Source organism: Aeromonas sp. QDB14 (assembly GCF_027707845.1).
GTDB lineage: Bacteria > Pseudomonadota > Gammaproteobacteria > Enterobacterales > Aeromonadaceae > Aeromonas > Aeromonas caviae.
Genome location: NZ_JAPCJD010000013.1, coordinates 1 through 56,074 on the forward strand (window position 1 = coordinate 1; position 56,074 = coordinate 56,074).

Genomic DNA, 56,074 nt, shown 5'->3' on the forward strand with positions numbered 1-56,074 from the left:
GAGCGGAGCAGTGGCTCAACCTACGACCTCGGAAATGTCTCGGATTCAGGCAGCCTGTCAAGGTATTCGAAGAGTACCGTCAGGCGGCATAGGCGAGTGTCGCACTTCGAAGTTGAATTCGCGCTCTTCCATTCTTTTATACCTATATTCTCTCGGTCCCGCCCTTGGTCAGGCTAAGGACCCCACTATCCAGTCAAGTCGTCCAGATATAGGAGCTTGCTATGTTTATTGCAGATAAAACAGCCAAAAAACTATCACATGCGCACTATTTCCTGGGTCAAAAATGCGCATCTGGCCAAGGTATAGAACAAAGCTATCGTCTGGCATATCATCACTACCATAGAGCCGCCGCCGCAGGGCATCTCGGCGCTCAATACGAATTAGGATTGCTATATTTATCTGGCCTAGGTGTCACACAAAACACGGCCAAGGCCGCAACTTGGTACAAAAAATCCGCCATGCAAGGGTATGGCGAAGCACAACTATCCTTAGGTAAACTTTACCTCTCTGGCAGTGGTGTACCTCAGGACGACGAGCTGGCATATTACTGGCTGAGCAAGGCTGCAGCACAAGGAGTAAGGGAAGCATTATTGCAATTATGGAAAATAACCGAGAAGGACATTCACCCTCCAGGATTCGATCTAGATAGTATGATTTCATATTACGAGTTGGATGACCTGGATGATCCCGACGTTCAATTTTGGCTGGGGATTCAAGCATCTTGTTTTATATACAGTCAGAGCACTCTCTTACAGCCAGCAACTTGGTTTAGTAAAGCAGCCAAACAAGGGCACCGATCTGCACAATATCGACTTGCTATTCACTACGCCCTTGGTCTTGGTGTTTCACAAAGCTCTTCTAAGGCTGATTTTTGGTATCATCAAGCTTCAACTCATGACAGTAGCCCGACATGGCAGCAGCTTTAATATATAGGCTCGTTAACAATCAGAACAATAAGCGATATCCAAAAATTTAGCGGCCAATAGCAAAAGAGTACAGCGATTACTCTCAATACGCTCACTCAGCTGCCTTTGTCAAAAGCACTTCCGAGTATAAATTTATTTTTGTGGAGGAAATCACGCTTTTACACTAAAAATAAAACACAAGTAGCCAAGATATGCATTGATGCGGCTTAAGATTATAAATCCCCCCCCCCCAGAAAGAGGACTATTTATGACTAAAGTAATCAGTAATCCGACAGTCATCATTAAACGAGGGACGCTCACTCCTGCTATTGAGATCGATCTCGACAGGATTACAGGACTGTATGCCAATGGGGGGTGGAATCAACTTGTTCAGTCATTCACTGCAAAATGGATAAAGCAACATCGTGTTACTGGTCCTGCTACCATATGGAAATTTGACACCTTTAGTATCTCATTTGGCCACCCGGGATACTCTGTTTTTATCGCGCAGTTTGGTCTTCCTGATTCATATCTTGAGGCATTACTGGATTATCTCACTGAAGAATTTGGGACCAGCGTTCGCTTGTCTGATTTTGTGCAACCCAGTTTACGAGAGGGGTGGGAGCCAAGAATACATATTCAGAACAATGAAGCATGGCAACAGGAAGACGAAATAGAGTGGTCAATGATTAACAGCTAATAAAAATGGATAAAAAATGAATAACATTGCTCTTCTTATCGCTGAAGCACCATGGTTTCCCCCAAAAGAAAATCATTCTCAAGCAAGCTGCACATCATATTTTCATGGTGTAAAAAGTATTGTTAATGGAAGACTAAATGAAGGACAACTAAATATTTATGACTGTTCATTCTATGATGCAAAGTCTCTTGAGTATGCTGTTCAGCATTTAGTAAACACTAGTGAAAATAGACAGATAATGTATTTAGGAGCACATGGCGACGGTAATAGAATAGCAAAAGCCTCTCTAAAAAAAGTAAGTGAAACAATAAAAACAAATGGGAAAAACATTAAGGGGTTGATAATTAGCTCTTGCTGGGCAGCAAAAAGCAACACTCTTGAAGAGTCAATGGGATGGTCTTATAACATTGGCGAGCGAGCAGCTATAAATGAAAATTATGGTCCAAACTGGGTCTTTAGCTACAAAGTTCCCGTCTCTTGGTTTTTCTCTGCGATGATTGAAACATCAATTGTAAAAGTGTTCTCTGAAATATACATACGAAACCCTCAGCAATTAAATTCTAAAGCAGGGATTTTAAGTGCATTCTCCGAAGCACTCGGCATATTTGATCATTCTGCCATGTTAGGTTTTGACGATAACTTTAACTATGTTATTCCATTGAAAGACAGTATTAGAATTTGGGTAAGGGCTCAAGGGGCTCGAAACCCTCAGGATGCAACAATGGAGTTTTTTCGCTAAAATATTATGACGAATGTTAAATATATATTCAAGCTCGCTACTAATAACACTAGCACCATTAAAAATGGCAACCATTGGTTGCCATTTTTTATACACAGATACCCAACCAGCGATTAACCCGCCCGTTTGGCCAGCCAGGCTTCGGCGGCGGTGAGGGCCGATTCGATCTGCTCGCGAGCGACGCCTCCCTTGGCAACCCGCTTGGCCAGAGTCGCTTCCAGCTCCAGGTTCGGGTAAACATCCTCCCCCACCACGGGGCTGAAGCGCTGGAACTCCGCCAGAGACAGCTCCTCCAGGGGCTTCTTCACCCCGATCGCGTAGACCACGGTCTCGCCGACGATGTGGTGCGCCTCGCGGAACGGAATGCCCTTGGCCACCAGATAGTCCGCCAGCTCGGTGGCATTGGCATAGCCGCCCTGGGCCGCCGCCATGGTGCGCTCGCCATTGACCTTCAGATCGATCAGCACCAGGGCCGCCATGTCGAGGCAGTCGTGCCAGGTGTCGAGGGCGTCGAACAGCCCTTCCTTGTCTTCCTGCATGTCCTTGTTGTAGGCCAGGGGCAGCGCCTTGAGGCTCATCAGCATGCCCATCTGGGCGCCGACCACCCGGCCGGTCTTGCCACGAATGAGCTCGAGCGCGTCCGGGTTCTTCTTCTGGGGCATCAGCGACGAGCCGGAGGTGACGGCGTCGGAGAGCTCCACAAAGCCCGCCTCGCCGGTGTTGTAGAAGATGAGGTCCTCGGCAAAGCGCGACAGGTGCGCCATGGACAGCGACGCCACGTGCATCAGCTCCACCACGTGATCCCGGTCTGAGACCGAATCCAGGCTGTTGCGGGTGGCGCCACTGAAGCCCATGTCGAGCGCCAGCGCTTCCCGGTCGATGGCGTAGGCGGTGCCCGCCAGGGCGCCGCAGCCGAGCGGGCTGGTGTCGAGGCGCTTGAGGGCATCCTGCAGCCGGGAGTGATCCCGCTCCAGCATCTCCACATAGGCCAGCGCCCAGTGGGCATAGGTGACCGGCTGGGCACGCTGCAGGTGGGTGTAGCCCGGCAGCACCGCGGCCTGGTTGGCACGGGCGGAGGCGACCAGCCCCTGTTGCAGGGCGGTGATGGAGCCGAGCAGCAGCTCGCCCTGGGCCTTGCACCAGAGTTTGAGGTCGGTGGCGACCTGATCGTTGCGTGAGCGGCCGGTGTGCAGCTTCTTGCCCAGGGTGCCGACGGCGTCGATAAGCTTGCCCTCGACCCAGGAGTGGATGTCTTCGGCATCCGAGCTCAGGATCTGCTCGGGATCCTGCTGCACGGAGGCGAGCAGCACCTCCATCGCCTGCTGCAGTTTTCCTTGCTCATCGGCGGTCAGCACGCCGACCTTGACCAGGGCGCGAGCCCAGGCCATGGAGCCCTGGATATCCTGCTCCGCCAAGCGGTAATCGAACCGCAGGGAATCGTTGAACTGCTTGAACCGGCTATCGGCTCCCTGACTGAAGCGTCCACCCCAAAGTGCCATACTGCTCTCCTTGAATGCGTTGCCGGCGGCGTCTTGCGCCGTCGAGCTTGAAATCTTGCCTGGTTTTCCTGCGAGCCTGTTATCTCACAGAAGCGGCCAGGGCGCAGCCGCTCTTGTCACACCCGATGATGATGGCAAAGGGCCTCTCTGCCTGTAAAAGAGGGGGCCATGCCCCCTCGAATCAACGGGTCACAGCGACGACTCAACCGTGGGTGTGGTCACCACCGATGGCTTGATGTTGCTCCTTCATGGCGCGGATCCGGCTCGCCAGGGTGTAGAGACGGATAAAGCCTTCGGCATGGCTCTGGTCGTACACCTCGTCGGCGCCGAAGGTGGCGAAGTCTTCGGAGTAGAGGCTGTTCGGCGACTTCTTCTGCACCGCGGTGACCTGACCCTTGTACATCTTCAGCACCACTTCACCGTCGAGCTCCTCGGCGATGGCGTTGGCGGAGGCGACAATGGCCTTGCACAGCGGGGTGAACCAGCGACCGTCATACACCAGGTGGGAGAACTCGGCACCCAGCTTTTCCCGCCAGGCGCGGGTCGGTCTGTCCAGTACCAGCTCTTCCACGGCGCGCAGTGCGGCAACCATCACGGTACCACCCGGGGTCTCGTAACAGCCACGGGACTTCATGCCCACCATCCGGTTCTCGGTGATGTCGATCCGGCCCACGCCGTGCTTGCCGGCACGCTCGTTCAGGGTGGTCAGGATCTGGTGCGGGCTGAGCGGCTGATCGTCAACGGCGACCACTTCGCCCTTGGCCACGGTCAGCTTGACGTATTCCGGCTCGTTCGGGGCATCCTCTGCAGAGACGGTCCACTGCCAGACGGCTTCGGACGGCTCGTTCCAGGTGCTCTCCAGCTCGCCACCCTCGGTGGAGATGTGCCAGGCGTTGGCGTCGCGGCTGTAGATCTTCTTCAGGGTCGCCTTGCAGGGGATGTTGCGGGCTTCCAGATAGGCCAGCAGATCTTCCCGGGAGCGCATGTCCCACAACCGCCACGGGGCGATCACTTTCAGCTGGGGCGCCAGAGCAGCTACCGCCCCTTCGAACCGCACCTGGTCGTTGCCCTTGCCGGTGCAACCGTGGGAGATGGCATCAGCCCCTTCTGCCAGGGCAGCCTCGACCATGGCCTTGGCGATCACCGGACGAGCCATGGAGGTACCCAGCAGGTAGGTGCCTTCATAGACTGCACCGGTCTTCAGGGTCGGGTAGACATACTCTTTGACGAACTCTTCCCGCAGATCCTTGACGATGCACTTGACCGCGCCGGAGGCGATGGCCTTCTGCTCGATCCCTTCCAGATCGTCACGCTCCTGGCCCACGTCGGCGACGAAGGCGATGATTTCAGCGTCATAGTGCTCCTTCAGCCAGGGAATGATGGCCGAGGTATCCAGTCCGCCCGAGTAAGCCAGTACGATCTTGTTGATTCCGCTCATTTACTTCTCTCCGTGATGATTCGATAAAAAGGGGTGATTCCGGGTCGGTTGCCGGATTACTTCTGGCCCTGTCCGAACAGGGTCAGCAGCACGGCGTTCTGGATATGCATCCGGTTTTCTGCCTCATCCATGATGAGGGAGGCTGGGCCGTCCATGACCTCCGAGGTGATCTCCAGCTCCCGGTGGGCCGGCTGGCAGTGCAGCACATGCTGGATGCCGGTCCGATCGAGCAGGGCCTGGTTGATCTGATAAGGCATGAAGATATCTTTTACCTGCTCCATTGGTGTGTTGTCACCCATGGAAACCCAGGTATCGGTATAAACCACGTCAAAGCCTTCGATATCCGCGACATCATCGCTGATATGTATGGTCGCGCCAGATTGAGCTGCCAGCGCCTGGGCCTGCAGGAAGATCTGGGTATCCGGGCCATGGCCTTTCGGGCAGACCAGGGTCACGTCGGTGCCGAGGGTCGCCCCCAGCAGCAGCAGGGAGTGGCTCACGTTGTTGCCATCGCCGAGATAGGCCAGCTTCACCTTGGACAGATCGCTGTAGTGCTCGCTGATGGTCATGAAATCCGCCAGCCCCTGGCAGGGGTGGTAGAGGTTGCACAGGCTGTTGACCACAGGCACCGAGCCGAACTCGGCCAGCTCGACCAGGGTCTGGTGATCGAACACCCGAGCGACGATGGCGTCACACCAGCGGGACAGGTTGCTGGCGAAATCCTTCACCGACTCCCGCTTGCCGAGCGCCCCGTTCTGCTGATCCAGATAGACGCTGTGACCACCCAGTTTGGCGATGCCGATGTCGAAGGTGACCCGGGTACGCAGGGAGGGCTTCTCGAACAGGGTGACCACGCTCTTGCCCGCCAGGGCCTGGCTGTATTTCTTCGGATCGGCCTTGACCGCTTTACCAAGCGCCAGCAGCGCCTCGATCTGGGCCTTGCTTAAATCACTGTCTTTCAGAAGATGTTGCATCGGATTGTCCTTTTCCCGGTGGAGATCAGAGGGTGACCTGGGTGCCGACCGCGCCGCCAGCCAGCAGCTTGAGCAGCTGATCCGGGTAGCGCCAGCTGGCGACACAGACCGGCTTGCCCAGGGTTTCGGCGGCGTGCAGGGCGGCTTTCACCTTGACGGCCATGCCGTCCGTGATAACGCCCTTCTCCATCAGGTCCAGCGCGCTCTGCTTGTCCAGTTGCGGCACCAGCTTGCCCTTGCCATCCAGAATGCCGCTCACATCCGACAGCATCACCAGATCGGCGCCCAGCGCTTCGGCGATGGCGGTGGCCGCCTGATCCGCATTGACGTTCATCATCTGTCCGTCGGCGGTGATGCCGATGGAGCTCACCACCGGCAGGAAGCCCTGCCCCAGGATGCCGGCCACCAGCGCCGGGTTGCCCGGTTTGCAGTCACCGACCGCACCGAGATCCGGATCGAGCTGGGTCACCTGGCACAGACCGCCGTCGGCGAGGCACAGACCCACAGCAGGAATGCCGGTGGAGATGGCCTTGGCCATCATCATCTTGTTGGCGGTCCCGGCCAGGGCACCGGCAATCACGGGGATCTGCTCGAACGGGGTCACCCGCAGGCCGTTCTTCTTGGTGGAGGTCATGCCCAGCCCCTTGAGCAGGTCGTCCACCAGGCAGCCACCACCGTGCACCAGCACCAGAGGACGGTGCTGATCATCCAGGAAGGTCTTCAGGGTGGCGAACAGGGCGGTCAGGGCCTCGTCGTTCTCGATCAGGGCACCACCCAACTTGATTACCAGCGTCTGCTTGTCCATCTTCTCGATCCTTTCTTAAAGCGTTAAATCAGGCCGGTGGCCGGTTCAAAACCAAACTTGATATTTATGCACTGCATGGCTTGCGAGGCTGCCCCCTTGAGCAGGTTGTCGATGGCAGAAACCACCACCAGCATGTTGCCCTGCTGCTGCCAGGCGATGTCGCAGTAGGGCGTGCTCGCCACGCCGCGGATGGAGGGCATCTGGCCGGTGAGGCGTACCAGGGGCTTGCCTTCGTAGGCCTTGAGGTAGGCCTGATCCACCTGGGTCGGCGTCACCCCTTCTGCCAGTTGCACATAGATGGTGGCCAGGATGCCCCGCACATAATTGCCGAGGTGGGGCTGGAACAGCACCTCCTTGCCGAGGTGGTGGCTGATCTCCGGCTGGTGCCTGTGATTGAAGGTGCCGTAGGGATTGAGGCTCACTTCGCAGAAACTGGTGTTGATGGCGGCCTTGCGACCGGCCCCGGAGACGCCGGAAACCGCATTGATGATGGGCTGCCACCCCTGGGCAATCAGCCCGGCCTGTTGCAGCGGCTTGAGGGCGCACAGGGAGGCGGTCGGGTAGCATCCCGGCACGGCAATCAGCTGAGCGGCCTTGACGGCATCGGCATTCCACTCGGCCAGACCGTAGGCGGCCTGCTCCAGCCACTGCTCATTTTCGTGGGTGAAGCCGTAGAAGGAGGAGTAGAACTGCTGATCGTTGACCCGGAAGGCACCGGAGAGATCGAACACCGGCAACCCCTTGGCCAGGAACTTGGGCGCGAGTTCCGCACTCACCTCGTGAGCAGTAGCCAGCACCACCAGATCGGCCTGGGTCAGGATCCGGGTCATGCCGTCTTCGTCCAGAGGCAGCAGCGGCTGATCCAGCTTGCCCACCCACTGGGGATGCAGGGAAGAGAAACGTTTGTGGGCGTCCTGGCTGCCGGCGGAAACATAGAGGCCGAACAGCTCGAGTTGTGGATGGTTCTGGACCAGAGCGGCCAGTTCGGCCCCCGCGTAGCCACTGGCACCGACGATAACGGTCTTAAGCATGTTTGAGTATTCCAAGTCTGGGTTCGAAATTCACAGCATGGTGCTGCGGTGCAAGGGGTCGGCTATCGCCCCTTTAATGCAACGAGTGCGGAGGGGCAATTCAGGCGGATATGCGTCGTCGGTTACAGATCAGGTGACAGAACATTAACTTTCCCTTACAACTAGAGGCCTTGTCGATGAGCACTCGAATAGAATATTCATGCATTCACTTTGCATTTGTATTTTCTAACAGAAACACTCCGGGGACGCAAGGAGGAGCTGATGGCCAAACTGGATTTTTTTTCACTTTATAAGAATATTATTGCGATTCCCTCTATCAGCAGCACGGATACTCGCTGGGATCAGAGCAATGAGGCGGTAATCCGGCTGCTGGCCGACTGGTTCGGCCAGCTTGGATTCCAGTGCGAGGTGACGGCCCTGCCGGATCTGCCGGGCAAGTTCAACCTGGTGGCAACCTATGGTCAGGGAGAAGGGGGGCTGCTGCTCGCAGGTCACACGGATACGGTTCCCTTCGATGAAGGAGCCTGGACCAAAGACCCCTTCAAGGTGACCGAAGAGGGCAACCGCCTGTACGGGCTCGGCACCATCGACATGAAGGGCTTCTTCGCCTTTATCGTGGAAGCGCTCAAGGAGGTCGACCTCAAGACCCTGAGCAAACCGCTGCGCATTCTTGCCACCGCCGATGAAGAGACCACCATGGCCGGGGCCCGCGCTATCGCCGCCGCAGCCGAACTCAAACCCGACTACGCGGTGATCGGCGAACCCACCGGGCTGGTGCCCGTGGTGGCCCACAAAGGCCACATGTCGGAAGCCATTCGCATCACAGGCCGAAGCGGCCACAGTTCGGATCCCGCCAACGGCGTCAATGCCATGGAGATCATGCACAAGGCCATGGGTCAGGTGCTCAAGCTGCAGCGGGATCTGAAGGAGAAGTACGCGGATCACCGCTTCGCCGTGCCCCAGCCCACCCTGAACCTCGGCTACATCCAGGGGGGCGACAGCCCAAACCGCATCTGCGGCTGCTGCGAGCTGCACATCGACATGCGCCCCACCCCGCAGGTGGGCCCCGACGAGCTGATGGGCATGTTGAAAGAGGCGCTCTCCCCCATCGAGATCCACCAGCCCGGCTGCCTGCACCTGCAGCACCTGCACGAACCCATTCCGGCCTATGCCTGCCAGGATGACTCCGAGCTGGTGCGGGAGGCGGAAAAGGCGAGCGGCCGGGCCGCCGAGTCCGTGAACTATTGCACCGAAGCCCCCTTTATCCAGCAGCTGGGTTGCGAGACCATAGTGATGGGCCCAGGCCATATCACCCAGGCCCACCAGCCCGATGAATACCTGGATCTGTCGTTCGTCAAACCGACCACGGCGGTGCTGCAGCACCTGCTCCGGCGCTTCTGCGTCTAGCCAAACAGGGATGTAAGTAAGTTACATGACAGGCGCCTTGGGACAGGTGAGGAAAATACATGTTCTGAATCGGCTTGTTATTTGACCTTGCGCAGACAATCTGGGTAGATTGTCCCCCTAAGATGACGGAGCATATGTTGTAATCGCACAACAATAAGTGAGGTCGCCTCCCGCCTGGAAGGTCAGGAGGCACCAACAAAATAAGGATGTGGAATGAACGAAAAGTACGCCGCACTACGGGCCAACGTAGGCATGTTGGGCCAACTGCTGGGTAAATCCATCAAGGATCATCAGGGGCAGGCCTTCCTCGACAAGATTGAGACCATTCGCCAACTGGCCAAGTCTTCCCGCAAGGGGAACGAGGCTGACAGAGAGCGCCTGCTCGACACCCTGCGTACCCTCTCCGATGACGAACTGCTGCCCGTGGCCCGTGCCTTCAGCCAGTTCCTCAACCTGGCGAACGTGGCGGAGCAGTTCCACACCATCTCCCGTCGCTGCGAAGAGCAGGTCTGCACCCCGGACCCGCTGGAGCAGATGTTCGACAAGCTGAAAGCCTCCAACCTGTCCCAGGAGGCCATCATCCAGGCCGTGCGCGAGCTGGACATCGATCTGGTGCTGACCGCTCACCCCACCGAGGTGACCCGTCGTACCCTGATCCACAAGCACGTGCAGCTCAACGACTGCCTCGAGGCCCTGGAACTCTCCGATCTGCTGCCCCGCGAGCGGGACAAGATCCAGAGTCGCATCGAGCAACTGGTCAACCAGGCCTGGCACACCAACGAGATCCGCGAACAGCGCCCGACCCCGGTGGACGAAGCCAAGTGGGGCTTCGCCGTGGTGGAAAACAGCCTGTGGCCGGCCATCCCCGAATTCATGCGCAATCTGGACGAGCGCCTGCAACACCATCTGGGTGTGCGGCTGCCGCTGGACGCCGCGCCGGTCAAGTTCACCTCCTGGATGGGCGGTGACCGCGACGGCAACCCCTTCGTCACCGCCAAGGTGACCGCCGAAGTGCTGGAGCTGGGCCGCTGGATGGCGGTGAGCCTGTTCTACAAGGACATCAAGGAGCTCACCTCCGAGCTCTCCATGGCCGATTGCACTGACGCCGTGCGTGCCCGGGTCGGTGATAACCCGGAACCCTATCGCGCCCTGGTACGCGAGCTGCGCGAGCAACTGCGCGAGACCCAGGAGTACCTGACCGCCAAGGTACAGGGCCAGGCGAGCGAGAGCCGGGATCTGGTCAAGAGCACCGCCCAGCTGCGCGAGCCCCTGGAGCTCTGCTACCACTCCCTGCACGCCTGCGGCATGGGCAACATCGCCGACGGCATGCTGCTGGACGTGCTGCGCAAGCTGGCCTGCTTCGGCATCCACCTGGTCAAGCTGGACATCCGTCAGGATGGCGAGCGTCACGGCCAGGTCTTCTCCGAGCTGACCCGCTACCTGGGTGTGGGCGACTACGCCGAGTGGAGCGAAGAGGACAAGCAGGCCTTCCTGCTGCGCGAGCTGAACTCCCGCCGCCCCCTCATCCCGAGCGACTGGGATCCCAGTGCCGAGACCCGCGAGACCATCGACACCTGTCGCGTCATCGCCCAGCACGACCCCGATGCGTTCGGCATCTACATCATCTCCATGGCCGGTGCCCCGTCCGATGTCTTGGCGGTCCAGCTGTTGCTGAAGGAAGCTGGCTGCAAGTTCCGCATGCCGGTTGCCCCGCTGTTCGAGACCCAGGAAGACCTGATGGCGGGTACCGCCGTGATGGAACGCCTGCTGTCGGTGGACTGGTATCGCGGTTACATCCAGGGCCGTCAGTACGTGATGATCGGCTACTCCGACTCCGCCAAGGATGCGGGCATGATGGCCGCAGGCTGGGCCCAGTACGCCGCCATGGAATCCTTGGTGGCGCTGGCTGAAGCCAACAACATCCGCCTCACCCTGTTCCATGGCCGCGGCGGTACCGTCGGCCGTGGCGGCGCCCCCGCCCATCAGGCGATCCTGTCGCAACCCCCGGGATCCCTGCGCGGCGGCCTGCGGGTAACCGAACAGGGGGAGATGATCCGCTTCAAGTTCGGCTTGCCGAAGGTGGCCATCCAGAGCCTGAACCTCTACACCAGCGCCGTGCTGGAGGGGAACCTGCTGCCGCCGCCCAAGCCGAAAGAGAGCTGGCGCGCCGTGATGGAGCAGCTGGCGTCTGTCTCCTGCGATCACTACCGCAGTATCGTGCGCGGTCACCCGGACTTCGTACCTTACTTCCGTGCTGCCACCCCGGAGATGGAGCTCGGCAAGCTGCCGCTCGGTTCCCGCCCCGCCAAGCGCAAGCCCAACGGCGGTGTCGAGAGCCTGCGCGCCATCCCCTGGATCTTCGCATGGACCCAGAACCGGCTGATGCTGCCGGCCTGGCTCGGCGCCCACAAGGGATTGCAACAGGCCATCGACGACGGCCAGAAGAGCGTGCTGGACGAGATGAGCCGCCAGTGGCCCTTCTTCCGCACCCGTCTCGAGATGCTGGAGATGGTGTTCCTCAAGGCCGACCTCTGGCTGGCGGAATACTATGACACCCGCCTGGTGCCGGAGAACCTGTGGGCACTCGGCAAGCAGCTGCGTCAGGAGCTTGCCGACTCCATCGAAGTGGTGCTGAAACTGCGCCCGCAGGGCGACCTGCTGGACGATCAGCCCTGGATCAAGGAGTCCATCAAGCTGCGCAACCCCTACACAGACCCGCTCAACGTGCTGCAGGCCGAGCTGCTCAATCGCTCCCGCAACCACCCGGAGACCCTGCACCCCGAGCTGGATCAGGCGCTGATGGTCACCATCGCCGGCATCGCCGCCGGCATGCGCAACACCGGTTGATCCCGGACCGTTGCAAACAAGGGCGCCCCGGCGCCCTTTTTCATCTCTGCCGGGCACGGGGATCCCGATATTGCCGCCAGCACAGCCCCCTCTAAGGGAAAAAAACATCCACAACAAACAGGGCGCCATGATGGCGCCCTGTTTTATTTCGCGATATGGCCTCTCATCAGGAGACCTGGTTGCGACCCCGACGTTTTGCCTCGTAAAGTCGCTGGTCCACGCATTGAAGCCAGTCATCCATGCGCCTGTAACTCATCTGATAGGGCGTGATCCCCACGCTGATGGTGACGGTGATCGCCTGGTGCTGGTACAGGAAGGTGTGCTGCTCCACCTGATGCCGGATGCGCTCCATGATGCTGTGTGCCTCCTCAAGGGTCGTGCCCCGCAGCAGCAAGATGAACTCCTCCCCGCCAAAGCGCGCCACCAGATCCTTGCTGCGCACCGCCTGCATCAGGAGCCCCGCCAGCGACGCCAGCACGGCATCTCCGGCAAGGTGTCCATATACATCATTGATTTGCTTGAAGAAGTCGATATCTATCAAGGCCAGGCAGCAGGCCTCCCCTTCGGCGGGATGGTGCTGGACGTGATCCAGCAGCACGTTGGCCTGCTGGAAGAAGCTGCTGCGGTTGGGCAGCTTGGTCAAGAAATCGTGCTCGGCGTTGAAGCGCAGCACCCGCTCCATGCGGCTGCGCTCGTCCTCCAGGTTGCGGGCGTGGATAAGGGTGCCAAGGGCCGTGGTGAGGGGCTCGAGCAGGCTGACATGGGTCTCGTCAAAGCCACCCGGGCGGTTGGCCAGAGCGATCATGCCGATCGCCTCTCCCTTGTGGCGGATGGGAATGCCGAGGAAGCTCTCCAGGTGCGCATGACCACGGGGGGAGACACCGCGACTGGCTGGATGGCTCGGCAGATCGTTGCAGCACACCAGGGTATTGTGGGTCACCACGTGCCCAAACAGGTTGTCGAGCTTGCTGAAGATGAGCCCGCCCCGACTCTGGCGCTGCTGCTCATACCAGGCGTGGGTCGCCTCGTCCCAGGAGACATTGGAGATGGAGGGGACATAGAGACTGGGACGACCATCCTCGTACTGGATGATGCCGATGAAACCATAGGAGCTCTCGCTCACGCTCAGCAGGCGCTCGAAGACGGTATCGCAGGCGGAGCCGAGATTGCGATCGAGCAGAAAACTCTGGTGCGCGGCCACCACGATGTCAAACAGCTGGCTCTGCTGCTCGACCCGCTGCTTGGCCATCACAGCCGAGGTAATGTCGTGCGCCAGCTTGACCACCCCCAGCAGGGTGCCGGCCTCGTCGCTCACGGGCATGTAGGTGGCATGGAGCCAGAGGGGGCTGCCACCTTGCCTGACCCGGCGAAACTCCCCCGACTGGATCTCGCCACCCAATACCCTCTGCCAGAAGAGATCATGCTCGGCCTGCAGATCCGGCGGCAACAGCATGAGATGGGACTGGCCCACCAGCGCTTCGGGGGGATAGCCCAGCATGTCGCAAAACAGGGGGTTGACCGACACCATGCGACCATCGAGATCGAACTCGACCATGCCATAGGCCCGATCAAGGGCGGTCAGCCTGGCAAGGGTCTCATATCGATCCATCGCGTCGATATCGCGAGCGCAAAGTGCTGTGGTATTCATGGCTACGATTCCTTTCGATCGCCGGCGCATTGCATTGGAATGCGGGGACAAGTGCCCAAATCATAGGATCCGGCACCCGGTTACGCTAACACAGGCCCCGATTGGGTGTGAAGACTGGTTCTTGCCACATCCGGCTCCCGGGCGCAGACTGTCTGGCCTTGCCACGGTTCGAGGAGACCCCATGACACCCGCCATCAACTTGCTGAAAAAGCTCAAGATCCCCCACAGGCTCTACCCCTACGAGTGCGAAGCCCACGACGACTTCGGCAAACATGCCGCTACCCAGCTGGGCCTGCCCGAGGCGCAGGTGTTCAAGACCCTGCTCGCGCATCACGACAAGCAGGCGGTGGTGGCCATCGTACCCTCCTCGGGCATGTGCAGCCTCAAGCAGCTCGCCAAGGCCACCGGACTCAAGAAGGTGGAGATGATGAAGCCGGCGGAAGCCGAAAAGCTGACCGGCTACAAGGTGGGCGGCATCAGCCCCCTGGCCCAGAAGAAGCTGCTGCCCACCGTGCTGGACGACTCCGCCATGGCCTTCGACGAGATCCTGGTGAGCGGTGGCAAGCGGGGGCTCTCGGTCGGCGTGGCCCCCGGGGACATGGTCCGGCTGATGAACTGGATTGCGGCCCCCATCGGCGATCACCACGACTGAACAAACAAAAGAGGCGCCATGACTGGCGCCTCTTGCGTCTGGATGTCGGATCTGGCGATTTGTGTGCGAAGCGCCCAAGGAACCCGACCGGAAACCGCCCCGTCCCGGCGGGTGATCTGCCGCCCTCAACACGCCCCAGAGCGGCAGGCGGCGGTCAGTTCGGAGAGTCGGCGACGCTGACGCCCGGCATGGTCGAAGTTGCCGTCCTCCAGCCAGCGCTCGAAGCACCCTTTCAGGGCGGGCCACTCGCTGTCGATGACGGAGAACCAGGCCGTATCCCGGTTGTGTCCCTTGTCCACCCGCGCCTGACGGAAGGTCCCCTCATAGTGAAAGCCGAGGCGCAGGGCCGCCTGGCGCGAAGGCAGGTTCAGGGCATTGCACTTCCACTCGTAGCGCCGGTATCCCAGAGCAAAGGCATTGGCCATCATCAACACCATGGCCGCCGTCGCCAGCCGTGACTGCTGCATGGCGGGGGAGAAGTGCAGCCAGCCCACCTCGATGCTGCCCGCCAGGGGATCGATGCGCAGGTAGCTCGCCAGTCCCAGCGCCCGTCCGCTCCCCTCGTCGATGATGCCGTAGAACTGGGGATCCCGCTTGGTGGCGACCTCCCGCAGCCAGACCCCCATGGCGGCCTCGTCCGCGAAAGGGCCGCTGGTCAGGTAAGTCCACATGGCCCCGCTGTCGGCACTGAATGCCTGCCACAGATCCCCCAGGTGGCGCTCGGGATCAAGGGGCTCGAGACGACAGCCCCAGCCATGCAGTGCACGGTGGGGAGGGAACTCGGCGCCGCGCCATTCTGGCAGCGCACGCCCCAGAGGCTGCCCAAAGTCGTTGAAAAGGGCGGCGCCGGACAGAGAGGCGTCGCCCCCCTCATTGCAACGTTCAACAGGCACAGGCAATTCCCCCTTCTAGCAGCACTCCGGGCTCGCTGCCCGTGGCGACGGCGAAACCGTCCTGACGCCACCAGTGCAGACCCCCTATCAACTCCTTGACCTCAAACCCGAGGGATGCCAGCTTGTAGGCCCCCTGGGTCGAACCGTTGCAGCCGATGCCGTCGCAATAGCAGACATACACCAGGTTCCGGTCCAGTAACGCCGTGGTCGACGCCGTCATGGTCCTGTGGGGGAAGGAGATGGCGCCGGGAATGTGCCCCTCGGCATAGTGTGCGGGGGAGCGGGTATCGATGACCACGATCCCCGCCGCCCCGGCCAGCAGCTCGGCGGCCAGATCCGCCGGATCGGTACGAAACTTCAGCTGGGCCTCGAAAAAGGCGCTGGCTTCGGCGGCCCCTGCCACCCCTGTGCTCAATACATGACTCATCCTGAACGCTCCTGATGACTAGATGACGATCTCTGTGGTGACGACGGTGTTGACCGAGTTGGCGATGAAGCACTCCTCATGAGCCTGGTGGTGCAACTGCTCCAGATCGGCCAGGGCGGGCTCCCGCTCTCCCCCGAAGATCACCCTGGGACGCAGGGTGACCCGGGTCATGGCGAGGCGACCTTGCCCGTTTTTCGCCATGATGCCGACCGCTTCGTCCCGGTAGCTCTCTACCCGATAGCCCGCCTTCGCCGCCAGCCAGAGGAAGGTGAGCATGTGGCAACTGGACAGGGCCGCCACAAACGCCTCTTCCGGGTCCACATGTTCCGCCACCGAGTAGGGCAGCGGCACCACATGGGGAGAGGAGGAGGCCGGCACCCTGACCCCGCCATCAAACGCCCACTCATGGGCCCGGCTGTAACGCTGATCGACGAAGGGCTCGTGCTCCCCCCGCTGCCAACTGATGGTGGCACTGTATTCCGACATGCAGACTCCTTGTGTTGCCAATCCGTGCCGCCTGCTGGCGCCACCCTGTGACCACCAATGTAGCGACAAAATGGCCTTGCCACGCCGACCAATTTTGCCAATATGGGCAGACCAATTTCATCGAGCCGCCACCATGACCACCCACCCCACCCGCTCTGCCCGTCGGTCGCCAGCCCCACTGCCGCGCCATGCCCTGCGGGCAGGCTCCCTGCCTCGAAAGGGGTGCAACCCCCGAGCCAACGGGAGCACACCATGACCGTTCTGCCAACGCTCTTCGCCAGCCAGCAGCAAGGGGATCTGCCCCTGCACGAACAACTGGTGCGTACCCTGCGCGAGGCCATCCTGGCGGGCCACCTGCCCCTGCACAGCCGCCTGCCCGCCAGCCGTCTCCTGGCCCGGGATCTCGGGATCTCCCGCAGCACGGTGGAACTGGCCTATGGCCGGCTTGAGGCGGAGGGGTATCTGGTGCGCAAGGTGGGCGCCGGCAGCTTTGTCGCCCTGGCGGCGGTGCGCCCCGCGCCGCGCCCGCCCCAGTCAGCGGCTGGCCTCTCCCGTCGCGGCCAGGAGATGGCCCTGGGTGGCGCCTGTCACGACGTGCCCGAGGTGGGCACCACCTTTACTTCCAGCCAGCCGGATCCCCGTCTCTTCCCCCAGGCACTCTGGGGTCGGTTGATGCAGCAACAGTGGCGCCAGCGCGCCAGCGACTGGATGAACTACGGGGATCCCCAGGGGCTTGGGGAACTTCGCGCCGCCATCAGCAGCTATCTGGTGCAATCACGCGGCGTGGTGTGCGAGCCGGATCAGATCCTGATCCTCACCAGCTCCCAGCAGGGGATCCTGCTGGCGACCCAGTTGCTCATCGATGCCGGTGACACCGTCTGGGTGGAAGACCCCGGTTATCCCGGGGCTCGCACCGCCATGGAGAGCGCCGGTGCCCGGGTGCATCCGGTGCCGGTGGATGAAGAGGGGCTCAACCCTCATGGGGATCATCCTGCGCCGCGCCTCATCTACTGCACCCCGGCACACCAGTATCCCCTTGGCGTCCCCATGAGCCTGCCCCGCTGCATGGCGCTGCTGGCCGAGGCAGAGCGTCACGGCGCCTGGATCCTGGAGGACGATTACGACGGGGAGTACCAGTATGATCAGCGTCCCCTGCCCGCTCTGCAGGGGCTCGACGGCCAGGGGCGGGTGATCTATGTGGGCACCTTCAGCAAGGTGCTGTTCGGCTCGCTGCGCCTCGCCTACCTGGTGCTGCCCAGGCCGCTGATGGACTCCTTCTGCCGCGCCCGGGCCGCCGTCGACGGCCACAGCAACCAGTTGCAGCAAGCGGTCACGGCAGACTTCATCCGGGGCGGGCACTTCGCCACCCACCTGCGACAGAGCCGCCTCCTCTACCAGAGCAGACGGGATCTGCTGCTGGCGGAACTGGCAGAGCACTGCCCGGGGCTCACTCCCATCCACAGCGGCGCCGGCCTGCAGTGCGCCGTGCTGCTGCCCCCCGGTGGCGAGGCGCGCTGGACCGATGCCGCCAACGCCTGCGGGCTGGGGCTGCGCCATCTGGGCCAGTTCTACCTGGGCCCGCCGACGCTGGAAGGGTGGCTGCTCGGCTTTGGCTGCCTCGACAACCAGACGCTGCGTCAGCTATGCCGTCGCCTGGGTCTCTTGATGAAATCCGCATGACCCCCTTCTCAAGAGGTCAGATCTGCCAGAGCCTGATAGCGCTGTGTCGACGGGAATGGCCCGTCTATACTGGGCACAATCCCGTTGCCGAACCCGGTCAAGATGCATCGAATCCTGCTCCTTTTGCTCGCCCTCTCCCTCCCGTCCCTCACGATGGCGGCCACCCGCTTCACCCTGATCACAGGGGAAACCCAACAGGATGTCCGCATGAATTATTACCGGGCGGCGATGCGGCTGGCGCTGGAGAAAACACGGCCCGATTACGGCGACTATGAACTGCTCGACGCCATCAGGATGAACAAGGCGAGGATGCGGCTCGAAGTGCAAACGCCGGGCAAGAATGCCCTCTTCATCGTCGACAGCTGGCCCCAGGAGATCCCTCAACCCGGCGTCACCCTGGTCCCCTTCCCCATCGATCTGGGTGTGCTCGGCTACCGGGTCTGTTTTGTCGGCAGCGCCCGTGCCCAGGCCCTGGCCGGGGTTCACACCCTGCCCCAGTTGCAGCAGTTCACGCAAGGGGTGGGCACAGGCTGGCGGGATGCCGACATCCTGCGCTACAACGGCTTCAGGGTGCAGGAGGTGGATAACTATGAGTCACTGTTTCGCCTGGTGGCCCGTGGCCGGATCGATCTCTTCTGCCGTGGTGCCAACGAGATATTGAGCGAGTGGAAAAACCACAGACCCGGCCTGCCGGGGCTGACCGTGGATAGCCATGTCGCCCTCTTCTATCCGCTCATCCACTCCCTCTACAGCCACGCCACCTACAGCAAGGAGCGCGAGCGCCTTTTGCGCGGCCTGCAACTGGCCTGGAAAGATGGCTCCCTGCAGCGCCTCTGGCGCCATCATTTCCAGCCTTCCCTGGTCTTTGCCCGGCTCGATTCACGCCAGATCTTCCGGCTGACCAACCCGCAGTTGCCCGACGAGAGCACCGACTACCGCTCCTATCTCTATGACCCGATGAGGGATGACTTTGGCATCGCTCCCTGACTGGCTCGCCGGTTCTCCCCTGTCAGGCAGGCTCCCCTTGCGCACTCTCTGCCTGGCGCTGCTGCTCTGGTTGCTGCCGACCTGCGTCATGGCCGCCCCCGGCAGCATTCGTGCCTGCATGGAGAACAGTGATTCGCCTCCCTGGTTGCTGATGTCCGGCGAGGGGATAGTGCAGTTCCACCTCAAGGAGGTGGCAAACCGGATCGGGCACCCCATCATTCTCACCCCCCTTCCCTGGAAACGCTGCCTCTCCCTCGTCAGCCAGGGCCAGCTCGATGCCGCCGTCAAGCTGAGCTACAGCGAAGAGCGTGCTCGCACCATAGGGGTCTATCCCATGCGACACGGGGCACCTGATCCCGCCAAGCGCCTGCTCACCGAGAGCTACAGCCTCTACCAGCCAAAAGGCGGACAGGTTCGCTGGGATGGCCGGCAGCTCGTCGCCCATGGCGTCATTGCGGCGCAGTCCGGTTTCTCCATCGTCGCCCAGCTGCAGGAGAGCGGTGTCAGGGTGGATGACTCCAGCAGGGAACCACTGATCCTGCTCAAGAAGGTCGCGATGCAGCGCGCCGTTGCCGCCGCCCTGCAAACCGGGGTCGCAGAACGGACCCTGGCCGCCCACCCGCAGTTGCAGGCCACACTCGAGCGGATCACCCCTCCCCTGGTCGAAAAACCCTACTACCTCATCTTCTCCCACCCCTTCCATCAAGCCCACCCCGATCTCAGCCAACAGGTGTGGGACGAGATTGAGGAGGTGCGACACTCCGCAGCCTATGCCCGCTTCGTCACAGGCATGGCGTCACCGGGGACCCCCTAACCCCAGACCCGCTCCTCAGCCCTGCTCGCGGCACAGGGCAAGCCAGGCCTCGGCGGTGCGGGAGAGGTAGCGATCCCCTGGCCAGATCACCCCGAGTCGCCAGCTCAGCGCCGGGGCCAGAGGGCGCAACACCAGCCCATCCGGCGTCAGCCGCCGGCAGATGGGCTCTGGCAGGAAGGCGACCCCCATGCCGCTTCGCACCATGGCGGTGAGAAAGTCCCACTGGCTGCTGCGGGCCGCCACCTGGGGCACGAACCCGGCTTGCTCGCAGGCCTGCTCCAGCCGCTCGCTCAGGGTGAAGGCCTGGGTATAGAGCAGGAAGGGTTCGTCCCGCAGAGCCTCCAGCCGGATCTCGCCCCCCTCGCGCCAGCGGGGCAGGTCCGGCAGCACCACCCGGATGGGGTAACTGTCCAGATCCAGGGCGCAGAGGGCCCCCTCTTCCCTGGTCGGCAGCATGGTGATGGCGAGATCCAGCTCCCCCGCCAGCACCGCCTGCTCGATGCGCCGCCCGCCATATTCGACGATGGAGAGCTCCACACCGGGGTAGCGGCTGCGATAGGTACGAATGAGATCCGCATAGACATGACCCACCATGGGCGGGATGCCAAGGGCAAGACGCCCGGATTGCAGGCTCTGCAGATCCGCCAGCTCCGCCTCCAGCTGCTGCATCTCCGCCAGGATGGTCTGGGCCCGATTGAACAGCACCTGGCCGCTGTCGGTCAGGGTGAAGCGGCGGCCGACCCGGCTCAGCAGGGGCTGGCCCAGCTCCTCTTCCATGTTGCGGATCATTTTGCTGATGGTGGGCTGGGTGACGAACAGCTTCTCGGAGGCGCGGGTGAAGCTCTGCTCCCGCACCAGCTCGACGAAGTAACGCAGGGCTCGAATATCCATGGTGCTCTCTTGACGGGGATGGCTGGCTAAATCATGCCTCTTTGGCATGATTTTGATAATTTAAATTCATTTTTTGCAGGTTTGGTCCCTCTCTATACTGTGAGCAGGTTCACAGAAAGACGCTTGCCATGAAAACCCTCTGCCTTCGCTGGTTGCAAACCCCCTTCCAAATCGCCCTGCTGGCGGCCATCTGGTTGCTGGCCGACATCGCAGTGCGCACCTTGCACCTGCCCCTGCCCGCCAACCTCACCGGCATGTTGCTGCTGCTGGTCTGCATCCTGCTCGGGGTGGTCAAGGCCCAGTGGTTCAGTGCCGGGGCCCGCTGGCTGCTGGCGGAGATGCTGCTCTTCTTCGTCCCCGCCGTGGTGGCCGTGGTCAACTATCAGGAGCTGCTGCTGCAGGAGGGGTGGCGCATCATGGTGGTCCTGATCGTCAGCACCGTGCTGGTGCTCGGCACCACGGCGCTGGTGGTGGACAGGGTCTATCGCCTCGAGCTGAAGCTGGCCCGCCGGAGTCGCCGCCATGTCTGACACCCTGCTCGGCCTGCTCTGCTTCGCCCTGACCCTGCTCTTCTACTACGCCAGCAAGTGGCTCTATGGCAAAAAGCGCATCCTGCCCCTGATGCCGCTGCTGCTGGCCCCCACCCTGCTGGTGGCCGTGGTGATGTTGTTCCACATTCCCTACCGGGACTACATGGCCGAATCCCACTGGCTGCTCTGGCTGCTGGGCCCTGCCACCGTCGCCTTCGCGGTGCCCGTCTACGAGAATCGCCAGCTGATGCGCCGCCACTGGCTTTCCCTCTCGGTCGGGGTCGTGGCGTCCGTGGTGATGGCGGTGGGCAGCACAGTGCTGCTGGCCCGCTGGCTCAACCTCTCCGAGCTGTTGCAGCGCAGCATGGCCATGAGATCCATCACCACCCCCTTCGCGGTGGAGGCGACCCGTTCCGTGGGTGGCAACGCCGATCTCACCGCTCTGTTCGTGGTGCTGACCGGCGTCATCGGCATGGCGGTGGGAGAAAGCGTGCTCACCGTGCTCGCCATCCGCAGCCGCCTAGGCAAAGGCGCGGGCTTTGGTGCCTCGGCCCACGGGGCCGGGACAGCCAGGGCCTATCAGATGGGCAACGAGGAGGGGGTGGTCTCCAGCATGGTGATGATGATCGCCGGCATGGCCACCGTGCTGCTCGCCCCCCTCCTGGGCCGGCTGTTCTGGTAACTCCGCCACCCGATAACAGAAGAGGCGCCCTGGGGCGCCTCTTCTCATTGCATCGTGTCACGCAGCCTCAGAGGCTGGCGCAGATCTGCCAGAGATCGTACTGGATGGCGGCGGCCGTCACTTCCCGGCCCGCTCCCGGCCCCTGGATCACCAGGGGGTTGGTGCGATAGCTGTCGCTCTCGATGGCGAACACGTTGTCGCAGGGCAAGAGGTTGGCAAACGGGTGATGGGGCTCCAGCGCCTCCAGCCCGACGCGGGCCTTGCCGTCGTGCTCGAAGCGGGCGACATAGCGCAGCACCTTGCCGACCCGGCGCGCCCCCTCGAACGCGGTCAGGATGGGATCGTCCAGCTCCTTGAGCCTGTCCATGAACTGATCCGCACTCACCTTGCGCAGGGCCACCGGCACCAGGTTCTCCAGTTCGATGTCGGCGGAGTCGAGTTCGAAGCCCGCCTCCCGCGCCAGGATGAGCAGCTTGCGGCGCACATCCTGACCGGAGAGATCCTCCCGGGGATCCGGCTCGGTCAGGCCGTGTTGCCACGCCTCGTCCACCAGTTCGGAGAAGGGGCGAGTGCCGTCATACTGCTGGAACAGCCAGGAGAGGGTGCCGGAGAAGATGCCGGAGACCCCCTGGATGCGGTCACCGCTCTGACGCAGCATCTGGATGCTGGACTGGATGGGCAGCCCGGCCCCCACGGTGGCGTTGTAGCGCCACTGCACCTGATGGTCGCGGCAGGTCTGCTTGATGCGCTGGTAAAACTCGCTGTCGGCGGCACCGGCAAACTTGTTGGCGGCGATGATGTGGATGCCGAGCTGGGCAAAGTCCGGGTAGTAGCGGCTCACCGTCTCGCTGGCGGTCATGTCGAGCGCGATCAGGGAGTCAAAACTGTGCTGCTCCAGCTGGGAGAGCAGCTCCGGCCAGATGAGTGGCTTGGGATGGAAGTTGTCCTGTACCTTGAGGGGATCCAGCCCCTCTTCGTCCAGCAGCCCGCCCTTGGAGTCGAAGACCCCGTAGAGGGTGAGCGCCAGATTGAGCTCATGCTCGAGGCGCGCCTTCTCGCGGGCATAGAGCCCCAGCCAGTGACCGCCGATATTGCCTTTGCCGAACACCACCAGCCCGACCCGGGTCGGGCGGCTGAACAGGGCACTGTGCAGAGCGATGAGCAGCGGCTCCAGCACGATCTGGCGCAGCACGGCCACCAGGCTCAGGCCGTCTTTGGCCACCTGCACGAACTCCAGAGGCTGATCCGCCAGCAGCTGGTAGAAACGGTGGCACTGCTCGGCATTGTCGGTGACGCCGGCCCCCACCAGGGCGACCAGGCTGAACCCCTCCTTCTGGATGAGACCGGTAAAGTTGCCCTGCAACTGGAAGTCACGGAGCACCTCGAAGGCCCCTTGTGCCACCTCCAGGGTGTAGGCCAGACGCAGGACCCGCCGATCCGGCTGGCGCTGCAGGGTGAGCGGATGGAGGCGATGGCGGGCCAGATGGGCCTCGATGGCCGCCACTGTCTGCTCAAAGTCCGTCTGCGGCAGCACCTTGAGCTCGATGAGGGCTATCTGATCCACCGAGGAGACGATGCGGGCACCGCCGGAGCGGGGCGCACGGCGCAGGATGTGGGTGCAGCCTTCGTCCGGATTGTAGCTGCAGCGCAGGGTGAGGCGCTGACGGCTGTCGGCCACCGGCTGCAGGGTACGCGAATGCAGCACAGAGGAGCCCAGGCGCGCCAGCTCGTTGGCCTCGGCCAGGCTCAGGCGCTCCAGCAGACGCGCCTCTTTCACCCGGCGCGGGTCGGCACTGTAGACCCCGGCCACGTCGCTCCAGATGGTGGTGGACTCGCCGTCCGCCAGCGCCGCCAGGAGGCTGGCACTGTAGTCGGAGCCGTTGCGTCCCAGCAGCAGGGAACGCCCCTCCATGTCGGCGGCAATGAAGCCGGTCACCACGATGCGACCGGCGTGCTCGGCCAGGCGGGCCTTGAGCAGCTCGCTGGAGAGGGCGGTATCCACCTTGATGAGGGCGCCGTCTTCTGCGCGCAGGAAGCTGCGAGCATCGAGCCAGGCGGCCGCCTCACCCCGGCTGGTGAGCAGGGCAGCCAGCAGGCGGGCGGACCACACCTCGCCAAAGGCGAGCAGGCCGTTGCGCTCGAAGCGGTCAAACTGCCCCTCCAGGGTCTTGGCGATCAGCTGCATGTCGTCCGTCAGTTGCTGGCTCAGATCGAGGTGAAGCTCCCCTTCCAGCAGGCCGTCGATCAGGCTCTGCTGATAGGCGTGCAGGGCGGTGATGGCTTCGCCTGCGGCCTCATCCCCCGCTTCCGCCAGCTCCACCAGCTGGATCAGCCGGTTGGTGGTCTTGCCTGCGGCGGAGACCACCACCAGCTCGTTGCCCCCCACCTGTTGCTCGACGATGCTGGCGACCCGGCGATAACAGACCGGATCCGCCAGGCTGCTGCCGCCGAACTTGTGTACATGGCGCCGCTTGAAGACTGCCTCTGTTGCCACCACACACTCTCCTTGTTGTTGTTCCATTACTTCACCTGCTCTGCCTGTTGTGCCAACTGCGCCTGTTCAAACCCCTGGGCCAGATCGGCCACCAGATCCTCACCGTGTTCGATCCCCACCGACAGGCGCAGCAACTGGGCACTGATACCCGCCGCCTGCTGGGCCGCAGGGGTCATGGCCCTGTGGGTCATGCTGGCCGGATGGGCCACCAGACTCTCCACCCCGCCGAGGGACTCCGCCACCGAGAAGAGGCGCAGCCCCGCGAGGAAGGCGCGCAGCCCCGTCTCGTTGCAATCGAGCTCAAAACTTAGCATGGCGCCAAAGCCGGACTGTTGACGGCGCGCAATGTCGTGGCCTGGATGGCTCGGCAGGCTGGGGTGATAGATCCGCTTGACCAGCGGCTGCTGCTGCAAGAAGGCGAGGATGCGATCCGTGTTCTCCTGATGGGTGCGCAGGCGCGGAGCCAGGGTGCGCAGGCCCCGCAGGGTGAGGTAGGAGTCAAAGGCACCGGAAGTGAGCCCCAGGCAGTTGGCCCACCACACCAGGGAGTCGGCAAGAGCCTGATCCTTGGCGATCGCCACACCCCCTACCACGTCGGAGTGGCCGTTGATGTACTTGGTGGTGGAGTGGACCACCACGTCGGCACCAAGGGCCAGGGGCTGTTGCAGCAAGGGGGAGAGGAAGGTGTTGTCCACCACCACCTGGGCCCCCACCTCGTGGGAGGCCTCGGCGATGGCGGCGATGTCCACCACCCGCAGCAGCGGATTGGAGGGGGTCTCCACCCACACCAGTGCGGGTTTCTGGGCCAGCGCGGCGGCCAGCGCCCCCTCGTCTCCCTGATCCACGAACTGCACCTGGTAGTGGCCCTTGGCCGCCAGATACTCGAACAGGCGCCAGGTACCGCCGTAGCAGTCGTGGGGGGCGATCAGCAGATCCCCCGCCTTGAGCAGAGCCGTGGTCACCAGGTGAACGGCCCCCATGCCGGTGCCGGTCACCACGGCGCCGGCCCCCCCTTCCAGGGCCGCCAGGGCATCCGCCAGATTGGTGCGGGTCGGGTTGCCGGAGCGGGCATAGTCGTATTGACGGGGCTCGCCAAAGTCGGCAAAGGTGTAGTTGCTGGAGAGGTAGATGGGGGGCACCACGGCACCGTGCTGCGTATCTGTCTCAATCCCGGTGCGTACCGCCAGGGTGGCCTTGTGGGTCATGTCACTCTCCTTGATGGGTTGCCGGAGCCGGTCCGCCTCGTGGGTCGTCCAGCCCCGCTCTCATTTTCGCTGGCCGGACTGCCGGCCCATGGTGCACCACACTACGCCACCTTAAAAAAGCCGTCAACACTTCTAGACGTCTAAATGGCTTTGCTGTTGGATTGCCATTGAATTCCTTAAGGGTTAAAATCCGCGCTCACGGCCAAACGACTACAGGTGGAACATGGGTACAGAGTGGAACGGCGACTACGTCAGCCCCTATGCAGAGCACGGCAAGAAGAGCGAACAGGTCAAGAAGATAACCGTCTCGATCCCGCTCAAGGTGCTGAAGGTGTTGACCGATGAGCGCACCCGTCGCCAGGTGAACAACCTGCGTCATGCGACCAACAGCGAGCTGCTCTGCGAAGCCTTCCTGCACGCCTTCACCGGCCAGCCGCTGCCCTGTGACGACGACCTGCGCAAGGATCACCCGGACAGCGTCCCCGCCGAGGCCCGCGCCATCATGGAAGCCCTTGGCAAAGAGATCGAAGACTTCGACGCCGAGTAATGCGGCTGCCCATGGCAAACGATGCATCCCTTTCAATGACGCGGCCCGGTGCCGCGTCATGCTTATCTGCCGCCTCCCCCTTCAGCCTGCGTCACTACCAGAGCGACATGCAGAGCCACAGTCATGACCACGCCCAGCTGGTGATCCCCCTCGTCGGCCCCCTCGAGATCGAGGTGCAGGGCCTGGGGCGGCGGCTTGCGCCCGGCTTTGCCTGCATCATCGCCCCTGGCCTTCGCCACGACTACGCCGCCGACCCGGCGCACGTGTTTCTGGTGCAGGAGAGTCACTGGCTGCCGGCCGCCCTGGGGGACCACCCCTTCGTCGAGCTGGATGAGGCCCAGCGCCACTACCTCGCCTTCCTGCACCGCATGGTGGCCGAGGGGCGCCACGTGGCCGGCATGGATCAGGTGTGGCTCGGGCTGCTGACCGAGGGACGCGGCATGGGCCCCGCCGTCGCTCCCCGCATAGCCCCTCGTATCGCCAAGGTGCAGCGTCATATGGAAGCCCACCTCGCAGACCCCCTCACCAACGAGGAACTCGCCGCCATCGCCTGCCTCGGCCTGAGCCAGTTCAAACACGCCTTTCGCCAGCAGGTGGGCACGAGCGTCTCCCACTACCTCAGGATGCGGCGTATGGCGCTGGCCCGCACCCTGCTCGCTCGCACCCGGCTGCCCGTCGGCGAAGTGGCCAGCCGCTGCGGCTATCAGAACCAGGGAGCCTTTGCCGAGCGCTTCCTGGCCGAAACCGGACTGACCCCTTCCCTCTGGCGCCGGCAAAACGGCTGCCTGCCGTAATCGGTCGGCTCTTTGCCGAAGACAATCCCCGGGCATTCGAGGCATGCTGAGGCTCATGCAAGGTATGGGCAACGAGGAGCCAAGATGCAGACCATAAGCTGGCAGGATTTCGAGATGGTGGAGCTCAGGGTGGGCACCCTGGTGCGGGTCGAGCCCTTCCCCGAGGAGCGCCGCCCCGCCTACAAGGTGTGGGCGGATTTCGGCCCCGAGCTCGGGGTGCGCAAGAGCAGCGCCCAGATCACCGACCTCTATCGACCGGAGGATCTGGTGGGCCGCCAGATCGTCGCCGTGGTGAACTTTCCCCCCAAGCAGATAGGCCCCATCCAGTCGGAGTTTCTGCTGACCGGCTTCTATCGCCCGGATGGCGCCGTGGTGATCGTCATCCCCGAGCAGGCGGTGGAGAACGGCGCCAAGCTGGGGTGAGACACGGCAAGGCAACCAGAAAGCAGAAGCAAGAGAGGCGACCCCCGGGGTCGCCTCTCTTGTTTGATGCTGACGGCCTGGCTTATTTCAGCAGGCTGAACAGCAGGGCCGAGACCGCCAGGGCACCGGTCAGCAGGATGAAGCCGTTGACCCAACGGTGACGGAAGCGGGCCAGCGCCTCCACCTTGTAGATGGCCACCACCGGCATGATGAAGAGGATCATGGCGATGACGGGGCCGGAGAGGGTCTCCATCAACCCCAGAATGCCCGGGTTGATGATGGCGGCGCCCCAGATGGCGAAGAACATCAGGGCGATGCCGAGCTTGTCCGCCTTCGCCAGCGGCAGGCCGGTGGGCTTGGCGATCAGGCTTTTCAGGCTCTCGCGGGCACCGAGGAAGTGGCCGAGGAAGGAGGAGCTGATGGCGATGAAGGCGATGAGCGGCCCCAGGGTCACGATCACCGGGTTGTCGGTGATGTTGGCGAGATAGGAGAGCACGGAGACGTTCTGGGCCTTGGCCTCGGCCAACTGAGCCGGGGAGAGACTCAGCACGCAGGAGAAGACGAAGAAGAGCACGAAGCCCACCAGCATGACGGTGGTGTTGCGCAGGATCAGGCCGCTCTTGGTTTCGGCCTGCTCCCCGTACTCCCGGCGCTGCACGTTGGCAAAGCCCGAGATGGCGGCGGCGTGGCTGAAGGCGAACACGGTGACCGGCAGCGCCAGCCAGACGGTGTTGAGGAAGCTCGTGCCTTCAAAGGCGGTCACTTCCGGCCACTGCCACTGGGGAATGAGGTAGCAGGAGAGGGCCAGCAGGATAGCCGCCAGCGGGTAGACCATGACGGCGAAGGCCCGCAGCATCGCCTTCTCGCCGGCCAGCATCACGGCGATCATGGCGAACACCAGCACGCCGGAGAGCATCACCCGATCCGGGGAGGCCAGGCCGAGCTGGTTGACCATGAAGCTCTCCACCGTGTTGGTCAGCCCGACGCCGTAGATGAGCAGGATCGGGAAGATGGAGAGGAAATAGAGCGCCGAGATGAGGCGCCCGGCCATCTTGCCGAAGTGCTCCTCGGCCACCTCGGTGAAGTCGGCCTGGGGGCGCGACGACGAGAGCACGAAACGCGCCAGCCCGCGGTGGGCGAGGAAGGTCATGGGACCGGCCAGCACGGCGACGATGATGAGGGGCCAGATCCCCCCCAGACCCAGGTTGATGGGCAGGAACAGAATGCCGGCGCCGACGGCGGTGCCGAACAGGCTGATGACCCAATGGGTGTCGTGGCGACGCCAGCCGGTGCTGGCCATGGTGGAGGGGGAACCGGACAGCTCCCGTGAGACGTCTGCAGATAAACTCATCGATAAATCACTTTTACGTAGTATTAAAATCTAAAAAGATTGTGCTCCTTTAGCATTTAATTCTCAAAAAGGGAGACTGGCAGATCTCACTGGCAAAGCCCTGTTCCACCAGTGAGATTGGGAGGAAATTTCACCCCGGATTATTCGATTAATCCTGACATTAACCAAAAGTTAGGAATATAAAACCAAAATTAAAACCGACGTCGATTTTTTGTTTCGATGAAATGCATGTTTTCAGAATTAAATGAAATTTATGCCAGTACAGCCAGATTGGATGTGATGATCCACTGCCGTTATCGCCATCACTAGCGAATCTCCCTAAAATCCCCGTAACCAGCCAGTGGATCACACCAATGCAATCAGGCGACCCTGTGGTCGCCTGATTGCATTCCCTGCGAGCTGGTCGACCCGTCAGTGGGCCAGAATGCGACCCCAGGCGAGATCCGGGTCCCCCATCACGATGAAGTCCGGGTTCTCCAGCGACTCGGTCTCGTTGTAGCTCAGCGGTTGCAGCGCCAGGCTGAGGATGCGCCCCCCCGCCGCCTCCACTATGCACTGGGCGGCAGCGGTATCCCACTCCCCGGTGGGGCCCAGGCGCACGTAGCAATCCGCCACGCCTTCCGCCACCAGGCAGGACTTGAGGGAGCTGGAGCCGAGCGGGATCAGCTCGTAGTGGATGGCCGGGTTGAGGCGACGGGTCAGGTTCTCCAGTTTCTGGCGGCGGCTGATGGCCACCACCAGGGAGTCTGGCTGATCGTGTTCATGATGGATGGCGCTGATGGGACGGCTCTCGCCGTTCGCCTCCTTGAAGGCGCCGTGACCACGCACCGCCCAGTAGAGCAGATCGGATTCGGGGGCATAGATGACCCCGAGCACCGGGACATTGTCCCGCACCAGGGCGATCAGGGTAGCGAAGTCGCCGCTGCCTGCGATGAACTCACCAGTGCCGTCCAGCGGGTCCACCAGCCAGTACTGGCGCCAGTTCGCACGCTGGCTGAAGGGGATGTCGGCCGCCTCTTCGGTCAGCACGGGGACATGGGGAGTGAGCGCTGCCAGCGCCTGTTTGAGGTAGGCATCGGCAGCAAGATCGGCACTGGTGACCGGGGTCGCATCCTCCTTCAACTGGCGTTCGAACTGACCGCCGCGATAGATCTCGTGAAGGATCCTGCCCGCCTCACGGGCGATCTCCTTGACCTCGGGTATCCAGGCCAACAACTCCTGCATGGTGCTTACCTCTGCCTCTGATTACCAAACAGACCCTCTGCGGGCTAATTTCCCTGCTCCGCCAGCCATTTGCTGGCCAGCAGCAGGGCACTGATGCTGCGCGACTCGGTGAAGTCCGGTCGTGCCAGCAACTCGTCGATCCGGTTGAGGGGCCAGGGGATCACCTCGAGAGGCTCGGGCTCGTCACCGACCCGCTGCTCGGGGTAGAGATCCCGCGCCAGCAAGATGTCCATCCGGCTGGAGAAATACCCCGGCGCCAGCGACACCTGCTTGAGCAGGGTCAGGCTGCTCGCCCCGAAGCCCGCCTCCTCCATCAGCTCCCGGTTGCCCGCCTCGAAGGCATTTTCACCGGGGTCTATCAATCCCTTGGGGAAACCCAGCTCGTAGGAGTGGGTGCCCGCCGCGTACTCGCGCACCAGCAGCAGGGTGTGGGCATCGAACAGGGGCACCACCATGACGGCACCCCGGTTGCCGCCGCGCATCCGCTCGTAGACCCGCTCCTCGCCGTTGGAGAATTTCAGGTGAAGGGACTCCACCTTGAACAACCGGCTCTCGGCCACGATCTCGGCCTTGAGGATCTCCGGCTTGCTCTTGTCATGGGCCATGGTCTCGACACTGAGGTGGACGGGATTGCGCTTGTGGGGATCGCTCATCGGGGGCTGACTGCTCGTTAAAAAATCGTGTTTCAAGAGTAAACGACTCCCCTGCCGAACACCACGGGGCAAAGAGGGGAAAGATGCCTGAAAAATCCGTTATAATGCGCCCCGTTTTTCCCATCACCACAGACATCGCGAGGCCCCATGTCGACTCCCCTGCCCTGGCACCAGATTGATACCGTGTTGCTCGACATGGATGGCACCCTGATCGATCTCCATTTTGACAGCCACCTGTGGCAAACCCTGGTGCTGGCGCGCTACGCCGAGCGACTCGGCCTGCCGCTGGCCGAGGCGAAGGCGCAGATAGACACCCACTATCATGCGGTCAACGGCACCCTCGACTGGTACTGCGTGGATTACTGGACCCGGACGCTCGGGCTCGACATCCGCGCCCTCAAACAGGAGATCCTGGAGAAGATCCAGTGGCGCCCCAACGTCATTCCCTTCCTGGCCGCACTCAAGGCCGCCGGCAAGCAGGTGGTACTCTTCACCAATGCCCATCCCGCCAGTCTGTCGGTGAAGGATGCACGCCTCGGCCTCGCCCAGCACCTCGATCTGATGGTGAGCACCCATGAGCTCGGGTGGTCGAAGGAGAGCCAGCACTGCTGGCAGGCACTGGCCGAGCGGCTGGCGTTCGACCCGGCCCGCACCCTCTTCGTGGATGACAGCGAGCGGATCCTGGCCGCCTCGGCCGAGTTCGGCATCGCCCACCAGCTCGGCATCCGTCACCCCGACAGCCAGATGCCGCCGCTCACCTTCCAGCACTTCCCGGCGCTCGACGACTACGCCGACCTGCTCCCTCTCGGCGCCTGACACGCACAAGGCCCTCTTCACGAGGGCCTTGTCACATCAGCTCAACAGCCTGCCGAGCGCATACCGTTCATGAAAGCCCTCAGGCCGCATCGCGCGGGGCCAGCACCCCCATGCCAGCCAGGTAGTCGAGGGCGCTTGGGGTGAAGCCAACCTCCGTGAGGTGCGCCGCCGTGAAAGGGGCTGCATGCAGAGGCAGGCCGCGGCTCACCCGTTCCATCCAGTCCGGATTGCCAAGGGCCGCCGTGCCCACCGCCACCAGATCGGCGCCGCCGGCCAGAGCCCGCTCCGCCGAATCTGCGTCGCTAATCTTGCCCGCCACCATGAGCGGCACCCGCCCGGCCAACCCGACCCTTACCGCCTCCAGCAGGGCGCCGCCGTCGGGATCCCCCGCCACCGCCTTGAAGCTGTCCCCCATGGAGAAGTGCAGGTAGTCGATCCCCTCGTTCGCCAGCAGGTGCGCCACCGCCAGCTGATGGGCCAGTTCGATGCCTTGGATATGGGCATAGCTCTCGGGGGAGAGACGCACCCCGACCAGGAAACCCCGGGGTAGACGGGCGCGAATGCCGCGCACTATCTCCACCAGGATCCGCGCCCGGTTCGCGAGGCTGCCACCCCAGCGGTCGGTGCGCCGGTTGTGCAGGGGGTTGAGGAAGTTGCAGAGCAGGAAGTGGTGGGCTGCGTGCAGCTCGACCCCGTGCAGGCCGGCGCCATGGGCCCGCTCCGCAGCGCTCACAAAGGCGTCAATGAGCGTCAGAATCTCCTCCTCGCTCAGCCCCTTGACCCCGAGGGGGTAACGCCCGCCCGGCGCCAGCGCGCACGGGCCGACCGGCGCCCCGTCGTTCAGCTCGGGCAGAGCCCGCATCCCGCCGTGATGCAGTTGCACCACCGCCAGTGCCCCGGCCTGCCGCGCACTGTCGGCCAGGGCCGTGAAGGCCTGCTGCTGGGCGTCCGTCATCAGGGCAGGCTGCCCCGCCCAGCAGCGTCCGCCGGGCCGCACCTGGGTGGCGGCGGCGATGAGCAGGCCGAAGCCGCCACGGGCGCAGCGCGCCAGCCAGTCGAGCTCGGCCTGGCCGGGATCACCGCCTGCGCCGCTCATGTTGTGGGTCAAAGGGGCCAGCACGGCCCGGTTCTTGAGCCGCAATCCGGCTCGCTCGAAGTGGAAGCTGTCGCCCAGTGTCTTGTTCATCGTCCTCTCCCGGGATCGCAATGGTATGGCGGCCACTATAAACCCGGGCTATGAGGATATAATCAGGCACTCAAGCAAAACATTCATTCCCAGCAAGACACAATAGGCCACCCCTCATGAGTCACCACAAGCTCGACACCCTCTACCTGATGCGCCTGCTGGTCGCCATCGTCCGCTGCGGATCCTTCGCGGCGGCGGCGGCCCAGCTCGGTATCACCCCGAGCAAGACGTCAAAAGATCTGCGCCACCTGGAGCAGAGCCTCGGCAGCGTGCTCCTGAGTCGCACCACCCGCCGGGTGCAACTGACCGACGCAGGAGAGCTCGCTTACCGCCAGGCCGACCAGATGATCGCCCTGCACGAGCAGTTGCTGGACGGCCTGCAGCGCCGCCGCTCGGCACTGTGCGGGGAGCTGCGCATCACGGCGCCGGATCTCTGGGGAGAAGTGGTGCTGACTCCGGTGCTGCTGCGCTTTCGCGCCGACCACCCGGAGGTGCGGATCATCGCCGACTTCAGCAATACCCCGGCCGACCTGCTGCGCGACAACCTGCACGTGGCGTTTCGCAGCACTGAGCTCGGCACCCAGCCCTACCTGGCGCGCCCCATCGCGGTGGACGATCTGGTGCTCTGCGCCAGCGCCGACTACCTCGACCGCCACCCGCCCCTCAGCACACCGCAGGATCTGCACCAGCACAGCCTCATCACCCGCAGCCAGGAGTACGGCCGCCACGAGCGCTGGCCCCTGCTTGCCCAGGGGCGCGAGATCCCTCTCGAGGTAGCGGGCGAACTGGCCTTCAGCAGCAAGAAGGCGATTCACCAGGGGATGCGCCAGGGACTGGGGATAGCCCGCCTGCCGCGCTACCTGGTGGCGGCCGAGCTGGCCGAGGGGGTGGTGCGCGAAGTGCTGCCGGACTATCGCCCCAAGGGGGCCCATTTCTACGCCCTCTATACCCAGCGCCGGGCCGAGTCGGCCCTGGTCGGCCACTTCCTCGACTACGTCATCGAGGCGCTCACCCCTTCATGAGCAGATCACCAGGTGGTACTGCTTCTTGCCCCGGCGCAGCAGCAGGTAGCGGCCGAACAGCCGATCGTCGGCGGTGAGCGGCTCATCCCGGCGGATCGCACCGTTGACGCTGACGGCCCCCGCCGCCAGCAGCTCGCGGGCGATCCGCTTCGAGTTGGCCAGGCCGCACTCCACCAGCAGGGTCACCAGATCCGTTTCCCCCTTGATGGGGCTGCTTGGCATGCCATCCTGGGCCAGCTGGGCCAGATCGCTCTCCCCAAGGCGCGCTACCTCGCCACTGAACAACGATTCGCTGATACGTTGCACCGCCGCCAGCGCCCCCTTGCCGTGTACCAGTTCGGTCAGCTCGTCCGCCAGCATCTGCTGGGCCAGCTTGCGCCCCTGCCGCTTCGCATCCTCCGCCTTCAGCGCCTCAATCTCGGCCAGCGGCATAAAGCTGTAGTAGCGCAGAAAGCGGTAGACATCCTCGTCCGCGGTGCCGAGCCAGAACTGGTAGAAGGCGTAAGGGGAGGTGAGCGCCGGGTCGAGCCAGATAGCGCCCCCCTCGGTCTTGCCGAACTTGGTGCCATCGGCCTTGGTGATGAGCGGCAGCGTCATGCCATAGACCTGGGCCTGATGCAGCCGCCGTGTGAGATCCATGCCGCTGGTGATGTTGCCCCACTGGTCGTTGCCGCCGATCTGCAGGGTGCAGCCGAAGCGCTGGTTGAGCACGGCGAAGTCCTGGGATTGCAGCAGGGCGTAGGAGAACTCGGTGAACGAGATCCCCTGATCCGGGCGGGCCAGGCGCTGGCGCACCGATTCGCGGGCCAGCATGGCGTTGACCGAGAAGTGCTTGCCGATGTCCCGCAGAAAATCGAGGGCGGACATCTGCCCCATCCAGTCGGCGTTGTTGACCAGCAGCGGCGCCGCCAGCCCATCGCTCGCCGTCAGCAGGGCGCTTATCTGGGCCGACAGGCTGGCGACCCAGCCTTGCACCGTTTCGGCGCTGTTGAGGGTGCGCTCGCTTGCCTTGAAGCTGGGATCGCCGATAAGGCCGGTGGCCCCGCCCACCAGGGCCACCGGGGTGTGGCCCGCCAGCTGGAAGCGGCGCAGCATCAGCAGTGGCACCAGGTGGCCGATGTGCAGGCTGCCAGCGGTAGGATCGAAGCCGCAATAGACGGTGCGCGGGGTGGCAAGATGGTCGGCCAGCGCCACCGGGTCGGAATTCTGGGCCACCAGGCCGCGCTGGGTCAGCTCATCGAGCAGGTGAGGATTTGTCATGGAGGGCTCCAACAGCAAGAGAAAGAGGGCCATCCTCTCCGTTTGCGGTGCTGGCAGATATGTCCCTCAGGGGACAGTTTTGCCACTCCCGTGCTAGCATCCTGCCATCGTGGGGAAACCATTCCCTGACCCGGAGCCCATCGCCATGCCCCCGTCTCCTGCCACGGATACCCTGAGCCTGACCGCCGCCGTCGATGCCCTGCACGGCAGCGGCTTCCCGGCAGCCCTGGTGCGCCTCATCCAGCAACAGGTGGCGTTCGACTGTGCCCTGCTGCTCGGGGTGGGGCTGCGCCCCGTCTACCTCTACGACAACCTGCATCATCAGCGGGCCCTATTATTCGACCGCTACCTCACACGCCACTTCAGTCAGGATCCCTTCATGCAGGCGCTGGAGCAGGGGCTGGGTGCCGGGGTCTGGACCCTGGCGCAGGTGTCGCGGGGGCGGCTCGACCCCGAGTATCGCCACCACTTCTATCAGGCCACCGGCTGGCAGGAGGAGGTGGGGCTGATCCTGCCGGTGCGCGGCGGCCTCACCCTGATGCTGTTTCTGGGCCGCCTCGACAAGCGCAGCTCCCTCAGCCGTGACGAGCTGACCAGGCTGGAGGCACTGTTCCCGCTGGTCCACTCCCTGTGTCGCCAGCACTGGCGGGAAGAGACACCCCGCCTGGCCCGCAGCCCGGCCAGGTCAGATGGCACTGACCTCAAGGGAGCCGTGGAGCAGGCTATCGCCAGTGTGGGGGGAGATCAGCTAACCCGGCGGGAGCGCCAGGTGGCGGGTTTGCTGTTGCAGGGGCTGGATACCGAGGCCATTGCCGGTGCGCTCGGCATCGGCTGCGGCACGGTGAAGAATCACCGCAAGCATCTCTACGCCAAGTTGAACCTGCACTCCCGGGCCGAGCTGTTCAGCTTCTTCCTCAATCACCTCATCACGGCGCCAGCCGGCGCGCCCCTATAACGACACCACCCCGCCGGGGCGGGGTGGTTCAAACCATGGGCAACGCCGTCAGATGCGGCCCTGATAACGCAGCGGGAAGCGCCCCTGCCCATCGGGCTGGCCGAGGAAGGGGAGCCCCTGTTTCATCTGGTCCGGCAGCTCGGGACCCGGTTTCAGGGTGCCCTGGAACAGGTACTGGCGATTGGCCTGCAACTCCAGCTTGCCCAGCACCTGCACCGCCTCCGAGCCCTGCTTGATCTCGGCCACCAGCCGGGAGTCGAGACAGGTGAGCGTGATCTCGGGATCCCCCAGGGCCAGCTTGCCCGCCGGGGTGTCCGCCTGTGCGTCATACCAGTGAAGATCCCCGTAAAGGTTGTCGCACCAGGGATTGCCCTGGGCAAACTGGTCGATCTTGAGCTGCAACTGACCCACCGCCGTCAGCGGGAAGGGAGGTCTCATCGGCACCCGCTCCAGCACCCAGGGGGCCGGTGCATTCAGGGTGATGTCGCGCCCGAAAGCGGCACCGTTCCAACCCAGGATCCCCTGCCCGTTGAGTCCGCTGCGCTCGCCAAAGCGCACCGACACCTCGGGTGCCAGCCGCAGCAGGGACCAGCCATCGAGATCCCAGCGCAACTGGGTGAGGGACTCGCTGGCATATTGCACCCGGGCGGCCTGACCGCTCCAGAGGGTGCCGCTCACCCCCTCCAACCGCACCAGATTGGGGGGCAGCGGCAGATGGCGCACCACCAGGGATGCTGGCAACTGGGCCAGCAGGAAACCGAGATAGGCCAGCAGGAAGAGACTGGCGATCACTATTTTTCGCTTCATTGGGAACGACTCAACTGCAAACGTCTGACCTTGACCAGCCCGGGGGCCAGCCCCTCGCGGGCCAGCTCGATGATCTGCACCTGGACGCCGTATTGATCCGAGAGGGTCGCAAGCCAGATCAGCAGATCATCGAACGGCACCGTGTCTATCCATACCTGCAGCTCCTGACCCTGGGGCTGCAAGCGGGCAATCTTGATCTTCTGGTTGAAGGCGGTGCGGTTCACCACGCCGTCCAGGGTACCGCCGGTATCGATCTGGCGCCCCTGTCCCCCCTGCATCGCCAGCACCTCCTGTCCCTTCTCCTTGAGCCAGGCCAGGGTCTGCTGCTGGTTCACCACCTGCCGCTCGCGCTCGGCAATGCGATTTGCCACCGGCTGCCAGATCGCCCAGTAGAAGAGCCCGATGAGCAGTACGCTGCCCCCCACCGCCACCAGCCGCTGCTCGCGGGCACTGATGCCGCGCCACCAGCTCTGCAGTTTGTCCATCATGACGACCTCCCCTTGAGCACCAGCGCCCCTTCGACCTTGCCTTCGGTGCTTCGCACCTCACCCTGCTGCACCTCGAAGCGCTTGCCCGCCAGCTCGCGGAAACGTTCGATCTCGGTGAAGCCGGGGGCCGTCACCTGCAACCTCAGCTCGCCCCGGGCTGCATCGAAGCGCAGCACTTCGGGCTTGAGGCCGGGCACCTCGGCAAACACCGGGGCCAGCTCGGTCAGGAGCAACAGGACGCCATCCTGGGGAGCCTGCCCCAACTGCTGGAGGTGCTGGGTCATCTGGCTGCGCACGTTGACGATGCGCGTCTCCCCCGGGAAGATCCGGGTGTAGACCTGCCGGATCTCCGCCTTGAGGGCCTTGTCCTGTTCCGCCAGCTGGTGCAGATGCACACCGCGCTGCACCAGGGCCACCAGCAACAATACGCCTGCCAGCACCGCCACCTTGCGCCACTGCAACCAGTAGCGGGCGTATTCGGTCTGGGGACGATAGGGCCCCTGCAACAGGTTGGCCTGGCAGGTCAACGCCCCTTTCGCCAGCAACAGCATGGGCAGTTCCGGGTCAGCCCCCTGCCAGTTGCCCGCCGCCATGGCGGGGATGGGAGTATGGCAGTGCAGGGTGACGGGTTCGGTCTGCGCTGCCAGCAGCATGGCCAGCAGGGATTCCTCCGCCACTATGCCCTGACGGGGGCCCTGACGGACCAGCCACTCCTCCCCCAGCTGCAGGGCTGACCAGCCATCGGCGACGAGCGGCAGTGCCAGCACGTCGGGCAGCAGGTGCAGGGTCTTGAGCCCTGCCTGCTCCAGCCAGCCGAGCCAGGAGTGCATCTTCCCCTTGTCCACCGCCATCAGATCCACCTCGCGGCCCTGATGGCCGAGCACCACCAGGTGCAGATCGTCCACGTCTGAGGCGATCTGCTCCTCCAGCAGATAGGGCAGGGCCGCCGCACTCTGGCGGCTGTATTTGCCCGGCAGATTGACCCGCCGGAAGATAAGATCGCTGCCGGGCACCAGGGTCACCACGGGGCGACCACCGGCACGCTCCTGCAGCTCGCCGAGGGCGTGCGCCGAGGCCAGGATGCCGGAGGCGATGATCTCCTGCTCCTGCGCCGACCAGACCAGCCAGTGCACTGGCTGCTGCGCATTGGTCCCCAGACGGATGACCAGACTCTCGCTCACTAATGTCTCTCCTGCCATGCCCGCTCCTCCCTCAGGGGGGCGGGCGCACAGCCATGGGTTGCAGTCCAATCGGGGGATGCGCAGGGCAGCTGAAACCGCCCCACGCCCCCTTGTTATTCGGCGCCGCCGCTCAGGCGACGCAGCATCACCAGCTTGTTGTCCTTGCCACGCTGGAAGACGGTCTCAAGCCTGGCGCGGGCCTCCCCCACCTCCGCCAGCAGGCGGGCCTCGAAGAAGCTGCTCTTGATGTCCAGGGCGCCATCCAGCCCGGTGATGGCACCCGGCTGAACCTGCAACTGCTCCGTCATCTCCTGCTTGTTCTTCCACCCCTTCTTGGGGCGGCTGGTCAGCACCCGCTTGGCATCGTCCAGCCCGATCTTCCCCTGGTAGAGCCCCACCAGCAGGGCCGCCTGCTCCGGCCGGATGGTGTTGATGTTCACCACCAGCTTGTCATTGGGCAGGGAGCACACATAGGGGGCCAACCGGGCGTACAGGCTGGCGCTCACCCCGCGCACCGCCCGCAATTCGTCGGTGCCCAGCATCCGCTGGTTAGCCACCAGGTAGGGGGGATTGAGTCCCTCGTAGTAGGCATCCTCGGCCCCGTTGCTCGAGACCAGCTGGGTATCCTTGTCGGTCCAGTCGCGGATGGCGTCCGTCAGCTGTACCGCTTCGTAATCATCCACCTCGAGCTGGGCGAGCAGGGCCCGGAACACCTTGAACTGGTAAGGTTGGGCCTCGAGATCGTCGCCGTTCTCCCCCTCCTTGAGGGGCACGCTCAGGCTGTTGAGGTTGAAGCAGGATTGCAGATCCCGCACCCGGCCCGAGAGAGTGCCATCCTCCACCGGGAAGACCCCGTCCTCCCGCGCCCAGTTCTGTCCCAGACTCACCCGATCCGGGTCATCCTTGAAGTCCTGGTTCAGCACCTTGATCACCAGGGCCTCCGCCGACATGGCATACCACCAGGCCTGCTTGCCCAGGGTGAGGTTGGCGGTGCGACGCAGCTCCAGTTGCAGGCGGCCGCTCATGTTGCTGGCGACGATCACCATCACCGCGAGGATGAGCAACACCACCAGCAGGGCCATGCCCCCCTGGCGGCCCAGTGTAGTGCGGGATCGGCCCCGGCCGCGCTTAATTGCCATTGTCCGCCCTCTGACCGCCAGCGCCGATCAGGAACTGGCGACGTCGAATAGTGCCGTCATCCTCCGTGACGGACAGGGGAGAACGACGATCAGTTACCATTCTCTGCCCTCTGGCCACCGGCTCCGATCAGGAACTGGCGACGTCGAATAGTGCCGTCATCCTCCGTGACGGACAGGGGAAAACGACGATCAGTTACCATTCTCTGCCCTCTGGCCACCGGCTCCGATCAGGAACTGGCGACGGATGGTGCCGTAGTCTTCAAGCTCCAGCTCCACCGCCAGCCCGTAGGGCAGCAGGTCGCGCTGGGTCCACTCCTCCTTCCACTGTCCCTTGTCGTAGAAATAGAGGCGCAGCGCCGTCACGCCGGTCAGCACGGGCTGAATGCGCGGCTCGGTGCCAATGGCCGGATCCGGATAGAGGTAGCTCAACCGCTCCAGGGTCTGCCCCTTGAGACGCCAACCCACTCGTTGCAGGCCGGAGCGCGGCAGTATGCCGTCCGGATTGAGCCAGCCGCCGCGAATGAAGGCCATGCCCCAGTCGTCGCTCTGCTGGCCGAAGCGGGACGCCGCCAGCAGCACCTTGTTGTTCTCGCCGTCGATGCGACCGCTGCGCGGCACCATCTGGGTGACGTCCCGCTCCAGCAGGCTGAAGGCGAGCTGAAGCTCCGAGAGGCGGGCCTCCTTGCGCTTGGCCACCTCGTCGCTGGTCAGCACCCCTTGCAGCACCTGATAGGCCCCCAGGCTCAGGGTGGCGAAGATGGCGATGGCCACCAGCATCTCAAGCAGGGTGAAGCCGCGGTGGCACGATGGGTGGGTGTTGCTCTGGATCATCGGCTGACACCGGCTCCGGATCATGGACGCACGTTGATGAATGTTCATCGGCTGAGATAGGTCCGGATCATGGCCACCGGACTGTCGGCCTTGGGCGCGGTGCGCACTTCCATGTCCAGCGCCCTGAAGTTGCTGTCCGCCGTGGCGACGCCGCGATAGCGCCAGTACCAGGTCTGCCCGGCCATCTCCTCGTCCCCTTCCACCCAGCTGTCTCCCGGCCACTTGCCTTCGAGCTTCTGCTGCACCAGCTGATTCTCCACCACCCAGGTCGCCAGGGTCTTCTGCTCCAGATAATTGAGGCCGGCCAGGTGTTCGCTCGCGGTCTTCATCACCGCCAGCCCGGCGATGGCAAACACCGCCAGGGCCACCATGACCTCCAGCAGCGTCATGCCGCGCACCCAGGCGGGGCCGCCCGACAGAGCGGTGCGACGCGCTAGAACGCCCCCTGCGGGCCTGGCGCTCTTCATTCTTCTTCCTCTTCATCCTGCAGCAGGGAGAGACGACCGAACTCGTCCCCCCTGACGGTGCGCAGGTAGTGCAGATCCTCGTCCTGCTGGCTCAGGGTCAGCACGAAGGGAGAGAGCTCTCCCCCCGGAAAGACCAGGATCTGGGGTGTCCGCTCGCGCTCGTCCCGACCCTGCTCCTGGCGTTCATCCGACGCAGTACGCCAGTTGAAACCTTCCAGCTCCACCGCCAGGGTCATCCCCTCCGGCAAAGTCACCGGCCCCAGCAACTTGTCACCGGTCAGGGCGCGCCACTTGCGATCCTTGGGATCCCGGGACATAAACTGCCAGCCGTTCTCCTCGACCCGCAGCCCCAGCAGCCTGCCATCCATGACCGAATACTCCTGGGCCTGCTGCAGGGTCGCCATGAAGCGGCGCGCCTGCTTGTCGAGCTCCCGATCCCCCCTGGCGCCCCCCATGCTGAGGGTGACGGCGGTCGCCACCAGTCCCATCAACATGGCGACCAGCAACACTTCCAGCAGGGTAAAACCGGCCTGGTGACGGGCAGAAGAGGCTACCTTCATGCAGGCAGCCCCGGGGTGGCGCAGTGAGCACGACGCGGCGGAATCACTTATTGGAAGTCCTTCAGGTTCCAGTTGCCGATGTCGTCATCGGTCCCGGCTTCGCCGTCCATCCCCATGGAGAAGATGTCGATCTTGCCGAACTGGCCCGGGCTCAGCAGCTGGTACTGGTTGCCCCAGGGATCCTGCGGCAGGCGCTTGATGTAGCCCCCTTCACGGTAGCTGCGCGGCTCAGGGGATGCGGTCGGCTTGTTGACCAGAGCGTCCAGCCCCTGCTCGGTGGTGGGGTAGCGGTTGTTGTCCAGCTTGTACATGTCGAGGGCGTTTTCCAGCGCCACTATGTCGGAGACCGCTTTTTGCTGATCTGCCTTCTCCTTGTTGCCCATCAGGTTGGGCACCACCAGGCTGGCCAGGATCCCCAGGATCACGATGACCACCATCACTTCCAGCAGGGTAAAACCCGATTGACGACGCTTTTGCATGACTGACTCCCTCACGAAATGAGATGGCATGAACCATCAACGATAGATTGTTAAACCTCGATCGTTCGATGACGCCTGTCGGCTAATCGAACCTACGGAGTTGATTGGATTGGTAGGTTCGAATAGCGAAGCGTATTCGAACGTCCGAACCTTACAAATTCACCATGTTGTTGAGCTCCAGGATCGGCTGCAGGATCGACATCACGATAAACAGCACCACCCCGGCCATGGAGACCACCAGCATGGGCTCGAACACCCCGAGGGCGATGTTCACCTGGGTTTCGAACTCCCTGTCCTGGTTGTCCGCCGCCCGCTCCAGCATGCTGTCGAGCTCGCCGCTCTGCTCGCCCGAGGCGATCATGTGCAGCATCATGGGCGGAAAAATTCTGGTTTCATCCAGCGACTTGCGCAGGCTGGTCCCCTCCCGCACCCGCTCGGTGGCCTCACCGATGCGCATGCGGGCATAGTCGTTTGAGAGCACTTCGCCGGCGATCTTCATTCCCTCCAGCAGGGGCACGGCGCTGGCGTTGAGGATGCTCAGGGTGCGGGCAAAGCGGGCGGTGTTGAGACCACGGCTGACCCGACCGATCACCGGCAGGCGCAGTATCACCTGGTGCCAGCGACGGCGGCGCTTGTCGTCGGTCAGCCACCAGCGCCAGATCAGGCCGCCAATGCCAAGGAGCAGCAAGAACCAGAGGCCGTAGTGCTGCAACAGCTCGCTGGTGCCGATGAGGAAACGGGTGGTGCCCGGCAGTTGCTGGCCCATGTGTTCGAACTGGGCCACCACCTTGGGCACCACGGCGGTGAGCAGTATGGAGATGACCCCCACCGCCACCAGAGTGAGGACGATGGGATAGATCATCGCCTGCAGCAGCTTGGTGCGCATGTGCTGGCGCTGCTCGGTGTAATCGGCGAGACGGTTGAGCACCTTCTCCAGGTGACCAGACTTTTCGCCGGCCGCCACCATGGAGCGGAACAGCTGGTCGAACACATGGGGGAAGGCCCCCAGCGAATCGGCCAGGGAATACCCCTCCACCACCTTGCTGCGCACCGTCGCCACCAGGCTGCGCAGGTGGGCCTTCTCGCACTGCTCGGCGACCGCCTTGAGGGCCTCTTCGATGGTGAGACCGGCCCCCACCAGGGTCGCCAGCTGGCGGGTGATGAGGGCCAGTTCTGCGGTGGAGGCACCACGGCGAAACAGCACGAAGCGGTTCGCCTCCCGCTTGGCCTTCTCGGTGGTCTCGTTCACCTCGAGGGGGGTCAGCCCCTGCTCGCGCAGCAGCTGGCGCACCTGGCGGGCGGAATCCCCTTCCAGCACGCCGCTCTTGTTGCGCCCCTTGCCGTCGAGGGCCTTGTATTCAAATGCCGCCATCTCAGTCTTCCCGGGTCACGCGCAGCACCTCTTCGAGGCTGGTCTGCCCCTTGAGCACCTTGTCGATGCCGTCGCGGCGGATGCTGGGGGTGTGACCCCGGATCAGCCGCTCGATGGCGAGCTCGCCGCTGGCGCTGTGGATCGCCTCGCGCACTGCCTCGTCCACCACCACCAGCTCGTGGATGCCGGTCCGGCCGCGATAGCCGGTGTGGTTGCACTGCTCGCAGCCCACCGGACGCCAGATCTGCTGATCCGGCGCAAGCTCGATGCCCATGGCAACACGCTCCTGCTCGGTGACAGGGTGCGGTGCGCGGCAATCCGGGCAGAGAGTGCGCACCAGCCGCTGGGCCAGTACCGCCAGGAGCGACGAGGAGAGCAGGAAGGGCTCGATCCCCATGTCCCGCATCCGGGTGATGGCGCCGATGGCGGTGTTGGTGTGCAGGGTCGACATCACCAGATGACCGGTGAGGGATGCCTGCACCGCGATCTGGGCGGTCTCGAGGTCACGGATTTCCCCCACCATCACCACGTCCGGATCCTGGCGCAGAATGGCGCGCAGGCCCCGGGCGAAGGTCATGTCCACCTTGCTGTTGACCTGGGTCTGGCCCACCCCTTCGAGGTCATATTCGATGGGGTCTTCGACGGTCAGGATGTTGCGATCCCGGGAGTTGATCTCCGAGAGGGCCGCATAAAGGGTGGTGGACTTGCCCGAACCGGTCGGGCCCGTCACCAGGATGATGCCGTGGGGCTTGCGAATGAGTTCGCTGATGATGTTGCGGTTGGCCAGCGTCATGCCGAGCTGCTTGAGCTCGAGGCGCACGTTGTTCTTGTCCAGCAGTCGCAGCACCACCCGCTCGCCGTAGCTGGACGGCATGGTGGAGACCCGCACGTCCACCGCCCGGCCGCCGATGCGCAGTGAGATGCGGCCATCTTGCGGCACCCGCTTCTCGGCGATGTCCATGCGCGACATGACCTTGATGCGCGACACCAGCAGGGAGGCGAGCTTGCGATGGGGGCGCAGGATCTCCCGCAGCACCCCATCGATGCGAAAACGGATCACCAGGGCCCGCTCGAAGGTCTCGATGTGGATGTCGGACGCCTCTTCTTTTATCGCCTCGCTCAACATGGCATTGATGAGGCGAATGATGGGGGCGTCGTCGTCGGCATCCAGCAGATCCTCGCTCTGGGGCAGCTCCTCGGCCAGGGCAAAGAAGTCCATCTCGTTGCCGAGATCCTCCATCAGCTGACGCGCCTCGGAGGAGTCACGCTGATAGTGGGCCATCAGGAGCGTCTCGAACTCGTCGTTGCCAAGCTGCTCCACCGCGAAGGCACAGCCCGCCACCCGTCGCACCTCCAGCAGGGTCTGGGGGGAGATCCCCTGACGACAGAGCAGCACCGGGGCACCCTGGCGCTCGGTCAGGATGGCCCCGAAGTTGCGGGCAAACGCGAACGGCAGTTCCGGCAGGGGAGCCGGCAGCTCGCTGCCATCGAGCTGGTAGGCGGCCATCAGGGCTTGCTCTGCACGAAGGGCTGCTCCTGCACCTGGGCGCGCACGCCGGTGGCGGTCGCCTGCTGCTGGGCCTGCATTCTCTGGATCTGCTGCTGCACCTCGGGGGACATCATCACGTCCTGGCCATAGGCGGGCAGCACCTGGCGAGCCGGCGAGGTGGCATAGCCCTCTTCCGCAGCCCGGCTCAGCTGTTCGGCCCTGAACAGGGTGTACTTGTTGCTGGAGACCCCGGAGTAGACATTGGCGTCACGCAATATGGTCGGGCGGATGAAGACCATCAGGTTGCGCTTGGCGGTGGAGGTCTTGGAGGAACGGAACAGGTAGCCCAGCACCGGAATATCCCCGAGCAGGGGCACCTTGGAGATCTGCTCCTGGGTCTGTTCGTCCATCAGGCCGCCCAGCACCACTGTCTCGCCGCTCTTGACCAGCACGGCGTTCTTCACGGTGCGGGTATCGAAGGTGGGGCCCAGGTTGGCGGTCCCGGTCGCCTGCTTCTGTGCCACGCTGGAGACCTCCTGCTCGATGTTGAGCAGCACGGAATCTCCTTCGTTGATCTGGGGCGTCACCACCAGCTTGGTCCCCACCGTCTTGCGCTCTATGGTGTTGAACACCTGATCGCTGGTGGTGGAGCTCTGGGAGCCGCTCTGCACCGGCACTTCCTGACCGACGTTGAAGGAGGCCTCCTTGTTGTCCATGGTGACGATGCTCGGGGTGGAGAGGATGTCGTTCTTGCTGTTGGTGGAGAGCGCCGTCACCAGCGCCGCCCAGTCTCCGTGATAGAAGCCTGCCGCCATGCCGCTGAAGCTGCCCGCCAGGGATGACAGGCCGTCGGTGTTGCCGTTGTCTTTGTAATCCTTGGCGGCGATGGCCAAGGAGCCGATGGGCAGACCGGTGTCGGTGAACTGGGTGCCGCCGCCATTGGTGTTGGCCCACTGCACCCCGAGGTTCATGCCGTCACCATCCGATATCTCGACGATGATGGCCTCCACCAGCACCTGGGCACGACGAATGTCGAGCTTGGCGATGACCTGCTCCAGCTCGGCCATCACGTCCGGCTGGGCGGTGATCACCAGGGCATTGGTGGTCTCGTCGGCGGAGATGGCGAGCTGGCCGCCGCCGATGCTGGCGCCGCCCGTGGCCGTGGCAGCCGCCCCGCCCTTCTTGTCGGCGGCGATGCTGGAGCTGACCCCCTTGAGGACGTCCACCAGATCCTTGGCCTTGCCATATTTCAGGTAGAAGACCCGGGTGTTGCCCTGGCTCTGCAGATCCCGGTCGAGCTGGCGCACCATCTGGATGATGCGGGCACGGGCCTTGGGCTCGCCGCTGATGACCACGGAGTTGGTGCGCTCGTCGGCCACCACCTTGGGGGAGAGCAGCAGCGAGGCGTTGGCCCCCTGATTGCTGCCATCCTTGTTGAGGTTGGTCACCAGCCGCACCATCTCGCCGGCGGAGGCGAACTTGAGCTTGATGACGTCCATGTCCTGATCCCCCGCCTTGTCCACCCGGCGAACCACCTCCACCAGGCGGTTGACGACGGCGGCGCGGCCAGTGATGAGCAGCACGTTGGAGGGCTCGTAGTGGACCACGTTGCCGCCGCCGGCGTTGTCGTTGAGCTGACGCAGCAGGGGGGCCAGTTCACGGACCGAGACATTGCGCACCGGTACCACCCGGGTCACCATCTCGTCACCCACGCCGGGGTTGGTGTCATCCACCACGGGGATGGCCGAGGTCTTGGCATCCTTGGAGCGCACTACCTTGAGCACGCCGTTGTTCATGGGCACCACGGCAAAGCCGTAAACGTCGAGCACGCTCAGGAAGAACTGGTAGTACTGATCCTCGTTGAGCAGGTCATAGCTGCGCACGTTTATCTTGCCGCGTACCGATGGCTCTATGATGATGGTTTTGTTCAGGTTCTTGCCGACCGTGTTGATGAACTCCTCGATGTCGGCGTTCTTGAAACTGGCGGAATACTCGGTGGCCCAGGCAGAACCGGCCATCATCAAGGCTGCCGCCATGGTGGCCAGACGCCAGCCCTTCCCTTTATTTGTCATTCTTGGTGCTACTCCAATTCATTATTCTGACAAGCCGACATAGACGTCGTAGAGCTGTCCTTGCCGCTCGACGGTGACGGTCATTTCCGTGGCGCCCGCCACCTGCTGCATCGCCTGCATGGCCTGGGCGCTGTCACGCAGATCCAGGCCGTTGATGCTGACCGCCAGATCGTTGGCGACCAGTCCGAGTTGATTGAACAGTTCCGGATTGCGACCCGGATTGAGGCGATAGCCGGTCATGCGACCGTCCACCCGGACCGGAGAAATATTGAGGTAATCGGTGATCTTGCCCGGGTTGCCCAGCAGTTCGCTGCGCACGGAGGAGAGCCCCTCCTGGCGGGCCGGTTTGGGCAGGGGCTTGCCATACTCCTCCCCGTCCAGCATCAGGGTCTCGTCACGGCCGTCCCGGGCGATGATGACCCGATCGGCAAACACCTGGCGGATCCTAGCCTGGGTACCGTCGATGTAGTCCCCGATGCCGTAAGAGTTCTGTGTCCCGTTGTGGGCGATGATGGCGATGGACTTGGCGGGATCCGAGCTTGCCAGCACCCCGTTGAGCTGGGCGTTGAGCTGGGTTTTCGGGGCATCCGCCGCCACCGTCTCTGCCGCCTTGTCCGCCTGGGGTTGCAGCGCCTTGCCAAAGAGAGAGAGGCGGCTGAGGTTGCCAAGATCGAGGCGATCGCCACCACTCCCCTGCACCGAGGTGACCGAGGGTTGCCAGGGGGTCAGGGGTGCGGGCTGGGCCAGTTCGTACAGGCGCCAGGTGAGCACGGCACACTGCTGGGCCAGCAACAGCAGCAGAAGCCAGAACAGGGGCTGGCTGAAACGGGAAAGTGGCATGGCCTTGCAGCGAGCCAGAAGGGAAGTCAACAAATCATCCCTGAACGGTAGCGTCATCTTTCTCAAAATTGTCTGGCATCCAAGTCGGTTGGCTATTGTGTACGGCAATGGACCCAGAGACAACCGACCGGATGGGACCAAGGGGTGAAAATTCAGTTTCCGTCACACCCGGATGCCCCCTGTTTCTATCCCGGGGCCCGCCTCTGGTATAATCAGGCACCTTTTCAGCCATCCCGGAGCCGATCCATGTCGAATCCAGCACAAAGCAGCACTCAGGTCCGTCTCGACAAGTGGCTGTGGGCCGCCCGCTTTTACAAGACCCGCAGTCTGGCGCGGGATCAGATCGACGGCGGCAAGGTGCACTACAACGGCCAGCGCACCAAGCCGGGCAAGGCGGTCGAGGTCGGCGCCCTGGTGCGATTCTGGCAAGGCCAGGACGAGCGGGAGGTGCGGGTGCTCGAGGTGAGCGAGCAGCGCAAATCCGCCCCGCTGGCCCAGCAACTCTATGAAGAGACAGAGGCCAGCCTGAAGAAACGGGCCGAAAACAGCGAAGCCCGCCGCTTCAACAGCCAGTTTGCCCCAAGCCCGGAGCGCCGACCTGACAAGCAGGAGCGACGCCAGCTTATCCGGGTCAAGCAATCCTAATCCGCGTCTGTGGCCCCTTTATGACGACAGGTGGAGGAATTAGTTCCTAACCACCTGTTTAACAATGTGTTTATTTTTCCCCAAGAACATCCTAGGAAACCATGATGAGTAACCAAGACCTCCTGTATCGCTATCTGTTCGAAGAGTACGAAGTGCGTGGGGAGCTGGTCCAGCTGGATCGTACCTACCGCCACATCATCGACGCCCAGAACTACCCGGTACAGGTGCAGCACCTGCTGGGCGAGCTGCTGGTTGCCACCAGCCTGCTGACCGCCACCCTCAAGTTCGAAGGCTCCATCACGGTGCAGCTGCAGGGGGATGGTCCGGTGCGTCTGGCCGTCATCAACGGCGACAACAACCAGCAATTGCGCGGCGTGGCACGCTATGAAGGGGAATTGCCGACGGACGGCAAGCTGCAAAGCCTGATCGGCAACGGCCATCTGGTCATCACCATCACTCCGGATCAGGGAGAGCGCTATCAGGGCATCATCGCCCTGGAGGCCGACACCCTGGCGGCCTGTCTGGATCACTACTTCGCCCAGTCCGAACAACTGGCCACCCGCCTCTGGATCCGCACCGGCCACCACGAGGGCGAGCCCCGTGCGGCGGGCATCCTGCTGCAGGAGCTGCCGGCCCAGAGCGAGGATCACAGCGAAGATTTCGACCACCTGGTCCAGCTCACCACCACCATCAAGGACGAAGAGCTGTTCGGTCTGGACGCGGAAGAGATCCTCTACCGCCTCTACCACCAGGACAAGGTACGGGTGTTCGATCCCCAGGCCATCGAGTTCCGCTGCACCTGCTCCCGCGCCCGTTGCGAAGGGGCCTTGCTGCAGATAGACAAGGAGGAAGCGGTATCCATGGTGCAGGAGCTCGGCAAGATCGACATGCACTGCGATTACTGCGGCGCCCACTACGAATTCGACGGGATAGACATCGAAACCCTGTTCAGCAGGGCTCCCGGTAATGATGCAAACCAGTTACACTAATCAAAGGCGGGCAAAACCCGCCTTTAACTTAAATAACAAAAAAATACCCTATTTTATAAAGTTTGATGGCGATCGCTAAAAACTACCACCTAGGTGGTAGCATGAACGTCATATAGAACCCTACACACCTCTGAACCCAGGAGAATACAATGACAATCGTGGTAGAACCCACCCTGGCCCAACAACTGAAGCTGGACCAATACGGTATCAAAAACAGCCAGGAAATCGTTCGCAACCCCTCCTATGAGCAGCTTTTCGCTGAAGAGACCCGCTCAGACCTTGAGGGCTTCGAGCGTGGCGTCGTCACCGAGCTTGGCGCCGTCAACGTCAACACCGGCATCTTCACCGGCCGCTCCCCTAAAGATAAATATATCGTCAAAGATGCCACTACCCAGGATACTGTGTGGTGGTCTGACCAGGGTAAAAACGATAACAAGGCGATTACCCCGGAAGTGTGGTCACATCTGAAAGGGCTGGTCACCAAACAGCTCTCCGGCAAGCGTCTGTTCGTGGTGGACGGCTTCTGCGGCGCCAACCCGGACACCCGCCTGGCGGTGCGCATCATCACCGAGGTGGCCTGGCAGGCGCACTTCGTGAAGAACATGTTCATCCGCCCGAGCGAAGAGGAGCTGAAGGCCTTCAAACCGGACTTCGTGGTGATGAACGGTGCCAAGTGCACCAACCCGAACTGGAAGGAGCAGGGTCTCAACTCCGAGAACTTCGTCGCCTTCAACATGACCGAGAAGATGCAACTCATCGGCGGCACCTGGTACGGTGGCGAGATGAAGAAGGGCATGTTCTCCATGATGAACTACTTCCTGCCCCTGCGCGGCATCGCCTCCATGCACTGCTCCGCCAACGTGGGCAAGGATGGGGACGTGGCCATCTTCTTCGGCCTCTCCGGCACCGGCAAGACCACCCTCTCCACCGATCCCAAGCGTCAGCTGATCGGCGATGACGAGCACGGCTGGGATGATCACGGCGTGTTCAACTTCGAAGGGGGCTGCTACGCCAAGACCATCAAGCTCTCCGAAGAGGCGGAGCCGGACATCTACCACGCCATCCGCCGCGATGCGCTGCTGGAGAACGTGACCGTGGCCGCCGATGGCACCATCGACTTCGACGACGGTTCCCGCACCGAGAATACCCGGGTCTCCTACCCCATCTATCACATCGACAACATCGTCAAGCCGGTCTCCAAGGCAGGTCACGCCACCAAGGTGATCTTCCTGACCGCAGACGCCTTCGGTGTGCTGCCCCCGGTCGCCAAGCTGACCAAGGAGCAGACCAAGTACCACTTCCTGTCCGGCTTTACCGCCAAGCTGGCCGGTACCGAGCGCGGCATCACAGAGCCGACCCCGACCTTCTCCTCCTGCTTCGGCGCGGCTTTCCTCAGCCTGCACCCGACCAAGTACGGCCAGGAGCTGGTGAAACGGATGGAAGCGGCAGGGGCTGAAGCCTATCTGGTCAACACCGGCTGGAACGGCACCGGCAAGCGGATCTCCATCAAGGATACCCGTGGCATCATCGACGCCATCCTGGATGGTTCCATCGAAAAGGCGCCGACCAAGGTACTGCCTGTGTTCAATCTGGAAGTGCCGACCGAGCTGCCGGGCGTCAACCCCGCCATCCTGGACCCGCGAGACACTTATGCCGACCAGGCCGAGTGGGATGCCAAGGCGGCCGATCTGGCCGGGCGTTTCATCAAGAACTTCGAGCGCTTCACCGACAACGACGAAGGCAAACGCCTGGTCGCGGCGGGCCCGCAGTTGTAAGAAACGCGCCTCGCGTCTCACAATCCCGTACCGGTCAGCCCTGCTGGCCGGTATTTTTTTGGCCGATGCGCGGCATATGGCTCCCGCCAAGCCTTGCCTTGACGGCCCTTGCGCGTTAGATTCAGCCAAACTTTATACAATATACAATTTTGCAACCTGCCCGTGACCCCAGCATGACCCCACCTTACAAGACCCGAACCCAGATGGTGATGGAGAACCTCCGCGGCCGGATATTGCGTGGCGAGTTTGCAGCGGGCGCCCCCCTGCGCCAGGACGCCATCGCCAAGGAGCTGGCGGTGAGCCGTATCCCGGTACGGGAAGCCCTGATGCAACTGGAAGCCCAGGGGCTGGTGAAGTTCGAGGCCCATCGCGGCGCCGTGGTGACCATGCTGGATGCCTCAGCCATCGAGGAGCTCTTTTATTTGCGGGCACTGCTCGAAGCCGATACCCTGTTCCACGCCGTCGACCTGATGACGGAGGAGACCTTCGCCCAGGCGCAAGCCATCCTCGCCCAGTTTGATCTGGCGCTGGAGTCTGGCACCCAGATCGAACACTGGGCCGAGTTGAATCACCGCTTTCACGCCACCCTCTACCAGGCAGCCAATCGCCCCCAGGCACTGGAACTGATCGCCCAGATCAATCTGAGCTGCGACCGCTATGTGCGTTTCGAACTGCTGTTCGCCCAGGGCGGCGTGGACAAGGCCGAGCGGGAGCACGCCCGACTCCTTGAACTGTGCCGCGCCCGGCGCAAGCACGAAGCAGTGGTACTGCTCAAGCAACACATCGAGGCGGCAGGCCAGTCGATCAGACAGATCCTGGCAAGCGGCCACCATCAATGAACACTCACATCACCACAAGCTGGCAATAACGACATGAACCATTTCGAGATTATTGAAACCCGCGTCGCCCAGGTCAGGGCCACACTGGCCACGCTGGAGCTGGACGCTTTTATCGTTCCCCACGACGACGAGCATCTGGGGGAGTACATTCCCGCCTATGCCGAGCGGCTGGACTGGATCACGGGTTTCAACGGCTCCGCCGGGCTCGCCATCATCATGGCGCATCGGGCGGCCCTGTTCATCGACGGTCGTTATACAGTGCAGGCGCGCATGCAGGCGCCGGCCGAGCTGTTCGAGTTTCTCCACCTCAATGAAGACCCCCACGTGCAGTGGCTGGCGGAGCAGTTGCCCTCAGGCTCCCGGGTCGGTTTCGATGCCCGCCTGCACAGCCTGGCCTGGTATCAGAACGCCAACGCCGTGCTGGCCGATCACGGCATCGAGCTGGTGCGCATCGACGAGAACCCCATCGATCTGTACTGGAGCGATCGTCCCGCTCCGACCAAGAGCCCTGTCATCCTCTACAGCGAGGAGCTGGCGGGCCAGTCCAGCCAGGCCAAGCGCGAAATGCTGGCCAGCGACCTGCGCAAGCGCGGGCTGGATGCGGTGCTGCTGACCCAGGCCGAGCCCATCAACTGGCTGCTCAACCTGCGTGGTCGAGACGTGGAACGCCTGCCGGTGGTGCTGGGCTTTGCGGTGCTCTACGCCAACACCACCATGGATTTCTTCGTCGATACCGACAAGATCGACTGCTTCGCCTTCAGCCAGCACGTGGGGCAGGATGTCTCCGTCTACCCCATCGACAAGCTGGGTGACGTGTTGCAGCGCATCGGCGAGGATCAGCAGAAGGTGCTGGCCGACCCCAACACCGCCAACGCCTGGACCCAGCTCGTGATGGAAGAGGCGGGCGCCATTCTGGTGGCCGGCCAGGATCCCACCATGCTGCCCAAGGCGTGCAAGAACCCCGTGGAGCTGGCCGGCATGCGTGCCGCCCACCTGCGCGACGGCGTTGCCGTCACCCGCTTCCTGGCCTGGCTGGATCGCCTGATCGCCAGCGGCGAGTTCGACGGCGTGGACGAAGGCACCCTGGCCGACCAGCTGGAAGCCTTCCGCCACGAGCAGGAGCACTACGTGGAGCCGAGCTTCGACACCATCTCGGCACTCGGCCCCAACGCCGCCATGTGCCACTACCGCCACACCAACGGTACCCCGCGCGCCTTCGGCCAGGACAGCATCTATCTGGTGGACTCCGGCGCCCAGTACCTGGACGGCACCACCGACATCACCCGCACCGTCAAGGTGGGTGAGGTAACCGACGAGCACAGAGCCATGTTTACCCTGGTACTGCAGGGTCATATTGCCCTGGATCAGGCCCGCTTCCCCCGTGGCACTGCCGGCATCCAGCTCGACGTGCTGGCCCGCATGCCCCTGTGGCAGGCCGGTTACAACTACGACCATGGCACCGGCCACGGCGTCGGCCACTTCCTCAGCGTGCACGAAGGCCCGCAGCGCATCGCCCCCAAGGGCAGCCTGGTGGCCCTGCAGCCGGGCATGGTGCTCTCCAACGAGCCGGGCTACTACCGGGAAGATGCCTTCGGCATCCGCTGTGAAAACCTGGTGGTGGTGACCGAACAGGAGGCCCGTGGCGAGCTGCCGATGCTGGGCTTCGAGCGACTGACCTATGTGCCGTTCGACATCCGCCTCATCGATCGCAGCCTGCTGAGTCCGGCGGAGTTCCGCTGGATCAACGAATACCATGCGGAGGTCTACCGCCGTCTGAGCCCGCTGCTGGAGGGCGAGGATCTCGCCTGGCTGGAGCAGGCGACCAGCCTCCTCTGATGACACAGGGCCTGCGGGCCCTGTTTCTTTATCCGCGGCATGCCACAAACGCCCCCCCACTTGCATCGACTCCCCGCCCCTTCTACCCTGTGCCTCCTTTTTGGCTGCCCCGCAGCAGAGACCCGATGAGAGGAGCCCCGATGCACTCGTCCCCCGTATTGCGCCTTGCCACCCATACCGACATGCACGCCATCTGGCAGATAGATGCCGATGTCTTCGGCGAGGATGTCTACCCCGGTTTCTTCTTTCGCCAGGCCATGGATCTGTGGCCCGAACTGCTGGTCGTCGCGGAACGGGAAGGCCGGCTGCTGGGCTATGCCCTCGGGGGGCTTGGTCAGGATCGGTCGCAGGGCTGGCTGCTCTCCCTCGCGGTACGCCCCGAAGCGCGCGGCTTCGGCCTGGCCGAGCAAATGATGTTGCAGGTGGAGCAGGGACTGCTGAAACTGGAAGTTGAGCGGGTCAGACTGACCGTTGATCCCGCCAATCCGGCCCAGCGCCTCTACTTCAGGCTGGGTTATCAGCAGTTGGCAGAAGAGAGAGGCTACTTCGGGCCGGGCGAGGATCGCCTGCTGCTGGAAAAAGCCCTGACCTGACCATCCACCACCGGCACGGGAGCCTTCCGGCCACATAATTGGTTACACTTTGCGGGTTTAATGCGCAATCTGGTTGGCGTAAAGTGCAATTCATCACCAGATTAATCCGATGCCCGCCCAGGAGGCCCATCATGTTCAAACGTATTGCTCTCGTCACCCTGCTGGCGGCCACCACCGCCATCACCGGCTGTGCCAACAGCGACGTCTACTCCGGCGATGTCTACACCAAGGATCGCGCCAAGCAGGTACAGACCGTCAGCTATGGCACCATCCTCTCCACCCGCCCCGTCAAGATCCAGGCCGATGAGAACTCCCTGATCGGCACCATTGGCGGTGCCGTGGTCGGCGGCCTGCTCGGCAGCACCATAGGCGGCGGTCGTGGCAGTGACATCGCGGCGGCCGGTGGCGCCATTGCGGGTGCGGCGGCCGGCAAGGCGGCAGGGGACAAACTCAACCAGGTTGACGGGGTCGAGCTCGAGATCAAGAAAGAGAACGGCGAATCCATCGTGGTGGTACAAAAGGCCAGCCCCACCTTTGTGCCAGGTGCCCGGGTCCGCATGACCCAGGGCAACGGCACCATCAACGTGGCCGTGGTGAACTAATAGCGCCGCTCAAGGTGCAACTGCCATAAAAAAGGTGAGCCCGGGCTCACCTTTTTGCGCTCTGCACCACTGAGGATTCACCCCCCAGATGCAGCCAGGCCGCGATAGACAGCTGCAGGCCCACCAGGTCGGCATGGTGGAACAGGGCATGCAGTGATGCACGATCCCCGGCCACCTGCATCATCAGACGCTGTTGCGCCTGCAGGTCGGCCAGCCAGGAGGGGGGTACCGTCAGCGTGCCTGCCGCCTCGGCAACCAGGGATACCCCCTCGAGCAGGGCATGCAGCGCCCGTTGTTGTTCGCCAGCATCGTCACTCTCGAGCCAGAGCTGCTCATGATACTGCCAGTGCTGCATACCCAGGGTAATGCTGGCCTTCTGATCTTTGCCCTCAATCCTTTGCAGGGGCTGCACGGCCAGTGGCTTGCCAAGCCCAGCCAGCCTGTATCCGCGCTGCGCCTTGGACTGGGCACCCAGCCGCAATCCTCCCAGCGCCGCCAGCTTGCTCGCCAGGGTGAACAGGGCGCGGGCATCGCCGGATTTCAGCTCCAGCTCCAGCTCGTCGATCCCGGTACGCCCCAGGGCACCGGCGATCTCCCCCTGATCCCAGGCCAGCTCGATCTCGGCATCTCCGAATGCGATCAGCCAGTGGCGGCGCAGGAAATCGGTGCTGAACTGGGCCACCAGACGGCTCTGGAGTTCATCGCGCACCGCCAGACTCGGCCAGATATCGGCAGGAAAGGCAGACAGGGTCGGAATGGTGCCCTCCACCGGGGCGTTGTACTCGGGTCTGGCGTGCAATCCACCCACGACCTGCCCCCGGCACTTGATGGTCTGCTCGGAAAAATCATCGCTGCGACGAATGCGCAACCCCATCTCGAGCCCACGCAAACCCAGATCGGGCGTGTCGAAATAGACGTTGCCAAGAGCGGCTTGATTGGAAGAAATAATCTCTAGTGAATTCAGAAGGTTGGAGAGGGATTCTTGAATATTGCTGGTGACGAAAAACTTTATCTCGATCTCAGTTTGCATAGTCATTCCGGGCTGGCGGGCAACTTTGGGGGGCATGTTCAGGGTCGCGAGGATATAATGCCAGCGACAGTTCAC

Annotated in this window: 54 protein-coding genes and 2 pseudogenes; 24 read left to right on the forward strand and 32 right to left on the reverse strand. The window is 63.1% G+C overall.

Annotated elements, in window-relative coordinates; translation table 11 throughout:
• Positions 1–221 precede the first annotated feature (221 nt).
• The 3 genes from PG887_RS06340 (at position 222) to PG887_RS06350 (ending at position 2,344) form a co-directional block, all read left to right on the forward strand.
• Positions 222–926, forward strand: coding sequence for a tetratricopeptide repeat protein (locus PG887_RS06340; RefSeq protein ID WP_270821359.1), 705 nt, complete (start codon positions 222–224; stop codon positions 924–926).
• A 247-nt stretch (positions 927–1,173) separates the two neighbouring features.
• On the forward strand, positions 1,174–1,605 hold the full coding sequence (locus PG887_RS06345; RefSeq protein ID WP_216987113.1) for a hypothetical protein: 432 nt from the start codon (positions 1,174–1,176) through the stop codon (positions 1,603–1,605).
• A gap of 16 nt (positions 1,606–1,621) precedes the next feature.
• Positions 1,622–2,344 carry a hypothetical protein gene (locus PG887_RS06350; protein WP_270821360.1) on the forward strand — a complete coding sequence of 241 codons (723 nt, stop codon included), beginning with the start codon at positions 1,622–1,624 and terminating at the stop codon, positions 2,342–2,344.
• 113 nt (positions 2,345–2,457) lie between these two features.
• On the opposite strand, the gene argH is transcribed toward PG887_RS06350, so the two are convergent.
• From argH to argC, 5 genes are all read right to left on the reverse strand, one after another.
• Entirely contained in the window at positions 2,458–3,843 is a 1,386-nt protein-coding gene (gene argH / locus PG887_RS06355; protein ID WP_270821361.1) for an argininosuccinate lyase, read from the reverse strand.
• A 202-nt stretch (positions 3,844–4,045) separates the two neighbouring features.
• Positions 4,046–5,281, reverse strand: coding sequence for an argininosuccinate synthase (locus PG887_RS06360; protein WP_010675687.1), 1,236 nt, complete (start codon positions 5,279–5,281; stop codon positions 4,046–4,048).
• Positions 5,282–5,337: 56 nt separating this feature from the next.
• The gene (locus PG887_RS06365) at positions 5,338–6,255 is read right to left on the reverse strand and encodes an ornithine carbamoyltransferase (protein WP_010675688.1); all 918 of its coding nucleotides are present in this window, start codon (positions 6,253–6,255) and stop codon (positions 5,338–5,340) included.
• 25 nt (positions 6,256–6,280) lie between these two features.
• A complete protein-coding gene (gene argB, locus PG887_RS06370; protein ID WP_010675689.1) occupies positions 6,281–7,060 on the reverse strand; it encodes an acetylglutamate kinase in 780 nt (259 codons plus the stop codon).
• A 23-nt stretch (positions 7,061–7,083) separates the two neighbouring features.
• Positions 7,084–8,091: an N-acetyl-gamma-glutamyl-phosphate reductase gene (argC, locus tag PG887_RS06375; RefSeq protein WP_010675690.1), complete on the reverse strand. Its 1,008-nt coding sequence runs from the start codon at positions 8,089–8,091 to the stop codon at positions 7,084–7,086.
• A 261-nt stretch (positions 8,092–8,352) separates the two neighbouring features.
• On the opposite strand from argC, the gene argE reads away from it, so the two are divergent.
• Both argE and ppc read left to right on the forward strand, forming a co-directional pair.
• Positions 8,353–9,498, forward strand: a complete 1,146-nt coding sequence (argE, locus tag PG887_RS06380; RefSeq protein ID WP_201933081.1) for an acetylornithine deacetylase — start codon at positions 8,353–8,355, stop codon at positions 9,496–9,498.
• A 213-nt stretch (positions 9,499–9,711) separates the two neighbouring features.
• Complete coding sequence (ppc, locus tag PG887_RS06385; RefSeq protein ID WP_010675692.1) at positions 9,712–12,345, forward strand: phosphoenolpyruvate carboxylase; 2,634 nt, start codon at positions 9,712–9,714, stop codon at positions 12,343–12,345.
• 166 nt (positions 12,346–12,511) lie between these two features.
• On the opposite strand, the gene PG887_RS06390 is transcribed toward ppc, so the two are convergent.
• Positions 12,512–13,993, reverse strand: a complete 1,482-nt coding sequence (locus PG887_RS06390; protein WP_270821362.1) for a sensor domain-containing diguanylate cyclase — start codon at positions 13,991–13,993, stop codon at positions 12,512–12,514.
• A gap of 181 nt (positions 13,994–14,174) precedes the next feature.
• Between PG887_RS06390 and ybaK the strand changes: the two genes are divergently transcribed.
• Positions 14,175–14,645, forward strand: coding sequence for a Cys-tRNA(Pro) deacylase (gene ybaK, locus PG887_RS06395; RefSeq protein WP_010675694.1), 471 nt, complete (start codon positions 14,175–14,177; stop codon positions 14,643–14,645).
• Between the two features lie 125 nt (positions 14,646–14,770).
• Here ybaK and PG887_RS06400 read toward each other — a convergent pair whose 3' ends face one another.
• The 3 genes from PG887_RS06400 to PG887_RS06410 are packed head-to-tail and all read right to left on the reverse strand — an operon-like array spanning position 14,771 to position 16,451.
• Positions 14,771–15,499, reverse strand: coding sequence for a GNAT family N-acetyltransferase (locus tag PG887_RS06400; protein WP_202016258.1), 729 nt, complete (start codon positions 15,497–15,499; stop codon positions 14,771–14,773).
• Positions 15,500–15,527: 28 nt separating this feature from the next.
• A complete protein-coding gene (locus PG887_RS06405) occupies positions 15,528–15,965 on the reverse strand; it encodes a rhodanese-like domain-containing protein (protein WP_270821364.1) in 438 nt (145 codons plus the stop codon).
• A gap of 18 nt (positions 15,966–15,983) precedes the next feature.
• Positions 15,984–16,451, reverse strand: a complete 468-nt coding sequence (locus tag PG887_RS06410) for an OsmC family protein (RefSeq protein ID WP_039040571.1) — start codon at positions 16,449–16,451, stop codon at positions 15,984–15,986.
• A gap of 252 nt (positions 16,452–16,703) precedes the next feature.
• Between PG887_RS06410 and pdxR the strand changes: the two genes are divergently transcribed.
• From pdxR to PG887_RS06425, 3 genes are all read left to right on the forward strand, one after another.
• Positions 16,704–18,131, forward strand: a complete 1,428-nt coding sequence (gene pdxR, locus PG887_RS06415; RefSeq protein ID WP_270821365.1) for a MocR-like pyridoxine biosynthesis transcription factor PdxR — start codon at positions 16,704–16,706, stop codon at positions 18,129–18,131.
• 153 nt (positions 18,132–18,284) lie between these two features.
• Positions 18,285–19,118 (forward strand): hypothetical protein, encoded by an 834-nt coding sequence (locus tag PG887_RS06420; protein WP_270821381.1) that lies wholly within the window; start codon positions 18,285–18,287, stop codon positions 19,116–19,118.
• On the forward strand, positions 19,102–19,932 hold the full coding sequence (locus PG887_RS06425; protein ID WP_223933103.1) for a substrate-binding periplasmic protein: 831 nt from the start codon (positions 19,102–19,104) through the stop codon (positions 19,930–19,932). The genes PG887_RS06420 and PG887_RS06425 overlap by 17 nt, the downstream gene beginning before the upstream one ends.
• Positions 19,933–19,947: 15 nt before the next feature.
• Here the strand turns inward: PG887_RS06425 and PG887_RS06430 are convergent, their stop codons facing one another.
• Entirely contained in the window at positions 19,948–20,823 is an 876-nt protein-coding gene (locus PG887_RS06430; RefSeq protein ID WP_039040573.1) for a LysR family transcriptional regulator, read from the reverse strand.
• Positions 20,824–20,951: 128 nt separating this feature from the next.
• On the opposite strand from PG887_RS06430, the gene PG887_RS06435 reads away from it, so the two are divergent.
• On the forward strand, positions 20,952–21,353 hold the full coding sequence (locus PG887_RS06435) for a CidA/LrgA family protein (protein WP_039040574.1): 402 nt from the start codon (positions 20,952–20,954) through the stop codon (positions 21,351–21,353).
• Positions 21,346–22,035, forward strand: a complete 690-nt coding sequence (locus PG887_RS06440) for an LrgB family protein (RefSeq protein ID WP_010675703.1) — start codon at positions 21,346–21,348, stop codon at positions 22,033–22,035. The genes PG887_RS06435 and PG887_RS06440 overlap by 8 nt, the downstream gene beginning before the upstream one ends.
• Before the next feature lie 67 nt (positions 22,036–22,102).
• Here PG887_RS06440 and PG887_RS06445 read toward each other — a convergent pair whose 3' ends face one another.
• Both PG887_RS06445 and metB read right to left on the reverse strand, forming a co-directional pair.
• Positions 22,103–24,556 carry a bifunctional aspartate kinase/homoserine dehydrogenase II gene (locus tag PG887_RS06445; protein WP_270821366.1) on the reverse strand — a complete coding sequence of 818 codons (2,454 nt, stop codon included), beginning with the start codon at positions 24,554–24,556 and terminating at the stop codon, positions 22,103–22,105.
• On the reverse strand, positions 24,556–25,734 hold the full coding sequence (gene metB, locus PG887_RS06450; RefSeq protein WP_052815522.1) for a cystathionine gamma-synthase: 1,179 nt from the start codon (positions 25,732–25,734) through the stop codon (positions 24,556–24,558). Before metB ends, PG887_RS06445 begins: the two co-directional genes overlap by 1 nt.
• 223 nt (positions 25,735–25,957) lie before the next feature.
• Here metB and metJ point away from each other — a divergent pair, with 223 nt between their 5' ends.
• The 3 genes from metJ to PG887_RS06465 all read left to right on the forward strand — a co-directional run bounded on the left by metJ (position 25,958) and on the right by PG887_RS06465 (position 27,498).
• Positions 25,958–26,281 carry a met regulon transcriptional regulator MetJ gene (metJ, locus tag PG887_RS06455; RefSeq protein ID WP_005327165.1) on the forward strand — a complete coding sequence of 108 codons (324 nt, stop codon included), beginning with the start codon at positions 25,958–25,960 and terminating at the stop codon, positions 26,279–26,281.
• 35 nt (positions 26,282–26,316) lie between these two features.
• Entirely contained in the window at positions 26,317–27,075 is a 759-nt protein-coding gene (locus PG887_RS06460) for an AraC family transcriptional regulator (protein ID WP_104456013.1), read from the forward strand.
• A gap of 84 nt (positions 27,076–27,159) precedes the next feature.
• Positions 27,160–27,498 carry a tRNA-binding protein gene (locus tag PG887_RS06465; RefSeq protein WP_270821367.1) on the forward strand — a complete coding sequence of 113 codons (339 nt, stop codon included), beginning with the start codon at positions 27,160–27,162 and terminating at the stop codon, positions 27,496–27,498.
• 82 nt (positions 27,499–27,580) lie between these two features.
• Here PG887_RS06465 and PG887_RS06470 read toward each other — a convergent pair whose 3' ends face one another.
• The 3 genes from PG887_RS06470 to nudE all read right to left on the reverse strand — a co-directional run bounded on the left by PG887_RS06470 (position 27,581) and on the right by nudE (position 30,726).
• Positions 27,581–28,849, reverse strand: a complete 1,269-nt coding sequence (locus PG887_RS06470; protein ID WP_029314815.1) for an aromatic amino acid transport family protein — start codon at positions 28,847–28,849, stop codon at positions 27,581–27,583.
• A gap of 411 nt (positions 28,850–29,260) precedes the next feature.
• Entirely contained in the window at positions 29,261–30,073 is an 813-nt protein-coding gene (gene cysQ, locus PG887_RS06475) for a 3'(2'),5'-bisphosphate nucleotidase CysQ (RefSeq protein ID WP_010675709.1), read from the reverse strand.
• Positions 30,074–30,117: 44 nt separating this feature from the next.
• The gene (gene nudE / locus PG887_RS06480; protein WP_039040577.1) at positions 30,118–30,726 is read right to left on the reverse strand and encodes an ADP compounds hydrolase NudE; all 609 of its coding nucleotides are present in this window, start codon (positions 30,724–30,726) and stop codon (positions 30,118–30,120) included.
• Between the two features lie 147 nt (positions 30,727–30,873).
• Between nudE and yrfG the strand changes: the two genes are divergently transcribed.
• The gene (gene yrfG / locus PG887_RS06485; protein WP_257706979.1) at positions 30,874–31,542 is read left to right on the forward strand and encodes a GMP/IMP nucleotidase; all 669 of its coding nucleotides are present in this window, start codon (positions 30,874–30,876) and stop codon (positions 31,540–31,542) included.
• A gap of 79 nt (positions 31,543–31,621) precedes the next feature.
• Here yrfG and PG887_RS06490 read toward each other — a convergent pair whose 3' ends face one another.
• The gene (locus PG887_RS06490) at positions 31,622–32,728 is read right to left on the reverse strand and encodes an NADH:flavin oxidoreductase (protein WP_270821368.1); all 1,107 of its coding nucleotides are present in this window, start codon (positions 32,726–32,728) and stop codon (positions 31,622–31,624) included.
• Between the two features lie 116 nt (positions 32,729–32,844).
• Here PG887_RS06490 and PG887_RS06495 point away from each other — a divergent pair, with 116 nt between their 5' ends.
• Complete coding sequence (locus PG887_RS06495) at positions 32,845–33,750, forward strand: LysR family transcriptional regulator (protein ID WP_223933107.1); 906 nt, start codon at positions 32,845–32,847, stop codon at positions 33,748–33,750.
• Here the strand turns inward: PG887_RS06495 and tyrS are convergent.
• The gene (tyrS, locus tag PG887_RS06500; RefSeq protein WP_270821369.1) at positions 33,745–35,010 is read right to left on the reverse strand and encodes a tyrosine--tRNA ligase; all 1,266 of its coding nucleotides are present in this window, start codon (positions 35,008–35,010) and stop codon (positions 33,745–33,747) included. The genes PG887_RS06495 and tyrS overlap by 6 nt on opposite strands.
• Positions 35,011–35,155: 145 nt before the next feature.
• Between tyrS and PG887_RS06505 the strand changes: the two genes are divergently transcribed.
• The gene (locus PG887_RS06505) at positions 35,156–35,965 is read left to right on the forward strand and encodes a helix-turn-helix transcriptional regulator (RefSeq protein WP_270821370.1); all 810 of its coding nucleotides are present in this window, start codon (positions 35,156–35,158) and stop codon (positions 35,963–35,965) included.
• A 48-nt stretch (positions 35,966–36,013) separates the two neighbouring features.
• On the opposite strand, the gene exeN is transcribed toward PG887_RS06505, so the two are convergent.
• The 14 genes and pseudogenes from exeN to exeC all read right to left on the reverse strand — a co-directional run bounded on the left by exeN (position 36,014) and on the right by exeC (position 47,720).
• Positions 36,014–36,772, reverse strand: a complete 759-nt coding sequence (exeN, locus tag PG887_RS06510) for a GspN family type II secretion system protein ExeN (RefSeq protein ID WP_104454789.1) — start codon at positions 36,770–36,772, stop codon at positions 36,014–36,016.
• Positions 36,769–37,260 (reverse strand): GspM family type II secretion system protein ExeM, encoded by a 492-nt coding sequence (gene exeM, locus PG887_RS06515; protein WP_010675717.1) that lies wholly within the window; start codon positions 37,258–37,260, stop codon positions 36,769–36,771. The genes exeN and exeM overlap by 4 nt, the downstream gene beginning before the upstream one ends.
• Entirely contained in the window at positions 37,257–38,441 is a 1,185-nt protein-coding gene (gene exeL, locus PG887_RS06520; protein WP_081331954.1) for a GspL family type II secretion system protein ExeL, read from the reverse strand. The genes exeM and exeL overlap by 4 nt, the downstream gene beginning before the upstream one ends.
• A gap of 113 nt (positions 38,442–38,554) precedes the next feature.
• The gene (gene exeK / locus PG887_RS06525) at positions 38,555–39,580 is read right to left on the reverse strand and encodes a GspK family T2SS minor pseudopilin variant ExeK (protein WP_270821371.1); all 1,026 of its coding nucleotides are present in this window, start codon (positions 39,578–39,580) and stop codon (positions 38,555–38,557) included.
• Positions 39,570–39,644: pseudogene (locus PG887_RS06530) on the reverse strand (type II secretion system protein GspJ); the annotation flags it as partial. The pseudogene PG887_RS06530 and the gene exeK, both read right to left, overlap by 11 nt.
• 25 nt (positions 39,645–39,669) lie before the next feature.
• Positions 39,670–39,744 (reverse strand): annotated as a pseudogene (locus PG887_RS06535) (type II secretion system protein GspJ); the annotation flags it as partial.
• Between the two features lie 25 nt (positions 39,745–39,769).
• Positions 39,770–40,411: a GspJ family T2SS minor pseudopilin variant ExeJ gene (gene exeJ / locus PG887_RS06540; protein WP_045522074.1), complete on the reverse strand. Its 642-nt coding sequence runs from the start codon at positions 40,409–40,411 to the stop codon at positions 39,770–39,772.
• Between the two features lie 44 nt (positions 40,412–40,455).
• A complete protein-coding gene (exeI, locus tag PG887_RS06545) occupies positions 40,456–40,800 on the reverse strand; it encodes a GspI family T2SS minor pseudopilin variant ExeI (protein ID WP_010675721.1) in 345 nt (114 codons plus the stop codon).
• A gap of 74 nt (positions 40,801–40,874) precedes the next feature.
• Positions 40,875–41,438 carry a GspH family T2SS minor pseudopilin variant ExeH gene (exeH, locus tag PG887_RS06550; RefSeq protein WP_010675722.1) on the reverse strand — a complete coding sequence of 188 codons (564 nt, stop codon included), beginning with the start codon at positions 41,436–41,438 and terminating at the stop codon, positions 40,875–40,877.
• A 47-nt stretch (positions 41,439–41,485) separates the two neighbouring features.
• Positions 41,486–41,917: a GspG family T2SS major pseudopilin variant ExeG gene (gene exeG, locus PG887_RS06555; RefSeq protein WP_010675723.1), complete on the reverse strand. Its 432-nt coding sequence runs from the start codon at positions 41,915–41,917 to the stop codon at positions 41,486–41,488.
• Between the two features lie 151 nt (positions 41,918–42,068).
• A complete protein-coding gene (gene exeF / locus PG887_RS06560) occupies positions 42,069–43,289 on the reverse strand; it encodes a GspF family T2SS innner membrane protein variant ExeF (RefSeq protein WP_039040588.1) in 1,221 nt (406 codons plus the stop codon).
• A gap of 1 nt (position 43,290) precedes the next feature.
• Positions 43,291–44,796 carry a GspE family T2SS ATPase variant ExeE gene (gene exeE / locus PG887_RS06565; RefSeq protein WP_042014784.1) on the reverse strand — a complete coding sequence of 502 codons (1,506 nt, stop codon included), beginning with the start codon at positions 44,794–44,796 and terminating at the stop codon, positions 43,291–43,293.
• On the reverse strand, positions 44,796–46,850 hold the full coding sequence (exeD, locus tag PG887_RS06570) for a GspD family T2SS secretin variant ExeD (RefSeq protein WP_010675726.1): 2,055 nt from the start codon (positions 46,848–46,850) through the stop codon (positions 44,796–44,798). Before exeD ends, exeE begins: the two co-directional genes overlap by 1 nt.
• Before the next feature lie 21 nt (positions 46,851–46,871).
• Positions 46,872–47,720, reverse strand: coding sequence for a GspC family type II secretion system variant ExeC (gene exeC / locus PG887_RS06575; RefSeq protein WP_270821372.1), 849 nt, complete (start codon positions 47,718–47,720; stop codon positions 46,872–46,874).
• Positions 47,721–47,936: 216 nt separating this feature from the next.
• Between exeC and hslR the strand changes: the two genes are divergently transcribed.
• From hslR to PG887_RS06610, 7 genes are all read left to right on the forward strand, one after another.
• On the forward strand, positions 47,937–48,335 hold the full coding sequence (hslR, locus tag PG887_RS06580; protein WP_010675728.1) for a ribosome-associated heat shock protein Hsp15: 399 nt from the start codon (positions 47,937–47,939) through the stop codon (positions 48,333–48,335).
• Between the two features lie 104 nt (positions 48,336–48,439).
• On the forward strand, positions 48,440–49,324 hold the full coding sequence (gene hslO / locus PG887_RS06585; RefSeq protein WP_270821373.1) for an Hsp33 family molecular chaperone HslO: 885 nt from the start codon (positions 48,440–48,442) through the stop codon (positions 49,322–49,324).
• Positions 49,325–49,473: 149 nt separating this feature from the next.
• The gene (pckA, locus tag PG887_RS06590; RefSeq protein ID WP_069784268.1) at positions 49,474–51,099 is read left to right on the forward strand and encodes a phosphoenolpyruvate carboxykinase (ATP); all 1,626 of its coding nucleotides are present in this window, start codon (positions 49,474–49,476) and stop codon (positions 51,097–51,099) included.
• Between the two features lie 173 nt (positions 51,100–51,272).
• Entirely contained in the window at positions 51,273–51,938 is a 666-nt protein-coding gene (locus tag PG887_RS06595) for a GntR family transcriptional regulator (RefSeq protein ID WP_029314822.1), read from the forward strand.
• Positions 51,939–51,971: 33 nt separating this feature from the next.
• Complete coding sequence (locus PG887_RS06600) at positions 51,972–53,774, forward strand: aminopeptidase P family protein (RefSeq protein ID WP_270821375.1); 1,803 nt, start codon at positions 51,972–51,974, stop codon at positions 53,772–53,774.
• Between the two features lie 140 nt (positions 53,775–53,914).
• On the forward strand, positions 53,915–54,367 hold the full coding sequence (locus PG887_RS06605) for a GNAT family N-acetyltransferase (protein ID WP_010675733.1): 453 nt from the start codon (positions 53,915–53,917) through the stop codon (positions 54,365–54,367).
• A gap of 131 nt (positions 54,368–54,498) precedes the next feature.
• Entirely contained in the window at positions 54,499–54,969 is a 471-nt protein-coding gene (locus PG887_RS06610) for a glycine zipper 2TM domain-containing protein (RefSeq protein ID WP_010675734.1), read from the forward strand.
• A gap of 46 nt (positions 54,970–55,015) precedes the next feature.
• On the opposite strand, the gene PG887_RS06615 is transcribed toward PG887_RS06610, so the two are convergent.
• On the reverse strand, positions 55,016–55,999 hold the full coding sequence (locus PG887_RS06615; RefSeq protein ID WP_104454794.1) for a CYTH domain-containing protein: 984 nt from the start codon (positions 55,997–55,999) through the stop codon (positions 55,016–55,018).
• Positions 56,000–56,074 lie beyond the last annotated feature (75 nt).

Bases quoted from the DNA above. Each gene is read 5' to 3' on its own strand.
- tyrS (WP_270821369.1), bottom strand. From the start codon at position 35,010: ATGACAAATCCTCACCTGCTCGATGAGCTGACCCAGCGCGGCCTGGTG.
- PG887_RS06505 (WP_270821370.1), top strand. From the start codon at position 35,156: ATGCCCCCGTCTCCTGCCACGGATACCCTGAGCCTGACCGCCGCCGTC.
- exeE (WP_042014784.1), bottom strand. From the start codon at position 44,796: ATGGCCGCCTACCAGCTCGATGGCAGCGAGCTGCCGGCTCCCCTGCCG.
- ybaK (WP_010675694.1), top strand. From the start codon at position 14,175: ATGACACCCGCCATCAACTTGCTGAAAAAGCTCAAGATCCCCCACAGG.
- cysQ (WP_010675709.1), bottom strand. From the start codon at position 30,073: ATGCAGGAGTTGTTGGCCTGGATACCCGAGGTCAAGGAGATCGCCCGT.
- pdxR (WP_270821365.1), top strand. From the start codon at position 16,704: ATGACCGTTCTGCCAACGCTCTTCGCCAGCCAGCAGCAAGGGGATCTG.
- PG887_RS06470 (WP_029314815.1), bottom strand. From the start codon at position 28,849: ATGAGTTTATCTGCAGACGTCTCACGGGAGCTGTCCGGTTCCCCCTCC.
- exeM (WP_010675717.1), bottom strand. From the start codon at position 37,260: ATGATGGACAAACTGCAGAGCTGGTGGCGCGGCATCAGTGCCCGCGAG.
- exeI (WP_010675721.1), bottom strand. From the start codon at position 40,800: ATGACGCTGCTGGAGGTCATGGTGGCCCTGGCGGTGTTTGCCATCGCC.
- PG887_RS06495 (WP_223933107.1), top strand. From the start codon at position 32,845: ATGAGTCACCACAAGCTCGACACCCTCTACCTGATGCGCCTGCTGGTC.
- PG887_RS06435 (WP_039040574.1), top strand. From the start codon at position 20,952: ATGAAAACCCTCTGCCTTCGCTGGTTGCAAACCCCCTTCCAAATCGCC.
- PG887_RS06595 (WP_029314822.1), top strand. From the start codon at position 51,273: ATGACCCCACCTTACAAGACCCGAACCCAGATGGTGATGGAGAACCTC.
- PG887_RS06610 (WP_010675734.1), top strand. From the start codon at position 54,499: ATGTTCAAACGTATTGCTCTCGTCACCCTGCTGGCGGCCACCACCGCC.
- exeK (WP_270821371.1), bottom strand. From the start codon at position 39,580: ATGGCAATTAAGCGCGGCCGGGGCCGATCCCGCACTACACTGGGCCGC.
- PG887_RS06345 (WP_216987113.1), top strand. From the start codon at position 1,174: ATGACTAAAGTAATCAGTAATCCGACAGTCATCATTAAACGAGGGACG.
- PG887_RS06410 (WP_039040571.1), bottom strand. From the start codon at position 16,451: ATGTCGGAATACAGTGCCACCATCAGTTGGCAGCGGGGGGAGCACGAG.
- exeF (WP_039040588.1), bottom strand. From the start codon at position 43,289: ATGGCGGCATTTGAATACAAGGCCCTCGACGGCAAGGGGCGCAACAAG.
- PG887_RS06605 (WP_010675733.1), top strand. From the start codon at position 53,915: ATGCACTCGTCCCCCGTATTGCGCCTTGCCACCCATACCGACATGCAC.
- metJ (WP_005327165.1), top strand. From the start codon at position 25,958: ATGGGTACAGAGTGGAACGGCGACTACGTCAGCCCCTATGCAGAGCAC.
- PG887_RS06490 (WP_270821368.1), bottom strand. From the start codon at position 32,728: ATGAACAAGACACTGGGCGACAGCTTCCACTTCGAGCGAGCCGGATTG.
- PG887_RS06460 (WP_104456013.1), top strand. From the start codon at position 26,317: ATGACGCGGCCCGGTGCCGCGTCATGCTTATCTGCCGCCTCCCCCTTC.
- pckA (WP_069784268.1), top strand. From the start codon at position 49,474: ATGACAATCGTGGTAGAACCCACCCTGGCCCAACAACTGAAGCTGGAC.
- PG887_RS06465 (WP_270821367.1), top strand. From the start codon at position 27,160: ATGCAGACCATAAGCTGGCAGGATTTCGAGATGGTGGAGCTCAGGGTG.
- PG887_RS06365 (WP_010675688.1), bottom strand. From the start codon at position 6,255: ATGCAACATCTTCTGAAAGACAGTGATTTAAGCAAGGCCCAGATCGAG.
- PG887_RS06600 (WP_270821375.1), top strand. From the start codon at position 51,972: ATGAACCATTTCGAGATTATTGAAACCCGCGTCGCCCAGGTCAGGGCC.
- nudE (WP_039040577.1), bottom strand. From the start codon at position 30,726: ATGAGCGATCCCCACAAGCGCAATCCCGTCCACCTCAGTGTCGAGACC.
- PG887_RS06405 (WP_270821364.1), bottom strand. From the start codon at position 15,965: ATGAGTCATGTATTGAGCACAGGGGTGGCAGGGGCCGCCGAAGCCAGC.
- argE (WP_201933081.1), top strand. From the start codon at position 8,353: ATGGCCAAACTGGATTTTTTTTCACTTTATAAGAATATTATTGCGATT.
- argC (WP_010675690.1), bottom strand. From the start codon at position 8,091: ATGCTTAAGACCGTTATCGTCGGTGCCAGTGGCTACGCGGGGGCCGAA.
- exeJ (WP_045522074.1), bottom strand. From the start codon at position 40,411: ATGATCCAGAGCAACACCCACCCATCGTGCCACCGCGGCTTCACCCTG.
- metB (WP_052815522.1), bottom strand. From the start codon at position 25,734: ATGACCCACAAGGCCACCCTGGCGGTACGCACCGGGATTGAGACAGAT.
- PG887_RS06430 (WP_039040573.1), bottom strand. From the start codon at position 20,823: ATGGATATTCGAGCCCTGCGTTACTTCGTCGAGCTGGTGCGGGAGCAG.
- argB (WP_010675689.1), bottom strand. From the start codon at position 7,060: ATGGACAAGCAGACGCTGGTAATCAAGTTGGGTGGTGCCCTGATCGAG.
- PG887_RS06440 (WP_010675703.1), top strand. From the start codon at position 21,346: ATGTCTGACACCCTGCTCGGCCTGCTCTGCTTCGCCCTGACCCTGCTC.
- argH (WP_270821361.1), bottom strand. From the start codon at position 3,843: ATGGCACTTTGGGGTGGACGCTTCAGTCAGGGAGCCGATAGCCGGTTC.
- PG887_RS06350 (WP_270821360.1), top strand. From the start codon at position 1,622: ATGAATAACATTGCTCTTCTTATCGCTGAAGCACCATGGTTTCCCCCA.
- exeN (WP_104454789.1), bottom strand. From the start codon at position 36,772: ATGAAGCGAAAAATAGTGATCGCCAGTCTCTTCCTGCTGGCCTATCTC.
- exeD (WP_010675726.1), bottom strand. From the start codon at position 46,850: ATGACAAATAAAGGGAAGGGCTGGCGTCTGGCCACCATGGCGGCAGCC.
- hslR (WP_010675728.1), top strand. From the start codon at position 47,937: ATGTCGAATCCAGCACAAAGCAGCACTCAGGTCCGTCTCGACAAGTGG.
- PG887_RS06615 (WP_104454794.1), bottom strand. From the start codon at position 55,999: ATGCAAACTGAGATCGAGATAAAGTTTTTCGTCACCAGCAATATTCAA.
- ppc (WP_010675692.1), top strand. From the start codon at position 9,712: ATGAACGAAAAGTACGCCGCACTACGGGCCAACGTAGGCATGTTGGGC.
- PG887_RS06360 (WP_010675687.1), bottom strand. From the start codon at position 5,281: ATGAGCGGAATCAACAAGATCGTACTGGCTTACTCGGGCGGACTGGAT.
- PG887_RS06420 (WP_270821381.1), top strand. From the start codon at position 18,285: ATGGCGGCCACCCGCTTCACCCTGATCACAGGGGAAACCCAACAGGAT.
- PG887_RS06340 (WP_270821359.1), top strand. From the start codon at position 222: ATGTTTATTGCAGATAAAACAGCCAAAAAACTATCACATGCGCACTAT.
- hslO (WP_270821373.1), top strand. From the start codon at position 48,440: ATGAGTAACCAAGACCTCCTGTATCGCTATCTGTTCGAAGAGTACGAA.
- PG887_RS06390 (WP_270821362.1), bottom strand. From the start codon at position 13,993: ATGAATACCACAGCACTTTGCGCTCGCGATATCGACGCGATGGATCGA.
- exeH (WP_010675722.1), bottom strand. From the start codon at position 41,438: ATGAAGGTAGCCTCTTCTGCCCGTCACCAGGCCGGTTTTACCCTGCTG.
- PG887_RS06445 (WP_270821366.1), bottom strand. From the start codon at position 24,556: ATGGAACAACAACAAGGAGAGTGTGTGGTGGCAACAGAGGCAGTCTTC.
- exeG (WP_010675723.1), bottom strand. From the start codon at position 41,917: ATGCAAAAGCGTCGTCAATCGGGTTTTACCCTGCTGGAAGTGATGGTG.
- yrfG (WP_257706979.1), top strand. From the start codon at position 30,874: ATGTCGACTCCCCTGCCCTGGCACCAGATTGATACCGTGTTGCTCGAC.